Raw genomic sequence first — 53,951 nt, 5'->3', positions numbered from 1 at the left:
CGGGTTCATTCCAATGTCGTGGAGATAGGCCGAGAGTAGGAGCAACGCCAATTCATAGTCGGAGAGACCTGACATCGTTTCGGCCGGCACGAGCTCCACCATCCGGTGAGCTACACGAAAGCTGTGGTCGTCATCATGCAACGTGAAGTCGAGCGGGGCGGTGCTTCCCTTTGATAAGATCAATTGGACATCATCGAGCCAAAGCTTGATATAGAGCCTCAAGTCCGAAGCAGCCTCGCCTTTCGCCTTGAGCAACCTCCACAGCTCGGTGTTTGTCCAGTCGGCAGACATGGTCTATCTCCTTTTGAGAAGACCATAACAGGGACACTACCACTCGTTGCAAGCGGGTAATTGACCTTTCCACTTGGCACTTCGGCCACTAGATGTGGCCGCCTGCCCGCGCGATGATCAAAATCCACTTCCGGACCGTACTCTACGGGAGGCCGAAAATGCTTAGCTGCCGCTTGATACGACGTAGACAGCCGTGAGGGTTGGACCTCTCGGCGCCGACTACGCGATGCGCGTAAAACCCGCTCGGTGGCAGCTGTTGCACTCGCGGGCCCGCGCTTAAATGACCGGCAGCACAAAAGGCGACGGAAGACGAGTAGGCGAGCGGCTATTCGCGCCGTTCATGAATAGTTTCCGGGCTCGCGCTTCGGGCATTCTGGAGTCGCGAAGGCGCCTCACCCCACGCTTGCTGTCAGTAGGGACAGCAGCAGCACTGAGGCCGTGAGCTGCATCGACGTCGCGGGCTTGGCGCGCCAGCGGGCGATCTTGTCGGAGACGGACAGGCTGGCGTCGAAGAACAGCGGTTCGTAGGCGTTCTTTGCAAAGCTCGGGAATGTCGATCCCGCCCAGATGGCGAGACAGCTGTAGAAAATCGACGCCATCGCGATGGTGAGGACATGATTGCCACCGCGGTCATGTCCCAGCAGCTTCACCATCAGCGACGCCGCGGCGAAGATCGGGAAGCCCTGCAGGATCGCGGTGAGCGCAAAGCCTTCGAGCCAGTTGAGCGGGCCAGATTTCGACGCGGTGATGAAGGGCATGATGCGATCACCCCACGCTCGCCGTCACCACGGCCATCACCGACAGCAGCAGCACGATGGTCATCAGTTGCAGCGACGCGACCGGCTGGGTGCGCCATGCGGTGATCTTGTCGGCGAGCGACAGATGGGCCTCGAAGAACTTCGGTTCGTAGATGGTCTTGAAGAGGTGCGGGAAGCTCGGCCCGAACGTCACCGCAAGCAGCGCATGGGCGAGCGAGGCGATGGCGACGAAGATGGCGACGCCGGGATCGCCAACCAGGTCGTGATTGCCGACCAGCTTGAGCAGGAAGGCGGCGGCGGCGAAGGTCGGGAAGCTCTGCAGCGTCGCGGTCAGCGCGAGGCCTTCGAGCGCGTTGTGCAGGTTGGACTTTCTGACTCTGGCGATGGCGGCCATGGCACGTCTCCCTGATGACATGCGGATGAATCTAGCCGCCATCAGGGAGGCCTGATGTGAGATGCGTCACGCCCATTTCCTCTGCGGGAACAAGGGGCGCGCCCGGAATGACGAAGGATTACAGCTTGCCCTGCCCGTTCACCTGGCTCTGCTGTTGCCGCTGCCTCTGCTGTTGCCGCTGCCTCTCCTGCTCTTGCTGCTCCTTGGCATGATGGCGGCCGTAGAGGCAGCCGGCGGCTGCGCCGAGGACGCCGTGATGGCCGGCATAGTGGCCGGCGACGCCGCCGACGACGGCGCCCTTGATGCAGCCCTTGGCGTTGGCGGCGGAGGTCGCGCCACAGATGAGAAGTGCGGCGGCGATGGCGGCGAGGGATTTCATGGATCGATGTCTCCGAAGGCGGTGTCGCGCTCTCAACGGGCGCGGGCCTGTCAGGGTTCCCCGCCTTCGCTGCCGCGCGCGGCCGCACCCAGTGCTTCCCACGCGCCCCTTTGCTTCGCGCGCCCATGCAGCCGAACGCCACGCGAATTCGTGCAGGGACGCGTTCGCTCAACCGTTAATTGCAGCCATGAACCTGGCATTGCGCTTGCGCGTCATACGTCAGCAATATCCCCTGTGGTTTTGCGGATTGCCGGTGTCCGAGGCCGCGCGCTAGCTTTGCGCGAACTCCACACGGCCAACGAGGGACGGGCGGAATGACGGTCGAGAAGCTCAATCGCCAGCGCGTACTGCATCTGCTCGACGCCATCGCGCGCAGCGATCTCGAGGCCGCGCTGTCGTGCTGCACCGACGACGTCGACTTCCTCACCCACGCGCCAATCGACGTGCTGCCCCACATGGGCCCCTGCCACGGCAAGGAGGAACTCGGCGAATTCTGGCGCACCGTGCAGGAGCGATACGCCGAGATCCGCTACGAGGTGCCGCAGATCGTCGCCGAGGGCGACGCGGTCGCGGCCTATTTGCGCGTGTTCTTCAGGAAGCGCAGCAACGACCGCATCATTCAGGTCGACATGGCCGTGTTCTACACTTTCCGCAACGGCCAGGTGGCGCAGATCCGCGAGATCATCGATTCCTACGATTTGGTGCAGCAGGTGCTGGAACGCGAGATCGGCCCGCTGATCGTGGGCGAGCGGGCGGACGGGGGCTAGCTCTCTCCAGACCGGCCCGAACCGGGAAAATACGGAGTTCTATTGTAAATCTCACACGCAGGGATCAATTGTGCATTGCGAAAACGTGAATTGCGTTTTGGCCGAATTGGCGTATTTTGTTCGTATACAAATGAGTTGAGCGACCCCGCGGCACCTATCCTGTGCGCTTGGGGTTGTTTTTCGTTTTTATCGCAAGCCAGCTTCAGGACTGCCCAAGATGACAGAGCACAGCCTCTGGCGTTTCTCGCGCGCATTGCACCGCGCGATCAACGACCGGCATTTCGAGGACATCGAGGCCCTCATCGACGAGGACGTCGAGTGGGCGCTCTACGGCCCGATCGACATGTTTCCGTTCCTCGGCGCGCGCCAGGGCAAGGACGCCGTGCTCGACGTCATCCACCAGCTCGCGGACAATTTCCAGGTTCGCCGCTTCGACCGCGAGAACATCATGCTCGGCGTCGATTCCGCCGCCTCGATGCTGCGCTATTCGCTGACCGCCTTGGATTCCAGCAAGCCGATCAGCTTGCGGGTCGCGCAGTTCGCCCAGTTCAGGGCGGGCAAGCTCACCAGCATGCGCGTGCTGATCGACACGTTTGATCTGGTCGAACAGGCACTTGGCCGCGCCATTCATCTGCCGAAGATGACCAGCGTCGGCTGAACGGAACACCAACGGGCCCCGCACTTCGGGACCGAAGGCTGATGCTCCCCGCGACGCGTCCTGGCCTCCAGCCCCGCCGGATGCAATCGTGGAGAAGCTCGTCATCGGGCGCGCGCCTTTCGCGCGGCCCGTTGGTTCGCGTTCGATGGAACCGCCACAATTTCGCAACGATGGTTCCGCATCCTCGGCGGGAACTGGGCTGACGGGCAGGACGATGGAATTCGCGACAGGGTTTGGCTGGACCAGGCTGCCGATGCTGGCGGCCGCTTTCATCCTGGGATCGGTGCTGACGGTTTCGGCGCAGATCATTCCGCCCTTCTCCCCCGGCCCGGCCGCGGTGCCCGACGAGGACGCCGAAACGGCGGAGGCCGCTGATGTCAACGACCCCGACGTGCTCCGTGGCATCGACGTCGACAAGCTCGACTGGGGGCAGCTCGCGATCGACGCCGGCACGCTCAACGACATCGTCGCCGCCAAGAAGCGTGCGCAGGCCGCCGCCAAGGACGGGCTGAACTGGACGACGAACGCCAACGCCAACGGCTCCTCGGCGGTGACTGTGAAGCAGTCGGTATCCTCATTCTGGGACGCCCGCATCGGCGCCGACATGACGGTGACGAGCGAGCCGCGGACGATGTCGGAGCTCCTGGCGCAGAAGGCGACCAATGGCGGCAGCGTGCCTCAGTCGTCCGGCAGCGCCTGGGCGGCCGCGACCGCGCCGGGCGCAGGCGCGATCTGGGACAAGACCGCGGTGGAGGCCCGCGTCGATCCCGGCGCCGAGCAGAGCAAGCTCGGGGCCTCGCTGATCAAGTCGGTGCCGCTGTCGGGCGACACGTCGCTGACGCTGCAGAACGGCTACAGCGTCAACCAGCAGGGCACCACGGCGCTTCCCGGCGTCGGCGGTCACATCACGCGCAACTACGAGACCGACCAGTCGGCCAAGGTCACTCTCACCGACACCGGCACCAGCATCACCGCGGGCCAGTCGCTGTCAACCACCGACGACAAATGGCTGCGCAAGGTCGGCGCCGAGCAAAAGCTCTTCGACAACGTCACCGTCTCCGGCTCGGTCGGCGAAACCTCGCAAGGGGCGATCAACAAGAGCCTGACGGCGGGTTTCAAGAAGAGCTGGTAGGTCGGCGCTAATCTTTCTCCTCATCCTGAGGAGCGCGCTCTTGCGCGCGTCTCGAAGGATCGAGGCCCCGCTGCTACAGTTGGGCCTGCATGGTTCGAGATGCGCTTCGCGCTCCTCACCATGAGGAACTAGAAAGTTCAGCGCGGCGGCGTTCAGACTTCCGTAACCATACGCCACGGCAAAGCCCCCGAATGGACCGCCCTTGCCGCACCTCGGCCAAGTTGCGGCCAAAATCCGACGCCCTAGTCCCAGACTGACGTCGTCGTGCGGGGGACACTCGCGCTGCGCTCAACGCGAACAGGGGAATAACGATGAACGCCATGCGCCCGGAAAAGACCGAAGGCACCGAGACCGAGACCATCGACACCAACCTCGCCGCCGTGACGGAAGTCGAAGCAGGCATCCGTGACTTCGTCCGCAACGACATCGCCTATCTGCGCCGTCCGGCAGCGACCGCCACCGACGCGCCGCCGCTCGATCCGAGCGCGGAGGCCACCGTCACCAACGTCAACTCGCTGATCCAGCGCGTCGCCGGCACCTCGCTCGCCGAGATCGAGAATCTGATCTCCGAGCTCGAGAGCCTGCGCGACCTGCTCCACGCCGAAGGCCAGCGCGTCCAGCGCGAGATCTCCGGCTACGCCCAGCTCAGCCAGGCCGCGATGAAGTCGACCCGCATGATCGCCGACAACGTCTCGCAGTGGAAGCGCGCCGCCGACGGCCTGCGCAACAGCTGATCTCGAGATTCCGCATCACCAGCCGCCGCGTTCCGAAAGGGGCGCGGCGGTTTTGATTCTGGTGTGTGTGTGCTCTCCCTCGCCCCGTTCTTACGGGGAGAGGGTTGGGGTGAGGGGCTGCTTCAGAAAATTCGGTGACAGATGGACTCGCGGAGAGTCCCCCTCACCCGGATCGCTGTGCGATCCGACCTCTCCCCGCAAGCGGGGCGAGGTGAAGGTCACCCCTTTGAACTTCCCGCATCCCCCCGGCGACTAACGCCAAGCGCTCCTGCCATCGCGGCGGACCCGGGGACAGTTCATGGAAAGCATTCGGCCCGACACCACCGACCCGATACCGCTGCGGCCCGCGCCGAACCAGTTCGGCACGATCATGCTGCGTTTTGTCGGATTGCTGGCGGTTGCGATCGCGATATTGGCGTTCGTCTATAGCCGCTGAGGGCGGAGGCCGCGTTGCGGCCGTGCGGAGTTAACGAAGTCTTACCGGGTGGCTTCCACGGTCGAGGCTTCCAGGGTGTAGGCGCCGTCGGCATAGCCCTTCACCACCATGCCGGCGACCAGCATCACGGCCAGCGTCGCGGTAGCAAAGATGAATCCGACCAGCTTGAGTGCGCCGCGGTCTGCCATGGTCCTCGTCCCCTGTACTCTGCCCAGTTCGTTCAAATAGACAGCGACAGGTTCATAATTGGTTAGCAACTCGATGGTTCCGCGCACTGCTTCGCGGGAAAACCATGTTGCGCAGGCTTATGGCAGCCGCCCGGAATCGCGTCCATAGCGCGGAAGCAACACTCGCACGCTGTTTTTGCCGTTCATCCTGGAACGAATCTAACCGACGTTCACACGCATCGGCACGAAGGCACTGGCGGTGATGGCGTAGACGTCCTCGCCGCGCTGGTTGGTGCCGGTGGTGCGCGCGGTCAGGATGCCCCAGCCAGGTCGCGAGGCGGAGCTGCGCTTGTCGATGACGACGTTCACGTAGGTGACGATGTCGCCGGCGAGCACCGGCCTGATCCAGCGCAGGTCGCGAAAGCCCGGCGACGGGCCCCACACCGCGACCTCCTCGCCGCGCGAAGCGGCTTCCCGCGCCAGGCGCTGGCCGTCGGCGACAAGCAGGCTCATGCAGGCCGAGCCGACATGCCAGCCCGAGGCCGCGAGCCCGCCAAACAGCGAGTTCTTGCCCTCCTCCTCGTCGAGGTGAAAACGCTGCGGATCGAATTTTGCGGCGAATGTCTTGATCGACTCGGCCGTGAACGTATAGGCGCCGATCTCGCGGCGATGCCCAATCTCGATCTCTTCGAAAAATGGCATCAGACCGCCCCCTCGCGCCGCTTGATCAGGATCGGCGAGGTCATCTCGCACAGCGCATCACCCCCGGCGTTACGCACGGTGCATTTGAACTTGACGATGCCGAGCTCCGGGCGACTCTTCGAGGTGCGGGCCTCCACGATATCGACGTCGAGCATCAGGTCGTCGCCGGGTCTCAACGGCGACAGCCAGCGCACCTCCTCGACGCCGGGAGATCCCAGCGAAGCGGCGCGGGTGATGAAACCGTCGGCCATCATCCGCATCATCAGCGAGCAGAGATGCCAGCCCGAGCCGGACAGGCCGCGCAGCATGCTTTTGCTGGCGGCCTCCTCGTCGAGGTGCATCGGCTGCGGATCGAACTCGGCGGCAAAGGCCACAATCTCGTCGCGCGTGACATGGCGCGGGCCGAATGTTCCGAACCGGCCGGGCGGGAAATCTTCGAAGGTCAGGGTCATCTTGGGAAAGGTTTGAGGGAATGACAGATTGTGGCCGCACTTTGCGGCAATCTCAACCCGCCGGCCCGCATGGCTCGTGCTACATTCGGCGCGCCGGCGTCGGTCTTGAGTCGGATCGATCAGGGGCCACGATCCATTTGCAAGACCCGACAACACCTGAATTGCCCTGGGGAGAGCAATGTTTTCATTCAGCGACCTGTTTCAATGGGACCGCTTTATCACGCCGACGATCATCAAGACCTTCTACTGGCTGGTGATCGCGCTGATCTGCCTATTCGGCCTCTCCGGCATTTTCTCCGGCCTCGCGATGATGGCGATCAGCCCGTTCGGCGGTTTCCTGATGCTGCTGTCGTCGATCGCGAGCGTCGTCGTCGGGATCGTGTTCTCGCGTATCATCGCCGAGTTGATCCTGATCATCTTCCGCATCAACGAGCATCTCGGCGCGATCAGGGATCAGGGCGGCGGGGTGCGGTGAGGCCGTCATTCCGGGGCGCCTCGTAGAGGCGAGCCCGGAATCCATCGAGCCTCAGGACAAGTGGATGAATGGATTCCGGGCTCGCGCTTCGCGCGCCCCGGAATGACAACGTCAGCTTACGTATTGAACCTGAAATGCATCACGTCGCCGTCGGCGACGACGTATTCCTTGCCTTCGAGGCGGAGCTTGCCGGCATCGCGGGCGCCGGCTTCGCCGCCGAGCGCGACGTAGTCCTCATACGCGATGGTCTCGGCGCGGATAAAGCCCTTCTCGAAGTCGGTGTGGATCACACCGGCCGCGCCGGGCGCCTTGGTGCCGCGATAGATGGTCCAGGCGCGCGCTTCCTTCGGGCCCACCGTGAAATAGGTGATGAGGTCGAGCAGCGTGTAGCCGGCCCGGATCAGGCGATCGAGGCCGGCCTCTTCGAGACCCAGCGTCTCCAGGAAGTCGGCGCGTTCGTCACGTGAGATGGTGGCGATCTCGGATTCGATTTTTGCCGAGATGACGACGGCAATGGCGCCTTCCTTGGCGGCCTGGTCCTGCACCGCCTTCGAGAACGAATTGCCAGTCGCGGCCGAGCCTTCCTCGACGTTGCAGACGTAGAGCACGGGCTTGGACGACAGCAGGCCGAGCATCCCGAAGGCACGCTCCTCCTCCGCCTTGCGTTCGACGAGACGCGCGGGCTTGCCCTCGCGCAGCAGCACCAGGGTGCGATTGACGAGGTCGAGCTGCTCCTTGGCGTCCTTGTCGTTGCCCTTGGCCTTCTTGGCTAAATTGTCGACGCGCTTCTCGAGGCTGTCGAGATCGGCGAGCATCAGCTCGGTCTCGATGGTCTCGATGTCGGCGAGCGGGGCGATCTTGCCCTCGACATGGGTGATGTCGGAATCCTCGAAGCAGCGCACGACATGCGCGATGGCGTCGACCTCGCGGATGTTGGCGAGGAACTGGTTGCCGAGGCCTTCCCCCTTGGAGGCACCGCGCACGAGGCCGGCGATGTCCACGAAGGTCAGCCGGGTCGGGATGATCTGGCCCGACTTGGCGATCGCTGCGAGCTTATCGAGCCGCGGATCCGGCACCGCGACCTCGCCGACATTCGGCTCGATCGTGCAGAACGGATAGTTCGCCGCCTGCGCCGCGGCCGTCTCGGTCAGCGCGTTGAACAAGGTCGATTTGCCGACATTGGGCAACCCGACGATCCCGCATTTAAATCCCACGAGCGTTATTCCTTGCCGTTGTCGTCCTTGGTCAAAAATCCCTTCGCCTGCATGGCGAGGTGCACCCTGTTGGCGAAGGTCGCGTCCGTGCCTTTGGCAACCAGTGCCGCGTGCTCGGCCACCGCGTCGCAGAGCGTCGCCACCCAGTCGTTGTCGGCTTTGGCGAAGTCGGACAGCACGTGGCCGTGCACCAATTCCTTGACGCCGGGATGACCGATGCCGAGCCGCACCCGGCGGTACTCGTTGCCGATATGGGCGGAGATCGAACGCAGGCCGTTGTGGCCGGCGATGCCGCCGCCGATCTTCACCCGCACCTTGCCCGGCGGCAGTTCGAGTTCGTCATGGAATACGGTGACGTCGCCCGGCGCGATCTTGAAGAAGCTTGCCGCTTCCTGAACGCTGCGGCCGGAATCATTCATGTAGGTCATCGGCTTGAGCAGGATCACGCGCTCGGTGCCGAGCATGCCCTCCGAGGTCTCGCCCTGAAACCTGCGGCGCCAGGGCGCGAACCCATGACGCCGCGCGATCTCGTCGACGGCCATGAAGCCGACATTGTGCCGGTTACGTGCGAATTTCGGGCCGGGATTGCCGAGCCCAACAAAGAGTCGCATGACGCGGCGCGCCCCTCGCTCGGCGCGCGGTCAGGGACCGCGCGCCAGCTTTGAGAGATTACTTCTTCTTGTCGCCGCCGGCGGGAGCCTTGGCAGCCGGGGCCTTGGCAGCCGCTGCCGGAGCAGCAGCACCAGCAGCCGGAGCGGCACCAGCCGCCGGAGCAGCAGCACCCGCAGCAGGAGCAGCAGCCGCGGCCTTCAGCTCTTCGGCGTAACCGGACGGCGGCACGATGGTGACGAGGGTCGCGTCCTCGGCGGTCAGCGCCTTCACGCCGGCCGGCAGCTTGATGTCGGAGAGATGCAGCGAGTGGCCGATTTCGAGCGAACCGACGTCAGCCTCGATGAACTGCGGGATGTTCTCCACACCGCACTCGAGCTCGATCGCATGCGCAACGATGTTGACGGCGCCGCCGCGCTTCACGCCGGGCGAACCTTCAGCCTTCACCACGTGCAAGGGAACGCTGATGCGGATGGTGGCGCCTTCGCCGAGCCGCATGAAGTCGACGTGGATCGGGAAATCCTTGACCGGATCGAGGTGGTAGTCGCGCGGAATCACGCGGTGCTTGTTGCCCTCGAGGTCGATGTCGACCAGCGTGGTCAGGAACCTGCCGGCGAGGATGCGCGAGCGCAGTTCGCGATCGTCAACCGAGATCGTCAGCGGGGGCTGGTTGTTGCCATAGATCACTCCGGGCACTCTCCCGGCGCGACGCTCAGCCCGGGCGGCCCCCTTGCCGCTCTTCGGACGTGCGGTCGCCTTCAATTCCTTGACGGTCGCCATAACGTTAAGTCCTTGTTTTTGCAAAAGTTAATGGGCCGCAACGCGGCCCATGGCATACGCCGCAGCAAGCCTCCAGGGGTGCGGGGGCTGCGGACGTGGCGGGCTTTTACCCGGAAGACGCGGAAATGACAAGGAGAATGGGCTACCGGGCGGAACCGGATCGCCCGGATGGACCCCGGCGGAGTTAGCCGCCGAGCTTGGCCTCCAGCGCCGCGATGCGCGCCTTCAGAGCCTCGTTCTCTTCACGCGCCAGACGCGCCATGTCCTTGACCGCCTCGAACTCTTCGCGCTTGACCAGGTCCATGTCGCGCAGGAATTTTTCGGCCTGGGTGCGCATCACCGTGTCGAACTCGCGCTTGACGCCCTGCGCGGCACCGGCGGCGTCGTTCATCAGGCGGCCGATCTCGTCGAAAAACCGGTTGTTGGTCTGGGTCATGTCGGTCTCCTGGCCGCTTTCGATGAACTCTGCGCGAACGCGCGGGAAGACAATGGCAATCCGTTTGGGCCGGTTCAAGAGCCGATCGGCGGTATCCTTGTCATGCCCCGGTTTCCTTGCAATCGTATTCAACGTCCCTGCATAAGAAGAATCACAAAAGGCGCTCGAGATGATCGACCAGCAGATCGCGATCCCCACCAAGGACGGCCACACCGCAACTTTCATCAGCCATCCCGAGCGCGGCGGGCCGTTTCCGGTCGTCCTGTTCTACATGGACGCGCCGGCGATCCGCGAAGAGCTGCGCGACATGGCGCGCCGGCTCGCGACATCGGGCTATTACGTGATGCTGCCGAACCTCTATTACCGCTCCGGCGTGATGGAGCTCGGCGCGCTGCCGGCCGATCCGAACGCGCCGGAGCGCAAGCGCATGTTCGCGCTGATGGGATCGCTCACGATCCCCATGATCATGGACGACACGCGGGCACTGCTCACCTATGCCGAGGGCCAGGCGGCCGCGAACACCAAGCTGGTCGGCACCGTCGGCTACTGCATGAGCGGCCGCTACGCCGTCAACGCCGCCACGCATTTCCCCGATCGCGTCAAGGCCGCCGCTTCGGTCTACGGCACGCAGCTCGCAACCGACCAGGACGACAGCCCGCATCTCGCGGCGGCCAAGACCAAGGCCGAGCTCTACTTCGCCTGCGCCGAGACCGACATCTACGCGCCCGCCGAGATCATCGAGAAGGTGAAGCAGGGCATGAGCGGCGCCAAAGCCGAAGTCGAGATCTATCCCGGCACCCATCACGGCTTCGCCTTCCCCAAGCGTCCGGTCTATGATCGCGACGCCGCCGAGCGGCATTGGGAGCGTCTGCTGGCGCTCTATCGCCGCAATCTCGTCTAGTCATAGAAGGCGCGATGCAACTTCTTCTCATCGACTTTCCCGCCTTCAAGCCGATCGCGATCGAGATCGGTCCGTTCGCGATCCGCTGGTATGCGCTGGCCTATATCTGCGGCATCGTGTTCGGCTGGCTCTATGCGCGCTCGCTCGTGAAGAAAGAGCGGCTGTGGGGCGGCCCGGCACCGATGTCGCTGGTCCAGATCGACGACTTCATCCTGTGGGTCACGCTTGGCATCATCCTCGGCGGTCGCACCGGCTATGTGCTGTTCTACAATCTGCCCTTCTTCATCGACCATCCCGCCGCGATCCTCAGGCTGTGGGAAGGCGGAATGTCCTTCCACGGCGGCTTTCTCGGCTGCGTCGTCGCGGTGATGTGGTTCGCCTATCGCAACGGCATCTCGATCCTGTCGCTCGGGGACATCACCACAGCCGTCGCCCCCGTCGGGCTGCTGCTCGGCCGCATCGCCAATTTCATCAACGGCGAATTGTGGGGCCGCGCCGCCGACCCGGAGCTGCCCTGGGCGATGATCTTCCCCAACGATCCCACCCAGCTGCCGCGCCATCCAAGCCAGCTCTACGAGGCCGGCATGGAGGGCATTTTGCTGTTTGCGGTCCTCGCGGTCATGATCCGCTTCGGTGCCCTGAAGCGGCCGGGCATGATCCTCGGCGCCTTCATCCTGATCTATGGATTGAGCCGGATCGCCGGCGAGCATTTCCGCGAACCGGACGTCCAGCTCGGCTTCCTCTGGGGCGGATTAACCATGGGCATGCTGTTGTCGATCCCGATGCTTATTGTGGGCGGCATACTTATTGTATTGGCAGTCAGGCGCGGTTCGCCTGAGCCCCCAGGGGCTATTCGTTAATTCCTTTGAGAAGATAGGCCGTGACCGACCAGCCGTTACTCGACGAGATCAAGGCGCTGATCAAATCCTCAGGCCCCATGCCGGTCTGGCGGTACATGGAACTGTGCCTGATGCACCCGCGCTATGGCTATTACGTCTCGCGCGATCCCTTGGGACGAGAAGGCGACTTCACCACCGCGCCCGAGGTCAGCCAGATGTTCGGCGAGCTGTTGGGCCTGTGGACCGCTTCGGTGTGGAAGCAGATGGGCTCGCCGCAATTCCTGCGGCTGATCGAGCTCGGCCCCGGCCGCGGCACCATGATGGCTGATGCGCTGCGGGCGCTCCGCGTGCTGCCGCCGCTCTACCAGGCGCTCCACATCCACATGGTCGAGGTCAATCCGGTCCTGCGCGAACGGCAGAGTGCGACGCTGTCGGGCGTGCGCAACATCGCCTGGCACGACAGCATCGACGACGTGCCTGAGGGACCGAGCATCATCCTCGCCAACGAATATTTCGACGTGCTGCCGATCCACCAGATGGTCCGTCACGAGAACGGCTGGCACGAGCGCGTGATCGAGGTCGACGCCAACGGAAAACTTCAATTCGGCGCGGCGGCGGAGCCGACGCCGCGCTTCGAGGTGCTGCTGCCGCCTCTGGTGCGCGCCGCGCCCGTCGGTGCCGTGTTCGAATGGCGGCCCGATGCGGAGATCATGAAGCTCGCCAGCCGCGTGCGCGACCAGGACGGCGCGGCGCTGATCATCGATTACGGCCATCTGCGCAGCGATGCCGGCGACACCTTCCAGGCGATCGCGCGCCATACCTTCACCGATCCCCTGAAGGCGCCGGGCCAGGCCGACGTCACAGCCCATGTCGACTTCCAGGCGCTCGCGCGCGGGGCGGAGGACGTCGGTGCCCGCGTGCACGGGCCGGTGACGCAGGGTGATTTCCTCAAGCGCGTCGGCATCGAGACCCGTGCAGCCGCCTTGATGCAGAAGGCAGCGCCTGACGTCGCCACCGACATTTCGATCGCGCTCAAGCGCCTGACCGAAACCGGGCGCAGCGGCATGGGTTCGATGTTCAAGGTGCTCGGCATCTCCGAGCCGCGGTTGACGGGCCTTGCCGGCCTCAGCGATCTCGAACGCGCCGGAGACGGTTCATGACGCTTGCCTCCTCGCTGCTGTCGGCGGTGCCCGGCCTGCGCCACGCCTTCTTCACCCGCGAGGGCGGCGTCTCGGGCGGCATCTATTCCGCGCTGAACGGCGGGCTCGGCTCCAACGACGATCAAGCCCTTGTCGCGGAGAATCGCCGCCGCATGGCCGAGCATGTCGGCGTCGCACCGGAACGCTTTCTCAGCCTGCACCAGATCCACTCGCCGGACGTCCTCATAGCCGAGACGCCTTGGCCGAGCGGGCCGCGGCCGAAGGGCGATGCGCTGGTGACGAAGGTGCCCGGCGTCGCGCTCGGCGTCTCCACCGCCGATTGCGGGCCGGTGCTGTTCGTCGATCCCGACGCGGGCGTGATCGGGGGCGCGCATGCCGGCTGGAAGGGCGCGCTCACCGGCGTGCTGGAGTCGACGATCTCGGCGATGGAAAAGCTGGGCGCCTCGCGGAGCCGCATCATCGCCGCGATCGGCCCGCTGATCCGCCAGGACAGTTATGAAGTCGGCAACGAGTTCGTGGCGCGCTTCATCGAGGCGGATGCGGACAACGCCATGTTCTTCATCCCATCGGTGCGCGATGGACACGCGATGTTCGATCTCGCCGGCTTCATCCGGAAGCGCCTGGAAGCCGCGGGCATCCTGATGATCGACGATCTCGGTCTGGACACCTATGCCGACGAACGCTTCTTCAGCTACCGCCGCTCGGTGCATCGCAAGGAGCCGGATTACGGCCGCCACGTTCACGCAATCGCGCTCGAAGCGTGAACACAAGGGCAACCCGTATCATTCCGGGGCGATGCCTGCGCGCGATGACGGTGGGCTGTGGCGCCCCCGCCCTAGACGTTAATGCGTTTTAACGATATCGCTGCCCTCCATAATGAGGGATGCGTCATTCATCTTGCGCCGCGCGGGTTCGCGCGTGCTGGCGGTCATGCTCCTGACGGCTGCGGCCGCGCTTGGCGGCTGTGCCGGTGGCGGTGGTGCCGCGAACTCCTATGCGATGGCGCCGAGCGCCGGCTCCGGGGCGACAGTCGCGTTCGAATCGATCGACGGACCGCCGCCGCAAGTGTTCGACCGCATGGTCGGCGTGCTCGACAGCGAATCCAAGCTGCGCAGCCTGTCCGTGGTCTCCCGCGAGGGGACGGCTGCCTACCGCGTGCGCAGCTACCTCTCCGCCCAGATCGTGCGTGGCAAGACCGTGATCGCCTGGGTCTGGGACGTCTACGACGCCAACCAGCAGCGGGCGCTGCGCCTTTCAGGCGAGGAACCGACGGGGGCCAAGGGCGGCCGCGACCCTTGGAGCGCTGCCGACGACCTCGTGCTGCGCAAGATCGCCCAGGCCGGATTCAGCGGACTTTCCAACATGATCAACGGCACGCCGGATGCGCCGAACTCGGCTCCCGGCTTGCGCGGGCCGGCCGTGGCGAGCGTGATACCGGAGGCTCCGGTGGCCGAGATGCCGGCCTCGGCGCTGGGCTATGCCGAGCGATAACCCCCGCGAAACCACGGTCCCAACTTCCGGCCAAACCGTTGGCCGGACTCGGGATTTCGCAGGGAAAACGTAGCGTCCCGGGTTGCCATTGCAGCCTCCGGCCTGATATTTCCTCGCCCGTCGTAACCGTGCTTCCAGTGGGTATTGTTTGATGTTGAACATCGTGTCCAGCAAAGCGCGGGAGGAAGCGTCCATGTCGGCCAAGAACGGCTCCATCAAGCTCGTCGCCGGCAACTCCAATCCGGCTCTCGCGCAGGCCATCGCGCAGGGTCTCGACCTGCCGCTGACCAAGGCGGTGGTGCGGCGCTTCGCCGACATGGAGATCTTCGTCGAGATCCAGGAGAACGTGCGCGGCTCGGATGCGTTCGTCATCCAGTCGACCTCGTTCCCGGCGAACGACCATCTGATGGAATTGCTGATCATCACCGACGCATTGCGCCGCTCCTCGGCGCGCCGCATCACCGCGGTGCTGCCCTATTTCGGCTACGCCCGGCAGGACCGCAAATCGGGCTCGCGCACGCCGATCTCGGCAAAACTCGTCGCCAATCTGATCACGCAGGCCGGCGTCGACCGCGTCATGACGCTGGACCTGCATGCCGGCCAGATCCAGGGCTTCTTCGACATCCCGACCGACAACCTTTACGCGGCACCGCTGATGGTGCGCGACATCAAGGACAAGTTCGATCTCTCCAAGACGATGGTGATCTCGCCCGACGTCGGCGGCGTGGCGCGCGCACGCGGTCTCGCCAAGCGCATCAACACCCCGCTCGCGATCGTCGACAAGCGCCGCGAGAGGGCGGGTGAATCCGAGGTCATGAACGTGATCGGCGACGTCGCCGGCTACACCTGCATCCTGATCGACGACATCGTGGACTCCGGCGGCACGCTGGTGAACGCCGCCGACGCGCTGATCGCCAAGGGCGCCAAGGATGTCTACGCCTACATCACCCACGGCGTGCTCTCCGGCGGCGCGGCGGCCCGAATCACGAACTCCAGGCTGAAGGAGCTGGTGATCACCGATTCGATCCTGCCGACGGATGCGGTGAGCAAGGCGCCGAACATCCGCACGCTGCCGATCGCCAGCCTGATCTCCGACGCGATCGCGCGCACCGCCGCGGAAGAATCGGTGTCGAGCCTGTTCGACTAAGCACGCTGACCTCGTAGGGTGGGTTAGCCCTGCGGACTGCGCGAAGCGCAGACCGCTCGGCGTAACCCACCACTTCTGCCCCCGCGGAAAGTAAGAGGTGGGTTACGGCTGCGCCTAACCCACCCTACGGCTCCCTCACGCGCAAGGCGCGGGTTGTTGCCAACGAGCGCCCATGACATCATCCGAATCCCGAGTCATCTCTGCCCTCTGGATGCCCGATGCCACGCCGGAAATTTGCCTGGGAGAAGCTGTCGGATGACGAGTTGCTCAAGCAACGCCTCTCCAGCCTGAGGGTTACGGTCGAAGGCACCTGGCTCGAGGACTGCGTCAGCACGCTGTACGAGGAGCTCGAGGAGCGCGGCATCCGGCTGCGGCCGCACACCTGGATGTCGAGCGAATGGTTCAGTCCGGGCGGCGTTCCCGGCATCGCCATTCCGTTCTATCTCGCTCATCCGCGCCTGATGAAGCTCGAGAAGAAGATGATGTTCGACGTCGAGGGCGGAACCTGGCGCGAATGCATGGCCATCCTCCGTCACGAAGCGGGCCACGCCATACAGCACGGCTTCCAGTTGCAGCGCCGCCGGCGCTGGCAGCAACTGTTCGGCCCGTCGTCGAAACATTATCCGCGCTATTACCGGCCCAATCCGGCGAGCCGGCGTTACGTCCAGCATCTGCGGCTGTGGTATGCGCAGAGCCATCCGGACGAGGATTTCGCCGAGACCTTTGCGGTGTGGCTGCGGCCGCGCTCGAACTGGCGGACGCGATACGCTGGTTGGCCGGCGCTGAAGAAGCTCGAATATGTCGACGAGCTGATGGGCGAGATTGCGGGCAAGCGACCGCCGATCACGACGCGAGAGCGTGTCGATACGCTGGGTCGGCTCAGCCAGACGCTCGAAGAGCACTACAAGAAGAAGCAGGCGTTCTACGCCTTCACACCTCCCAAGACCTATGACCGCGATCTCTCCCGGCTGTTTTCAGCCGATCCACGGCACCACCGCTCAAAGCCGGCTTCAGCCCTGATCAGGCGCCACCGCTCCCAGATCAGGCAATTGGTCTCCCGATGGACCGGCGAGAATCAGCTTACGCTCGATGCCGTGCTTGACGAGATGATCTCTCGTTGTCGCGAGCTCGATCTGCGCGCCGCCGGTCCCGAACAGAAGCTGGTTCTCGACTTCATCGTCCTCGTCACCGCCAAGACGATGCACACGATGTTTGGCCCGTCTCGACGAAAATGGATCGCGCTATGAGACGTCTGCGCATTCTGGTCCTCATGCATCCGGACTTCGTGCCGCCGGACTCCAGCGACGGGCACACCGCGCAGGAAATCAACGCGTGGAAAACCGAGTACGACGTGGTGAGTACCTTGCGCGCGGCCGGCCACGAGGTTCGACCACTCGGCGCGCAGGAGGAAATCAAGCCGGTGCGCGAAGCGATCGAGGAGTTCAAGCCGCACGTGGTTTTCACGTTGCTGGAGGAATTCCACAACAACGTCGCCTTCGACCAGCACATCGCGAGCTATCTCGAGCTGATGAAGGTCCCTTATACCGGGTGCAATCCGCGCGGACTGACCCTGGCCCGCGGCAAGGATTTGTCCAAGACGCTGGTGCATCACCGCCGGATCGCGGCGCCGGCCTTTGCCGTCTTCCCGATGCGCCGCAAGGTGAAACGCCCGACGCGTCTTGCGCTGCCGCTGATCGTCAAGAGCCTGAACATGGATGGCTCGTTCGGCATCTCGCAAGCCTCGATCGTCGATACCGACGAGAAGCTGGCGGAGCGGGTCGCCTTCATCCACGAGCGGGTTGAATCCGCCGCCATCGCCGAGCAGTTCATCGAGGGGCGAGAGCTTTACGTCGGCGTGCTCGGCAACAACCGCTTACGCGTTCTGCCGGTCTGGGAGTTGAAATTCGGCAGCATGGGCGGCCGCTCGTCACGGCACATCGCCACGGAGAAGGCCAAGCACGACACCGACTATCAGGAGAAGGTCGGCATCGTCGACGGGCCCGCGAAGGATCTGGCGCCGGAAGTGACCGCCAGGATCCAGCGGGCCGCGAAACGCATCTACCGGGTGCTTGGCCTCGACGGCTACGCGCGCATCGATTTTCGTCTCACCGCCGACGGCACGCCGTATTTCATCGAAGCCAATCCCAATCCCGAGATCGCCAAGAGCCAGGAATTCGCCACGGCGGCTCTACATGCCGGGCTCAAATACCCGGCTCTCCTGCAGCGCATCCTGACGCTCGGGATCAGCCGCGCCAAAGCGGGCGTGTCATTGGGGTAATGACGGCGGCGATCGCCCCTCATCCTTCGAGACGCGCTTGGCGCCCCTCGGGATGAGGGATGGTCGTTGCGCCGCGTTACACGATTCCCGCGGCGACCTGGCCGCGCAGGCGTTCGAGCCCGAGCAATGTCTCCGCACAGGCGGCCGCAACCTCGACGCCCTTGATCGCGAAATGCCTGCGGAAGAAATCGTAGTGCACCTCGGTCTCGTGGAATTGCTGCGGTGTCAGCACCGCGGAGAACACGGGCACCTCGGTGCGCAGCTGCACGTCCATCAGCGCCTTGATCACGGTGTCGGCGACGAACTCATGGCGATAGATGCCGCCGTCGACGACGAGGCCGGCCGCGACGATCGCGGTGTAGCGCCGTGTCTTGGCCAGGATCTGGGCGTGCAGCGGGATCTCGAACGAGCCCGGCACCTCGAACACGTCGACATGATTGAGGTGGCGTGCTTCCGCCTCCCTCACGAAGGCGATACGGGCCTCCGCGACCACGTCGCGGTGCCAGCAGGCCTGCACGAAGGCCACCCGCTGCGGTTTCGCGAAGCGCGGATGGTCGGGCGCCGGATCCTGCGGAACCGGCGGTGGCGTTTGGGTTGGTTGGGAGGTTTCGGCTTGGGTATCTTGCAACATCTGATTCATGGCTTTCCTCAGTTAAGGACCAGAATCAGGGCACACGGAACGACAAACAGCCGCATCCTGCGATGCGTCTGCCACCGACCGTTCTCTTTCATCCGGACTTTAACCGTCGGCTTCGGAGTTGCACCGAATCTGCTGACCCTTCCCCTCAGCAAGGCTTTGAGGAAGGCGCTCGCGGGCTTGGGCCTTACGGCCCTTACCGCCGGTGGGGACTTTCACCCCGCCCTGAGAACATCGGCCGTCCGGAATGAACGGCCTAAACCGAAATATGACGCCGGTTCGGGGCCGCGGCAAGCGGGTTCCGCATGGGAAAACCGCATGGTCCCATGCCGCCATGGCGGTCCAGGGGCACGGGACGGAATTAACGATTGGCGGGCCATCCAATCCGATTCCGATTTGTTCTTCCCGTTAATAATTGTGGCGGAGATGAGCTGTGGACGAACGAGTCCTGACTTGTGGACGGACTCGGCAGCCAGTTGCGCAGATTCCGCAAATCACATCAGTTGATCCGCGACAAGCCCGCGCTGATCCGAACGGATCGCCTTAACGAATTTAAAGGGAGCGCGCGCCGGACCAACCGCGTGCGTATCAAAGACAACAAGAAGGCAAGAGGTCGAGACGGCATGTCCCTGCTCGAAGGCACCATCGATTCCAAAAACCATCCGCTCGCGGTGGTCGAGGATATCGCTGCCAGCAACAACTGGCCGTTCGAACGCTCCGGCGAAGACGAACTCACGATTGTCTCCAAGGGACAATGGACCGACTACCAGATCTCCTTCACCTGGATGGGCGAGATCGAGGCGCTGCATCTGGCCTGCGCCTTCGACATGAAGATTCCGGTTGCGCGGCGATCGGAGGTCCAGCGGCTCGTCGCGGCGGTCAACGAGCAGTTGTGGGTCGGGCATTTCGACCTGTGGACCACCACCGGCATGATCATGCACCGGCAGGCCCTGGTGCTACCGGGCGGGCTCATCGCCTCCACTGGGCAATGCGAAGCCATGCTCGCCGGCGCCATCCACGCCTGCGAACGCTATTTCCCGGCGTTCCAGTTCGTGGTGTGGGCGGGCAAGTCCACGACGGAAGCCATGGACGCGGCCATGTTCGACACGGTGGGCGAGGCGTAAGCGCACTCTTGAGGCGGCGAGCGAGCCCGGCTTTCTTCCACCGTCGTCCTGGCGAAAGCCAGGACCCATACCGCGAGGTCTTTGTGTAGCTCGCGATGCTTGTTGCCCTGCCATCCTTCCACTAGAACCAGCCGTGGTAATGGGTCCTGGGCCCCCGTGCGCAATTGCGCACTAGGCCAGGACGACGGCGGTGGCGACAGCGATGGCGAACAGCACTCTCGAAAACATCACCGGCACCATCCTGCTCGCCGGCGCCGGCAAGATGGGCGGCGCAATGTTGACCGGATGGCTTTCGGGCGGGCTCGATCCGCGCCGGGTCGCGGTGATCGATCCGCACATCTCGGCCGAGATCACCGCACTTGCCGCCAAGGGCGTCGCGCTCAATCCTGATGTGACGACGGCGGGCCAGGTCGAGACGCTCGTGGTCGCGGTGAAGCCGCAGATGTTCCGCGAGGCCGGCGCCAAGCTGAAGTCGTTCGTCTCCGACAAGACCGCGGTGGTGTCGATCATGGCGGGAACCACCATCGCCTCGCTCGAGGAGGTCTGCGGCGGCGCGGTGGTGCGCGCGATGCCGAACACGCCGGCCGCGATCGGTCGCGGCATCACGGTGGCTGTCGCCGCGAACAGCGTCAGCGCGCCGCAACGCGCGGTGGCCGATGCGCTGCTACGGGCCACCAGCTCGGTCGAATGGGTCGACGATGAGAGCTTGATGGACGCGGTGACCGCGGTGTCCGGCTCCGGCCCGGCCTATGTGTTTTTGCTGGCGGAAGAGCTCGCGCGCGCCGGCGTCGAGGCCGGCTTGCCCGAGGCGCTGGCGACAAAACTCGCGCGCGAAACCGTCGCCGGCTCGGGTGAACTTCTCCACCAATCGGATCTGCCGTCGAGCACGCTGCGCCAGAACGTCACCTCGCCCGGCGGCACCACGGCCGCGGCGCTCGGCGTGCTGATGGGCGAGCCCGGCCTGCGCGATCTGATGATCCGCGCGATCGCGGCGGCGACGCGGCGGTCGAAGGAATTGGCGAAGTAAGGAAGCTATCTCCTCATGGTGAGGAGGCGCGAAGCGCCGTCTCGAACCATGCAGGCCCCGCTCTCGCCCGGGGCGATCCTTCGAGACGACCGCTGCGCGGTCCCCTCAGGATGAGGGCAGAGCAAGCGGCTCCTAGCTCGCCCCCAGCCGCTTGTTGAACATCTCGACATTGACGAGCCCGCGCGCGTGGCGGCCTTCGCCGAGTTTTCGCAAGCCCTCGAAGGCCTCGACCTCGAAGCGGATGACGCGGCGCTCGACTGCGAAAACCTTCGCGGTGGTCCGCACCGTCGCACCGACCAAAGCTGCCGCAAGATGGCGGATATCGACCTCGGTGCCGACGGTGACCCAGCCGGGCTGAAGCGCGGCACGAATCGCATCGCCCGACGTCATCTCCATTTCCAGAATCATCATCGGCGTCGCATAGACCATCGGCATGCCGGGCACGAAATGCCCGACCGTGCGCTCCACCGGCACCACCAGCGTGCGCTCGGCGCTCATGCCGACCTTGATGAAGTCGCGTGCGTCCATGGAGCCTCCCCCGTCGTCCCGGACAAGCGAGCAAAGCGAGCGCCGATCCAGGACCCACCCCGACTGAACATTGTCATGCGCGGCCGAAACCACGACCTGCTGCAACAACTGCCGCTTGGGGTAATGGGTCCTGGCCCCCGTGCGCAATTGCGCACTAGGCCAGGACGACAGTTGCGTTTGCAGCTACAGCGTCGGCTACTTCTTCGCAGCCGCCGCGCGCTCCACGAACGTCTTGCCGCCCTTCATCTTGTGGGCGAGCGGGGCTTCGTTGATCTGGATGACAACGGCGTCGGCATCGACGCCGAGATTCTTCACCAGCGCCTGGGTGATGTCGCGCATCATGCCGGCCTTCTGCTCGTCGGTGCGGCCCACGGCCATGCTGACAGTGATCTCAGGCATTTTTCTCTCCCTTGGGGCCGAACACCGGCCATTGACGGTCGTCATCAAACAGGACGTGGATGCCCGGGACAAGCCCGGGCATGGCGGCGTCAGCGAATGGCTAGCCCCAGCTCACGTCATGGCGCGCCAACACCTCGCGCACTTTGGCGACGAGGTCGGCCTCGCTGCACGAGAACTGCGCCGGGCGGCTCTCGCGCCATTCCTGGTTGGAAGCGATCGCGGCCGCCGCCTTCGCGCCCTCGATCAGATCCTTGATCTGCACCTCGCCACGCGCTTTTTCATCCGAGCCCTGGATGATGACGCAAGGCGCATTGCGGCGGTCGGCATATTTGAGTTGGTTGCCCATGTTCTTGGGATTGCCGAGATAGAGCTCGGCGCGAATGCCTGCGGTTCGCAACGATGCAACCATCTTCTGGTAGTCGGCGACGCGATCGCGGTCGAACACGGTGACGACGACGGGGCCGAAGCCGGGCCTCGTGTCGAGCTTGCCGAGCAGCGTCAGCGCGGCCTGAAGGCGCGACACGCCGATGGAAAATCCAGTCGCCGGCACCGGCTCGCCGCGGAAGCGCGAGACGAGACCATCATAGCGGCCGCCACCGCCGACCGAGCCGAAACGGACCGGGCGGCCTTTTTCGTCCTTGGTGTCGAGCAGCAGTTCGACCTCGTAGACGGGGCCGGTATAATATTCGAGGCCGCGCACGACGGACGGATCAATCTTGATGCGGTCTGCGCCGTACCCCGACGCCGTCACCAGTTTGGCGATCTCTTCCAGCTCGCTCACGCCGGCCTGACCGACTTCGCTCTTGGCGAGATAGGTTTCCGCGGCGGCAATGGCCTCTTTCCAATCGTCGCGCGGCTTGGTGATGGCAAGAACGACGTCAGCCTCCGACGCGTTCAGGTTGGCGCCCTTCGTGAAGTCGCCCTTGCCCTCTTCGCCGCCATCCCATCTGCCGGGACCGAGGAGCTTGCGAACTTCCTCGGCAGGAAATTTGTCGAGCTTGTCAATGGCACGCAGCACGGTCAGTCTGCGCGCTGCGTTCTCTTCGCCGCCGAGCCCGATCGCTTCCAGAACGCCGTCGAGCACTTTTCGGTTGTTGACCTTCACGACATAGGAGCCACGCGCGATGCCGAGCGCCTCCATCGTGTCCGCGGCCATCATGCAGATCTCCGCGTCCGCCGCCGGCGTCGCCGAGCCGACCGTGTCGGCGTCGAACTGCATGAACTGACGGAAGCGGCCGGGGCCGGGCTTCTCGTTGCGGAACACGTAGCCGACGCGGTAGCTGCGATAGGGCAGGACCAGACCATCGGTCCCGTATCGCTCGCCGACGTAGCGCGCGAGCGGCGCGGTTAGATCATAACGCAGCGAGATCCACTGCTCGTCGTCGTCCTGGAACGAGAACACGCCCTCGTTCGGACGATCCTGGTCGGGCAGGAATTTACCGAGCGCGTCGGTGTATTCCATCGCCGGCGTTTCCACGGGCTCGAATCCGTAGAGCTCGTAGACGGCGCGGATCTTCTCCACCATCTCGCGCGTGGCCCGGATCGCGGCGGGATCGCGATCCTCGAGCCCGCGCGGCAGGCGCGCCTTCAGTTTCGGCGATTTTTTGGGTTTTTCGGCCATGCGCGGCATTTACCAGCCGACGCGGGGTGCGGCAACTGCCGGGTAGGCCCTTACGGCTGCTCCATCCGCGCCCGGAGCGCGTCGGCATCCGCCTTCGGCATGGATTTCAGCAGCGGCCTGATGGTTTCGCCGCCGACGATCTTGCCGTTGCGCATGAACATCCAGTCCGAGATGTCGGCATCCTTGAACGCGGCGAGGTCTCCCAACCGCTTTCCTGGCAGATTTCGCGGCGTATCCCCAAACCGCGCTGCATATTCCCCACCCGGAAGCTTCTTCACTTCACTCATCCAGATGTGCTCGTCGTTCCCGGTGCTCGGAAATCGAACCTTGAGAGCGTGCTCCGTCTCCGTTCGCTTTGGTGCTTCATAGGAAGCCCAGAAGACAGGCAAGGTAGCGCGTGCGCGAGCGATCGCGGCATTCATCTCGGCGTCGGTGTCGGCCACGCTGATGACCCGGTCCGCCACCTCGACCGCCGGTCCAGGCCTCAATGTTAGAATGCCGAAGAGAGCGACCGCCGTGACGACAGCGGATACGGCCCATTTGATTGGCTGGGAGAGATTGGCAGGCATGTGGCAACGTGAAGCTTGATGTCCTAGTCATTGTCGCACAGTTGCACTGATGGATTCAACAACTAAAGGTCAGCGCCATTCGTGCAAACGCAGCGCAGCTCCTTCCAAGGAAGTTGCGCTGCGTTTCCGTTTAGCGAGCTTGGGCCCGGCACTCTGCCCGGACACGAAGCCTCAATCCACCTTCCGTATCCAGTTGTGCGGATCGTTGGTGCGGCCGTACTGGATGTCGACGAGCTGCTTGCGCAGCCCCATGGCAACGGGGCCCGCGGCGCCGCCGCTGATCTCGAAATCGCCGCTCACCGACCGCACCGTGCCGATCGGCGAGATCACGGCCGCGGTGCCGCAGGCAAACGCTTCCTTCAGCTTGCCGCTTGCCGCATCCTTGCGCCACTGGTCGAGCGAGTACGGCTCCTCGCGCACGATCTTGCCGGCGTCTTTGGCCAGCGCGATGATCGAATCGCGGGTGATGCCGGGCAGGATCGTGCCGAGCGGCGGCGTCGACAGCGAGCCGTCGTCGAACACGAAGAACACGTTCATGCCGCCGAGCTCCTCGATATAGCGGCGCTCGATCGCATCGAGGAACACGACCTGGTCGCAGCCGTGCTGGATCGCTTCGGCCTGGGCGCGCAGGCTTGCGGCATAGTTGCCGCCGCATTTGACGGCGCCGGTGCCGCCGACGGCAGCGCGCGTGTAATTCTCGGACACCCAGATCGAGACCGGCGCGGGGCCGCCCTTGAAGTAGGAGCCGACCGGCGAGGCGATCACCGCGAAGATGTATTCGGACGACGGCTTGACGCCGAGGAAGGTCTCGCTCGCGATCATGAAGGGGCGCAGGTAAAGACTGCCCTCGCCGCCCGGCATCCAGGCGCGGTCGATGCGCACGATTTGCTCGACCGCCTCGATGAAGACGTCTTCAGGGAGCTGCGCCATCGCCATGCGGTCGGCCGAGTCCTTGAAGCGCCGTGCATTGGCGTCGGGGCGAAACAGGTTCACGCCGCCGTCATCGCGCTTGTAGGCCTTGAGGCCTTCAAAGATTTCCTGGGCGTAGTGCAGGACGGCGCCGGCCGGATCGAGCTGGAAATTGGTGCGCGCCTCGACACGCGCCTCGTACCAGCCGCCCTTGGCCTGGTTGTAGCGGACCACTGCCATGTGGTCGGTGAAGACCCGCCCGAAACCGGGGTCAACCAGCTTGGCGACCCGATCCTTCTCGGGGGTCGGATTGGATGCGGGCTGGATGTCGAATTTCATGCTCATGTCCTTGCCTCCCGCTGCCGGTGGCGGCGCCGTTCTGGCACCCGCCTGCCCTGATTTGGGCCCGGCTGGCTCGATTGGTTTCTGGCCGGACCGCCGCCAGCCTTGTTACGGCCGGTTTCCGTGGCCAGCATGTCACCGAGGACATGCTTTTGCGGAAGACGGAAGTCCAGTATGTTTTGCCGAAATGCCGTTCGACAATCGCACGGTAGATCTGCTCCGGCCGTCTCCGCCTGTCCGGCCCACTGCGGCCGCCGTGCTTCGATGCCCCACCCGACGCGAAACGATCTAAAATTTCGTACGGGCTGATCGTTTTGTAACATTGAACCCAAGATACGTCAATATGCCTGACATAAATTTCGCGACTCCTTCTCAAGACGCTGCCGGGCCGCGGCCGGCCGCAGACGACGGAGGCAATTTGCGCTGGGATATCATCGAACTGCTGTTCTTCGCCTATCGCGATTTCGTCGGCGATCCCGACCAGGAGCTGGAGGCGTTCGGCTTCGGCCGGGCCCATCACCGCGTCATGCACTTTGTCTATCGTTATCCCGGCCTCAAGGTCGCCGACCTCCTCGACGTCCTGCGCATCACCAAGCAATCGCTCGGCCGGGTACTCAAGCAGCTCCTGGACGAGGGCTATATCGTGCAGAAGACCGGCGACAATGATCGCCGCCAACGCCTGCTGTTTGCGACACCGAAGGGCGAGGCGCTGGTGCAGAAGCTCGCCGGCCTCCAGACCACGCGCATCACCAAGGCGCTTGCCGAGATGGCGCCGCAGGATGCCGAGACCGTCAAGCGCTTCCTGCGCGCGATGATCGACCGCGACGATCCGGACAAGGTGCTGGAGACGATCTTTGCCACCGTCAATCAAGACAAGGAGTGACCGTGCCGCTCGCTGCCACGCTCGCACGCCCGCCGGCACGTCCCGCCGACGATGCCCCGCATCTCCTCCTGGTCGATGACGACCGCCGTATCCGCGATCTGCTCTCGCGCTTCCTTGCCGGCGAAGGCTATCGCGTCTCGACCGCCGCCAGCGCCAGCGACGCCCGTTCCAAGCTTTTGGGCCTGAACTTCGACCTCTTGATCCTGGATGTCATGATGCCCGGCGAGACCGGCTTCGATCTCGCCCGTTTCATCCGCACCTCGTCCTCAGTGCCGATCGTGATGCTGACGGCGCGGCACGAAGCCGAGGCGCGCATCGAGGGCCTGCAGATCGGCGCCGACGATTACGTCGCAAAGCCGTTCGAGCCGCGCGAGCTTGCGCTGCGCATCAACAACATCCTCAAGCGCGCCGCGCCGCCGCCACAGGCCGCTGCGGTGGAGAAGATCGCGTTTGGCCCGTACATTTATCACCTCGAGCGCGGTGAACTGCGCCAGGGCGAAGACGTCATTCACCTGACCGACCGCGAGCGCGAGATGCTGCGGATTCTGTCGGAGACACCGGGCGAGACCGTGCCGCGCAGCGCGCTGACCGGCAATGGCAGCGTCAACGAGCGCGCCGTCGACGTGCAGATCAACCGCCTGCGGCGCAAGATCGAGACCGATCCCGCCAATCCGCTATTCCTCCAGGCCGTGCGCGGCATCGGCTACCGGCTGGTAGCCTCGCCATAAAGAGTGAAGCGCCACCGATGAGCACGATCGATACCGGCCTGACGCTTTTGAAGAGCGCCGCCGGCCGCGTCTCCGCCGCCAATGGCTGGATGGGCAACGCGTTCAAGGGCTGGATGCCGACCGGCCTCTACGCGCGTGCGCTGCTGATCATGATCGTGCCGATGGTGATCCTGCAATCGGTCGTCGCCTTCGTGTTCATGGAGCGGCACTGGAACACGGTGACACGGCGCCTGTCGGCCGCCGTAGTGCAGGACATCGCCGCGCTGATCGATGTCTACAAGGGCTATCCGCAAGACAAGGATCGTGACCAGATCCGCCGCATCGCGCAGCAGCGCCTCGGCCTCGTCGTCGATTTCCTCCCGGCCGGCGACATGCCGCCGCCGGGACCAAAGCCGTTCTTCTCGCTGCTCGACCAGACGCTGTCGGTGCAGCTCGGCCGCCAGATCGGGCGCTCCTTCTGGATCGACACGGTCGGCCGCTCCAACCTCGTCGAGATCCGGATCCAGCTCGACGACGCCGTGATGCGCGTGTTCGCGCAGCGCAGCGCCGCCTATGCCTCGAACTCGGAGATCTTCCTGTTCTGGATGGTCGGAACGTCCTCGATCCTGCTGATCGTCGCGGTGCTATTCCTGCGCAACCAGATCAAGCCGATCCTGCGACTTGCCGACGCCGCCGAAAGTTTTGGCAAGGGCCGGGAGGCGCCGAATTTCCGCCCGCGCGGCGCGCGCGAGGTGCGGCGCGCGTCGGTCGCCTTCCTCGAAATGAAATCGCGCATCGAGCGGACGATGGAGCAGCGCACCGCGATGCTCGCCGGCGTCAGCCACGATCTGCGCACGATCCTGACGCGGTTCAAGCTCGAGCTGGCGCTGATCGGCGACAGCCCCGAGATGGAGGGCATGCGCAAGGACGTCGACGAGATGTCGATGATGCTCGAGGACTACCTCGCGTTTGCCCGCGGCGATTCCGGCGAGCAGTCGCAGCCAACCGACATGGCGCAGGCGCTCGAGGAGCTGCGCAGCGACGCCGAGCGCCACGGCCACATTGCGACCGTCGCGTTCAACGGACTGCCCGTGGTCACGGTGAAGCCGGCCTCGTTCAAGCGCTGCCTCGCCAACCTCGTCACCAACGCCGCTCGCTATGGCAAGAGCATCGCCATCACCGGCCAGCGCGATCACCGTTATTTGACAGTGACGGTCGACGACGACGGGCCGGGCATTCCCGCCCATCTGCGTGAAGAGGTTTTCAAGCCGTTCCTGCGGCTGGACAACGCCCGCAACCAGGACGAAGGCGGCACCGGCCTCGGCCTCGCGATCGCCCGCGACATCGCCCGTTCGCATGGCGGCGACATCACGCTTGGCGACAGCCCGATGGGGGGATTAAGGGCGAGCGTGCGGATACCGGTGTAGCTGATGTAGCCCGGATGGAGCGAAGCGCAATCCGGGATTCCTTCTTCGCGATCGACGCACCGGTCCCGGATTTCGCTTCGCTCCATCCGGGCTACGATCTCACCCTATTTCGGCAACAGCGCCTTGAGCTTGTCCATGTCGCGTACGTTCATCTTGAAGCCGCCGGGCATCACGATATCGCCGGGCTTCTGGTCCGGCTTGCAGGCCCCCAGCCATTTCGCTTCGAGCTGCATGCTCGTGTCGCGGCCTGCCGTGCCGGCGGCGCCGCCTTGCGCGTGCGACGACGTCTTCACCGTATAGGCCGAATTGAAATCGCCGGTGATCTCAGCATGCGAGGTCGTGCTGATGCCGGCGACATTGCATTCGGAATCGCTGACATAGCCGGTTGCGGTCTTCTTGATGTCCTGCTTGGCGCAGATCTGCTTGGCCATCGGGGAGACGTTGTTGTTCATCTCCTTGTCGACGGTCTCGTCGGTGCAGTGCTGCATGGTCATCTCGGGCACCGGCGTGCCGGTCCTGATCATCTTCAATTCCCACAGGCCCGCCTTGCGCACCGGCAGGTCGTCAGCCCGGGCGCTGCCTGCCGACAAGACGAGGCAAAGGGCGGAGCCGAGCAAAGCGAGTTTGCGCGTCATGTGGGAAGCTCCCGGCTGCGAGATAGCGGCGTTGCGAAAGCGCCTCAGTAGAGCGTGCGGATCGGCTGGTCGGCGGCGCCATAGGGCACCCAGCGGCAGGAGAACGAGATGTAGCCGCCCTCATAGGCCTGCATCGCCAGGAATTTGGCGACCTTGCCATAGCGCGCACAGTGATCGACCGCGACCTGCCGCGCATCGACCTGGGTTGCCATTGAATAGGCGATGATGCCGCCGGTGTCGTTGCCCTTGAACGGAGGCACCGGAAGGAGATCGGCGCGCGCCGACTGGCTCGCCAACATACCCAGGGCAAGTAGGCCCGCGGCCGCAATGATTCGCATTCCCGTCACTCCGATTGGTTGGTGGCAGTTTACGGTGCCGGCGCGGCGGTGGAAAGAACGGAAGACCCCTCTAACGCAGCATTGCGGTCAACTCGTCGGCAAGTGTTGCAGCGCTGCACTTGACCTCCCCCGGCCTTCGCGGCACCGTCCGACCCTCGCAGATCATGCTGTCTGGATTGCCCATGCGCGCCTCGACCTTCCTGAAATCGCTCCGCTTTGCCGCCGTGCTCGGCCTTCTGTTCGGGGCGCTGTCGCTCGGCGAGGCCAGGGCCGCCAATCCGCTGGAGCTGAATTTCTGGCTGAGCGGGCCGCGCTATGACGGCAACGTCTCCGAATGCGACAGGGCGCTGCCGACGATCGCCTCCCAGTTCTGGGAGAAGGAAAGCTCGTTCTGGAATTCCTCGTTGAAGATCACCGGCTTCTCCGCGGTTCACGAGACTGCGTTCCGGCCCTGGGCGTCCGACAACATTCCCCGCCGCTATTGCACCGGCGAAGCCATGCTCACCGATGGCAAGCTGCGCAAGGTGCATTTCTCGATCGTCGAGGATGGCGGCTTCGCCGGCTACGGCCAGGGCGTCGAATGGTGCGTGGTCGGGCTCGACCGCAACTGGGCCTACAACCCGGCCTGCCGCGCCGCCAAGCAATAATTGCTCTGATCCGGACCGATCAGGCGGCCGACCGACGGTCGCCCCGCATTTTGTTCTTGAAATGTTCTTATCGCCTGCTAGGCTCGTCTGCACAGTCTAGTTGAGGGGCGTCGCCATGTTTCATTCCAGATTGCATTCGTTCTCCCGCCTGATGATCTCGCTGACGCTTGCGGCCGGGCTGGCTGTATTGGCCGGTGGCGCCAAGGCCCAGGACAAGCGGCAGAACACGCCCGGCGAATTCGATTTTTATGTGCTGTCGCTGTCGTGGTCGCCCTCCTTCTGCGAAGAGGCGGCGGAGCGCGGCGGCCGCTCGCAGATCCAGTGCAGCGGACGGCCCTACGCCTTCGTGGTGCATGGTCTGTGGCCGCAATATGAGAACGGTTTCCCGGAATATTGCCAGCGGCCGTCGCCGCGGCTGAACCGCAGCATCGTTTCCTCCATGCTCGATCTGATGCCGGCGCCGGGTCTGATCTTCAACGAATGGGACAAGCACGGCACCTGCTCGGGGCTCGCCGACCGCAGCTATTTCGAGACGATCCGGAAGGCACGCGCCGCGATCAAGATTCCGGCCGAATATCTCGATCTGTCGCAGGCCAAGACCGTGGCGCCGGCGGAGGTGGAGGAAGCCTTCATCAAGGCCAATCCGGGCCTCAGCAATGCCGCCGTCTCGATCACCTGCAACCGGACGCGGCTATCGGAAGTCCGCATCTGCCTCAGCAAGGACCTGCAATTCCGCGCCTGCGAGGAGATCGACCGCCGCGCCTGCCGCCGCGACCAGGTGACGATGCCGCCGATCCGGGGTGGCTAGCCCAGGCGTCGTGCCTCTTTGCTCGGGCCGTCACGTGGCGTAGTGCTCTTGCATGAATTACCGCCACGCCTTTCATGCCGGCAGCTTCGCCGATGTCATCAAACACATCGTGCTGGCGCGCATCATCACCTATCTCCAGGACAAGCCGGGCGCGTTCCGCGTCATCGACACCCATGCCGGCGCCGGCCTTTACGATCTCGAAAGCGATGAGGCGCGCCGCGGCGGCGAGTGGCTGACGGGCATTGCGCGGCTGATGCAGGCGCGGCTGTCGAATGACGCCATGGCGCTCACCAAGCCCTATCTCGACATCGTCCGCGCCTTCAATCCGAAAGGCGAGCTCAAGGCCTATCCGGGCTCGCCGCTGATCGCGCGCGGCCTGCTGAGGCCGCAGGACCGCCTCTTGCTCTGCGAGCTCGAGCCGAAGGCGCGCAAGGCGCTGATCGGCGTGCTGCGCCGCGACGAACAGGCCCGCGTGGTCGACCTCGACGGCTGGATGGCGCTGCCGGCTTTCGTGCCGCCGAAGGAACGGCGTGGGCTCGTGCTGATCGACCCGCCGTTCGAGGCCAAGGACGAGTTCGAAAAGCTCGGCGAGGCCTTCTCGGCGGCTTTCGCGAAATGGCCGACCGGTATCTATGTAATCTGGTATCCCGCCAAGAGCCGGCGCGCCACCGACGCGCTGGTGCAATCAGTGGCGCGGCTCGCAGCCGCAGCAAAGCCGCCGGGAAAATGCCTGCGCCTAGAATTCAGCGTGGCGCCGCAGGCCGACGGCGCAACTCTCACCTCCACCGGGCTCTTGATCGTCAATCCTCCTTACACGCTGCAGGGCGAGCTCAAGACGATCCTGCCCGAGCTGGAAATGCCGCTCGGCCAGGGTGGTGCTGCCAGATTCCGATTAGAAGTGCCGAGACCGTAACACTCCGGCATCTTGGGAAAAATATGCAGGAGCGGTAGTCAATCTGCAGAGAACCGTATTATGCTGTTGCAGTGACTGGCTTTACGTTCCGCTTCCGCGAATGGTTGCGGCGGAGTGAAGGCCTAAGAAAGATCCAGTCGGACCGAATGGTCTGCCCAAGGATGGCCAGCTCCCGGGCTTCGTAAGGCCCGGTCATGTCGTGACGTGCGTCTGCGTCACGACGGAGGAGCAATGAGGGGGAGTTTCCCGATGGCCATGACGGGAACGGTCAAGTTTTTCAACGGTGAGCGCGGCTACGGATTCATCAAACCGGACGACGGGGGCCGCGACGTCTTCGTGCATATTACTGCTGTGGAGCGGGCCGGACTGAAGGACCTCGCCGAAGGACAGCGCATTACTTTCGAAGTCGAACCGGACAAGAAGGGCAAGGGGCCGAAGGCGGTCGATTTGGTCATCCTTCCCTAGCGCGCCTGGCGAAAAAAATCCCGGCCGCAAGCGGCCGGGAGGTTGGTCCGGTATTTTCTTCTTAGCTATCAGAAGCGATAGTTCACGCCTGCGCGCACAACGCTGGCGCTATAGCCGTTTGACACGCCCGTAATCGCGAACTGGCTCGTCGACAGATCGATATAGAGATATTCGAGCTTGGCGCTCCAGTTCGGCGCGAACCCGACTTCCGCGCCGGCACCGATGGTCCAGCCGGCGCTGGTGTGCGACTCGGTCCAGCCGAACGTCTGCGCGCGCAGCTCGCCGAAGGCGAGGCCCGCCGTGCCGTAGAACAGCACGTTGCTGAAGGCGTAGCCGGCGCGGCCACGCAGGGTGCCGAACCACGGATTGGAGAACTTCCACGGCGCGAAGGTGTCGTCGGCACCGGCGGCCTGGATGTCGCCCTCGACACCGAACACCCATGGGCCGTTCTGGAAATTGTAGCCGGCCTGAACGCCGCCGACGAAGCCTGACGGCTTTGCGGGATTGTTGCTCACCGAACCCCATTCGTAGCCGAGATTGGCGCCAAGATACGGACCAGCCCAGCTATAGGCATTGAGCGGCTGATTGACCGTGTAAGGCGCACGCTGCCCGTAATTGAGATCGGCGGCCTCTGCCGAAGCCGTCCAGCCGACTGCAGCCAACGCGGCTGCGCCCACAACGAGCCCCTTCATCACACACTCCAACGCAACTGCCGTCACCGCTGCGGTGCCCACGCCGCCGCGCGAGGCAAAACCGCATGGTTACGGAACCATCCCTTTTTCGCGTAAGATTTATCGAGAGTTTTAAGTTAAAGGCCTGTTAAGCCGGGTTACCGCGCTGTTAACAGGCTTAAGCAAGCGTTACCGGGAACTGCGCCGCCATCCTGTGCGTGCGGCACGGCCGGAACTTCAAATCGGCACCCGCAGCGCCTAGATTCGCACCATGGTTCACGATTCCCCCGACAATCCGGACGACGCACGCGCGCGCAAACCCGTGCGCGGCAACGCGCCCGACGTCCCGCCCCAGGAAACGGAAGCGGCGCCCGACCTCGATCCCGCCACCGCGAACGGCGACGACGAGGACGATGCGCGGCTGCCGGACATCCTGGAAGAGAGCGGCACCGTCGGCGAAGAGCCGCTGGCGACCGGCCACGAGGCGATCGAACGCGCGGTCCGCCTCGCTCCCACCTCGCCCGGCGTCTATCGCATGCTCAATGCGAACGCCGACGTGCTCTATGTCGGCAAGGCCAAGAACGTCAAAAAGCGCCTGTCGAACTATGCGCGCCAGAGCGCGCCGCAGCCGGCGCGCATCCTGCGCATGATCGCCGCCACAGTGACCGTGGAAATCATCTCGACCCACACCGAGACCGAAGCGCTGCTGCTGGAAGCCAACCTCATCAAGCAGCTTCGGCCGCGCTTCAATGTGCAGCTGCGCGACGACAAGTCGTTTCCCTATATCCTGATCACGGGCGACCATTGGGCGCCGCAGATCCTGAAGCATCGCGGCGCGCAGACGCGGCCCGGTCGCTATTTCGGCCCGTTCGCCTCGGCCGGCGCCGTCAACCGCACCATCACCGCACTTCAGCGCGCGTTCCTGATCCGCTCCTGCACGGATTCCTTCTTCGAGAGCCGGTCGCGGCCCTGCCTGCTCTACCAGATCCGCCGTTGCGCCGGCCCCTGCACCCGCGAGATCGACTTCCCCGGCTACACGACCCTGGTGCGCGAGGCGAGCGACTTCCTGTCCGGCAAGAGCCATGCGGTGAAGCAGGAGCTTGCTAGCGAGATGGAGAAGGCCTCCGGCGAGCTCGAATTCGAGAGCGCCGCGCTCTACCGCGACCGCCTTGCTGCGCTCTCCGCGATCCAGTCGCAGCAGGGCATCAATCCGCGCACGGTGGAAGAAGCCGACGTGTTCGCCATCCACCAGGAGGGCGGCTTCTCATGCGTCGAGGTGTTCTTCTTCCGCACCGGGCAGAACTGGGGCAACCGCGCCTATTTCCCGCGCGCGGAGAAGACGTATACGCCGGAAGAGGTGCTCGGCTCCTTCCTCGCCCAGTTCTATGACGACAAGCCGCCGCCGAGGAACATCCTGCTCTCACACGAGATCGAGGAGAGCGAGCTGCTCGGCAACGCGCTGTCGATCAAGGCCGGCCGCAAGGTCGAGGTATCCACGCCGAAGCGCGGCGAGAAGAAGGAGCTCGTCACCCACGCGCTCACCAACGCGCGCGAGGCCCTGGGCCGCAAGCTCGCGGACACCGCGACGCAGAGCCGCCTGCTGGACGCCATGGCCACGACCCTGAGCCTGCCGCATGCGCCGAAGCGGATCGAGGTCTACGACAACAGCCACATCCAGGGCACCAACGCGGTCGGCGCCATGATCGTCGCCGGCCCGGACGGTTTTGTGAAAAACCAGTACCGCAAGTTCAACATCAAGTCGGAAGGGATCACGCCGGGCGACGACTTCGCGATGATGCGCGAGGTGCTGGAGCGCCGCTTCAAGCGCCTGATCAACCCACCCGAAGATGGCGCGGCCAAAGCCAAGGACGACGACCTCCCGCAATGGCCCGATCTCGTGATCATCGACGGCGGCCGCGGCCAGCTCAACGCGGTCCGGGAAATCTTTGCAAATCTCGGCCTGACCCAGGTGGCGCTGATGTCGGTGGCCAAGGGGCCGGACCGGGATGCCGGCCGCGAGACCCTGTTCATGCCGGAGCGCGAGGCGATCAAGCTGGAGCCGCGCGACCCCGTGCTCTATTTCATCCAGCGGCTGCGGGACGAGGCGCACCGCTTCGTCATCGGCTCACACCGCAAGCTGCGCAAGAAGGACATCCGCGAGGCCGGCTTGCAGGAGATTCCGGGCATCGGTCCGTCACGCAAACGTGCCTTGCTGCACCATTTCGGAACCCTGAAGGAGATCGAACGGGCTTCGATCACCGATCTCGGCAAGGTTCCGGGGGTGAGCGCCGAGAGCGCTCGCAGGATTTTCGAGTATTTCCATCCCCAGCCGGGGTGAAATAAAGGGGGGCCGCGGTCATATGGTCGTCGCATCCCGCACCCCATTTGGGAGCGGAACGGTTGACCTTCACGCTGCAGCGGTATTGGTAGGACGGATGAACATCGCCACGACACGAGGGACGACCAGCCGCGCGATGTCCCTCCCGAACATCCTGACCTACGGCCGGATCGCCGCGATCCCGGTCGTGGTCGGGTGCATCTACGCACAGTCGATCATGGACGGCCCGCTGTGGCTGCGCTGGGTCGCGGTCGCCATTTTCATCGCGGCTGCGGTCACCGACTACCTCGACGGCTATTACGCGCGGATCTGGAATCAACAATCGGCGTTCGGCCGGATGCTCGATCCGATCGCCGACAAGCTTCTGGTCGCCTCGTGCCTGCTGATGCTGGCCGCCGACGGCATCATTCACGGCTGGTCGCTGTGGGCCGCCATCGTGATCCTGTGCCGCGAGATCCTGGTCTCGGGCCTGCGCGAATATCTTGCCGCGTTGCGCGTCAGCGTGCCCGTGACCAAGCTTGCGAAATGGAAGACGACGGTTCAGCTCATCGCCATCGGCTTCCTGCTGGCTGGTCCGGCCGGCGATGAGGTCGTGCCCATGGTCTCGATGATCGGACTGGCGCTGCTCTGGGCCTCGGCGATCCTCACCATGTACACCGGCTACGACTATTTCGGCGCCGGCATCCATCACCTCATCAAGGAGGATGAGGGATGAAGGTGAAGTACTTCGCCTGGGTGCGCGAGCGCATCGGCAAGGCCGAGGAGACCATCGAGCCGCCCGCGACCGTGCGCACCGTGGAAGAGCTGATCGCCTGGCTATCCGGCCAAAGCGAAGCCTACGCCTACGCATTCGAGAAGCCGAAGGTGATCCGCGCCGCGATCGACCATGCCCACGTCAAGTCGGACGCCGCGATCGCGGGCGCTCGCGAGATCGCGTTCTTCCCGCCGATGACCGGCGGCTAGGCCATGCCCGTCACCACCTGCCCGGTCACCATCCGTATCCAGCAAGACGATTTCGACATCGCGCGCGAGATCGCGGTGCTGACCGGGAACCGCACCGACATCGGTGCGGTCGTGAGCTTTTCGGGCATCTGCCGCGGCGACGAGGACAGCGCGAAGATCGCCGCGCTCTCGCTCGAGCACTATCCGGGCATGGCCGAGGAAGAGATCAGGCGCCATGCCGATGAGGCCACCTCGCGCTGGCCCCTCAACGGCGTCACGGTGATCCATCGCGTCGGCCGTTTTATGCCCGGCCAGAACATCGTGCTGGTGCTGACCGCCTCGCAGCACCGCCAGGCAGCGTTCCAGGCAGCCGAGTTCCTGATGGATTATCTCAAGACCAACGCGCCGTTCTGGAAGAAGGAAGAGAGCGCCACCGGCACCGGCTGGGTCGAGGCCCAGACCCGCGACGACGAAGCCGCCGCACGCTGGACCCGATCCTGATGGCAACAACGTCCAAAAAGACCGTGCGCGGCCGCGCCGCGCCAAAGCTCGCGAAAGTGGGCCGCGGCGAGCTTCTCACGCTGATCGATTTCGTCCGCTATGCGGTCAGCCGCTTCAATGAGGCCAAGCTCGCCTTTGCCCATGGCACGCCCGATCCGGTCGCGGAAGCGGCCTTCCTGGTCTGTGAAGCCCTGCATCTGCATCCCGAGCAGTTCGAGATTTTTGCCAACGCGCGCGTCACGGCCGCCGAGGGCAGGACCATTGTCGATCTCATCCATCAGCGCGTCACCACCCGCAGACCGGCCGCGTATCTCGTCAACAAGATCTACATGCGCGGCCTGCCGTTCTATGTCGACGAGCGCGTCATCGTTCCGCGCTCCTTCATCGGTGAGCTCTTGGAATCGCATTTCGGCGGAGACGGCGAAGCCGGCTCGCTGATCGACGACCCCAGCGCGGTCGAGCGGGTGCTCGATCTCTGCACGGGATCGGGATGCCTCGCGATTCTGGCCGCGCATCATTTTCCGAACGCCACGATCGACGCCGTCGATATCTCGAAGGGCGCGATCGACGTCGCCAGACGAAATGTCGGCGAATACGGGCTCGATGACCGCATCAGCCTGCATCGCGGCGACCTGTTCGCCCCGCTCGGTGACGCCAAATACGACCTGATCATCACCAACCCGCCCTATGTCGATGCCGAAGGCATGGCGGCGCTGCCGCCGGAGTGCCGGGCCGAGCCGAAGCTCGCCTTTGACGGCGGCGCCGACGGTCTCGACGTGGTGCGCCGGATCCTGCGCGACGCGCCCGGCCACCTGACGCCGGATGGTGGGCTGATCTGCGAGATCGGCCGCGGCCGCGAATTGGTCGACGAGGCCTTTCCCGAACTGCCGCTGCTCTGGCTCGACACCGAGGACTCCGAGGGCGAAGTGTTCTGGATCGCGGCAGCCGATCTCGGCTGATCCATTGCGGCGGCCGACCTCGTTCGGAACAAGTCAAATACCGCCACGTTCATCCCCCGACGAATTTTCTCGCACTCGGAGGATAACCGCATGCTTGCGCCATCGGGCGAATTGCTGCGCGCCGGCGTCGCGCTCAAGCTCAACCATCTCAAGCGCGCCGCCCAGTCCTATGCCCGTGACCGGAGCAATCAGGCCACAGGGCGCATGACGTCGTACGCGACTGCGGCCGGACTTCTCGCGGTTGCGGGCTTGTTCGTCGTCGCAGCCTTCTTCGTCGGCCTGATCGCGCTCTACCGCTGGGTTGCAATCCATTACGGGCAATTCTGGGGGTTCGGCGCCGTTGGCGGCGTGCTTCTGATCCTGGCCGCCTCCTGCGCCGGCGTGGCCATGGCCCAGATGAAGCGCAAGACCAAGCCGATCGTGCCGCTCGCCAGCCGCCTGCGCGTGGCGATCGCCACCCCGCGCATCCCGCGCGGAACGGTGAAACAGGCGGTGAAAGAGGTCGCCACGACAATTCCCCTGGCGCCGCTCGCGCCGGGCGAACGAGGACATCAACCAGGACATGGCGGCAGCACGTGGCCGGCTCGGTCCAACCGGCCCGTGCAACTCGGGCTGATGCTCGCGGCCGTTGGGCTGGTCGGGCTCACGGCCGCGCGCCGGCGGCGTAACGGCCACGGAGCGGAGACCTGAATGCCTATGCGGCGCGCCGAACAATTTGACAGCTGGCTGTTAGTGGCAGCCACGACCGTGTTCGTGCTCACCGCGGAACGGTATTTCCAGGATTCCGGCATGGTCCGGCCGGGACCTCCGCAAGACCACCGCAAAGGCGAGGCGAATTCGCCGGAAACGAGCCCGACGGGTGCCGCCTCGCAGCCCGGCCGCGGCCGCCGCGCGAAAAGCCCGTTCGCGATCCCTTGGGCAGGCTGGAAGGACGTCTTCTGGCGCACCTATCAGCGCATCGACGACGATCGCCTGCTCGCGACCGCCGGCGGCGTCGTCTTTTTCGGGCTGCTCGCGATCTTTCCCGCGATCACGGCTCTGGTTTCGTTCTATGGCCTGTTCGCCGACCCCTCGACGATCAGTTCCAACCTGCAATCGCTCGCGATGATGCTGCCCGAAGGCGCATTCCAGATCGTCGAGGACCAGGTCGCCCGGGTCGTGTCGAACGGCGGCGCGACCCTTGGTTTCACTTTCCTGTTTGGCCTCGTCCTCGCGATCTGGAGCGCCAATGCCGGCGTCAAGGCCATCTTCGACGCCATCAACGTCGCCTATGAAGAGCGTGAAAAGCGCAGCTTCATCCGGCTGAACTCAGTCTCACTGGCTTTCACGGTCGGTGGCATCGTTGCCCTGCTGCTGATGGTGGGCGCCGTCGTTGCCTTCCCGCTCGCGCTCAATCACCTCGGCATGGCGCCCGAAAGCAAGACGATCGTGGCGCTGGCGCGATGGCCGGTGCTGTTCGTCATTCTTCTTGCGGCGCTCGCCGTCCTCTACCGCTTCGCGCCCAGCCGCGACGCCCCGCGCTGGCAATGGCTGAGCCCCGGCGCAGTGACCGCCGCGATCCTCTGGATCGCCGGCTCGGCGCTGCTGTCCTGGTATCTGTCCGAATTCGCCAATTACAATGCGACCTACGGCTCGCTCGGCGCTGCGATCGGTTTGATGATGTGGATGTGGATGTCGGCCATCGTCATCATGTTCGGGGCCGAGCTGAATTCGGAGATCGAACGGCAGACCCTGCGCGACACGACCACGGGGGCGCCCAAGCCGCTTGGCACCCGCCAGGCCGTCTCGGCCGACACGGTCGGCGCCGCAGTGCCATCCTGACGCGATGGTCAGGCCGAAGCCGGCCTGACCATGTCTCGACCACAATCAACGCTTGGTGATCACCGCCTCCAGATATTCGCTGTGCACGACCACCGTGCCGTCATCGGCATGATTGAACTCACCGAGCAGGGTCATGAGATCGTGCCGCAGCGCGGCCTGGCTGGTCTCGTCGAGCGCCGCAAAGGCCTTCAGCATCGGGCCATAATAGGATTTGAAGACGTCGAGCCAGTGGTCGGGCGAGCGATAGCGGAACACGAACATGCGCGGCTCGGCTGCGATATCCGAGGCCGCGCCGCCGAACATTTCCTCAAGTCGAGCCTGCGTGCCCCACAGCGCCGGCGACTTCACACCGGCCGGCGGCGGCAAATGCTTGCCGATAACCTTGAACAGCTGGCCGATGAAGCCCTGCGGCGTCCAGTTGGCAAGGCCGATCTTGCCGCCGGATTTGCAGACCCGCGCGAGCTCGGAGGCCGCCTGGTCCTGGTCGGGCGTGAACATCACGCCGAAGGTCGAGAGCACGACATCGTAGCTCGCATCGGCAAAGGGGAGCGCTTCGGCGTCCGCTTCGCGAAATTCGACCGTCAGATGGTCCGCCGTCGCCCGCTCCTGTCCACGCTCGAGCAGCGCCGGCACGTAATCGGTGGATGTCACGTCGCACCAGCGTCGTGCGGCGGCCAGCGTCGCATTACCATTGCCGGCGGCGACATCCAGCACCTTGCTGCCGGCACGTAAATCCAAGGCTTCACAGAGCTGCTCTCCGACGATCTGCAAGGTGGTGCCGACGATGGCATAGTCGCCGGACGACCACGCAACGTGCTGACGCTGCTTGACGGCAGCAAGATCGGGTTGGACGGCGGTCGGCTTGAGGGCGGCGGATGTCGACATGGCAATCTCCTGCGGTTGAAAACGCCGGGACGATAGGGCGCATCTGGCCTTCTGGCCTTGAGACCGGCATTATTTTAGGCTGAGAGCACCTTGATTTCCGAGTGTGGACCGGGGCGCAGCGTGGCGTACCAATTTGAGGATTTCATGCTCGATTCCGAGCGCCGCGAGCTGCGGCGGTCGGGTGCGCTCGTCTCCCTTGAGCCCCAGGTGTTCGACCTTCTGCTCTATCTGGTCCGCAACCGCGAGCGCGTGGTGACGCGGGACAATCTGCTCGATGCGATTTGGAACGGCCGCGTCGTCTCGGAATCGACACTGACCAGCCGGATCAACGCTGCGCGGCGCGCGGTCGACGACACTGGCGAGCAGCAGCGGTTGATCCGCACCATTGCGCGCAAGGGCGTGCGGTTCGTCGGCGAGGTGACTGAGCTCACCGGGGCGACAAACCCGGCTGGTGCGATCAAGCCGGCTGCTCCGACACCGGCAGGCTTGCCGCTGCCCGACCGCCCCGCGATCGCCGTCCTGCCCTTCACCAATATGAGCGGCGAGGCCGAGCAGGATTATTTCTCAGACGGCATCAGCGAGGACGTCATCACGGCGCTGTCGAAGCTGCGATGGTTCTTCGTCATCGCGCGCAACTCCTCCTTCATCTACAAGGGCCGCACGGTTCACCTGCGACAAATCGCCGAGGAGCTCGGCGTGCGTTATGTCGTGGAGGGCAGCGTTCGCAAGGAGGGCGACCGCGTCCGCATCACCGCGCAGCTCAACGACACCGCCACCGGCAGCCATCTCTGGGCCGAACGCTATGACCGCAAGCTCGCCGATGTCTTCGCCGTGCAGGACGAGATCACCGAACACATCGTCGCCGCGATCGAGCCGCAGCTCTACGCTGCGGAAAATTTTCGCGCCCAGCGCAAGGCGCCCGAGAGCATGGATGCCTGGGATCTGCTGATGCGCGCGCTCTCCCACTATTGGCGCGTGACACGGCAGGACCACCTGGTCGCACAGGCCCTGCTCGAAAAGGCCATCGCACTCGACCCCAACTACGGCAAGGCGCTCGGACTGCTCGGCACCAGCTACATGTTCACGGCGCATATGGGCTGGATGGATATGACCACGGCAATGCCGGCCGCCGAGCGTGCGGCGCGGGCTGCGATTCGCGCCGATAACGAGGATGCCTGGGCCCATAATGCGCTCGGCCATGTCGATCTGTTCGCGCGGCGATTCGACGATTCGCTTGCCGAATTCGAGACCGCGCTGCGGCTCAATCCAAACTTTGCGCTGGCGCAGGGCTATTATGGCCTGGCGCTGAGCTATTGCGGGCGCTGGCAGGATGCCGACGAGGCCGCGCGCCGCGCCATCCGTCTCAGTCCGCGCGACCCCTATGCTCCCGTCTATTTCGGCATCGCCGCCTATGCCCGTTTTCTTGGCGGCGACGACGAGGAGGCCATCCGGCTCGCCCAGGAGGCCTTGCGCCAGCGTAGCGACTTCGTCGGCGCGCACCGGGTGCTGACCGCGGCCGCCGGCATGGCGGGTCACGGCGAGATTGCCCGTGCGGCGCTGAAGGAACTCCGCCGCGCCCAGCCGAACGTCTCGCTCGCCTGGATCGCAGAGTTCATGCCGATCAAGCTCGCCCCCGACCGCGAGCGCTATCTGGAAGGTTTTCGCCGGGCCGGCCTGACTTGAGCCGCAAGAGAGCCGCTATCCCCTCGAATCAACAATGATGTTAAGCTCATGCCGCTTGGGGGAGCATGCGGCGTGACGGGTTCGAGACAGCACCCGTATTTTCCCGGTCAGGCAGTCAGCTCTTGAGGCGTAACGCGCGGCATGATTCGTATTTCGACGATCTTCATCGCCATCTGCATGGTTCTGGTCGCCGCCTCGCTTGGGCTCGTGCTCTACGCGGTCGCCGGGATCAGCGGAACCGAATCCGCGATCGTGGCGCTGACGGCGCTGACCTTCCTGATCCTCTACAATGCAGTGTCGATGCGACTGCGCGACCGCAGCGACGTCGGCGGCCAGATCACCGATCTTTCGCGCGGCACCGCCGACCTCGCCCGCCAGGTCGCCGAGTTCGGCCGCCGGCTTGCCACGATCGAAGCACGCATCGCCTCCTCCAATTCGGCCAACTCAGACCGCATCCAGTCGGTGGTCGGCGAGATCAACGAGCTCGGCGGATTGGTCAGGCAGCTCGCCACCACCGTATCGGCGCATGAGGATCTGATGGCCGGCAACGCGCCGGCCCCCGCCCCCGCTCCGGTCGCGAGGCTGGAGCCGGACGCGCCGCTCGACCTGATGGCTTCATTCGAGGAGGAGCGGCCGGCCACCCCTCCCCCGGCGCCCGCGCCGCCGCCACGGCCGGCACCACCGTCAATCCCGACCCAGACCGCCAATCCGGTTCAGACCGCCAACGGCCGCAACCAGACCCAATTGCTGGCGACGCTCCGCAACGCGATCGACGAGAACCGCATCGACATCTTCCTCCAGCCGATGGTGACGCTGCCACAGCGCAAGGTCCGCTTCTACGAGGCCGTGACGCGCCTGCGCGACGAGCGCGACCAGCTGGTCGCGGCCGAGGAGTTCATCAGCATCGCCGAGGCCTCCGGCCTGATCGGGCGCATCGACAACATGGTGATGCTGCGCTGCGTGCAGGTGCTGCGACGCCTGATGGTACGCAACAAGGAGGTCGGCGTGTTCTGCAACGTCGCGGCTTCCACGCTCGGCAATTCCACGACCTTCGCGCAATACCTCGATTTCCTCGAAGCCAACCGGGCGCTGGCGCCCTCGCTGGTGCTGGAGTTCAAGCAATCGACCTTCCGCAATCTCGGCCCGGCCGAGACCGAGAATCTCGCCGCGCTCGCCCAGCGCGGCTTCCGTTTCTCGATCGACCATGTCACCGATTTGCGTATCGAACCGCGCGAGCTCGCCGATCGCGGCGTGCGCTTCATCAAGGTGCCTGCCTCGCTCCTGCTCGACCCCAGGCAGGCTTCGGCCTCGGACATCCATCCGTCCGACCTCTCCGACCTGCTCGGCCGCTTCGGCATCGATCTGATCGCCGAGCGGATCGAGGGCGAGCGAGCCGTGATCGACCTGCTCGACTATGACGTGCGGTTCGGCCAAGGGTTCCTGTTCGCGCCGCCCCGGCCATTGCGGCCGGAGGGGTCATCTGCTACCGCCGCGCCGAACCAGGCACAGGACACTCAGGGATCCAATGGCTCCGGCACACCGAGCTCAAGCGCAACGTCGGCTGCGTCCGCGCCACAGCGCGTCACCGGCAACGCCGCGCTCGCGCGCCGCATCTGATCGGCCGCGCGCATCATGACCACGCTGCATTTCGCCGAAAGCCTGCGTGAACTCGTGGCTGGCGTGGACGTCGTGCTCAGCGACATCTGGGGCGTGGTCCATAACGGTCTCGAATCCTTCCCCGAAGCCTGCGAGGCGCTGCACACCTATCGCAGCCACGGCGGTACGGTCATCCTGATCACCAACGCGCCGCGCCCGGCCGACTCCGTGCAGCGGCAATTGCGCAAGCTCGGCGTCGCCGACGAGACCTATGACGCGATCGTGTCCTCGGGCGACCTGACGCGGCTCTATGTCGCCGACCATCCCGGCCGCAAGATGTTCTGGCTCGGCCCCGAGCGCGACAACTCGATCTATCGCGGCCTCGATGCGGCGACCGCGCCGCTGGAGGAAGCCGATTACATCGTCTGCACCGGCCTCTATGACGACGAGACCGAGACGGCGGAAGACTATCGCGGCATGATGCTGAAGGCGCGCGAGCGCAAGCTGACGCTGGTTTGTGCCAACCCCGACATCGTGGTGGAACGCGGCGACCGGCTGATCTATTGCGCCGGCGCGATCGCGGAGCTCTATCGCGAGCTCGGCGGCGAGGTGATCTTCTACGGCAAGCCGCACCGGCCGATCTACGAGCGCGCGATGGCGCTCGCCGGCGAACGCCAAGGCCACCAGATCGACCGTAAAAAGGTGCTCGCGATCGGCGATTCCGTCCGGACCGACCTCACCGGCGCGCGCGCGTTCGGCATCGATTGCCTGTTCGTGACCCGCGGCATCCATGCCGAGGAGTTCGAGGGTCTCGACCAGCTCGACCCGGCTTCGGTGCTGGAATTGTTCGGCCATCCACCGAAGGCGCTGATGCGCGAACTGAAGTGGTAGCGAGGCTGATCGTCGTTCCCGGTTGATTTGGGGCATCGAATCCGGAACGACGAACCCGACGCAGAAAGCCCGGGACAATCGCCCGGGCCTTCCGAATTCAATCGATGGCTTCGATCGCGCCTTACGCGCTCGCCATGTCCGGGAAGACCGCCTCGATCTTGGTCTTCAGCGTCGCCGCGTTGAACGGCTTGACGATGTAGTTGTTCACGCCGGCCTTCTTGGCCGCGATCACGTTCTCGGTCTTCGATTCGGCCGTGATCATGATGAAGGGCGTGGTGGCGAGGTTCGGATCCGCGCGCACTTCGCGCAGCAGGTCGTAACCCGTCATCGGCTCCATGTTCCAGTCGGAAATCACGAGCCCGTACTTCTTGCCGCGCATCTTGTTCAGCGCTGCCGAACCGTCGCTTGCATCATCGATATTCTCGAAGCCAAGCTGCTTCAGGAGGTTCCTGATGATACGGATCATGGTGCTGTAGTCGTCAACCACCAGAACCGACATCGACAAATCAACCGCCATCTCGACTCCCCCAAACGCAAACCAGGAAATATTACGATCGGACCAGCCGGGCCGGAGCCCCGCGGTTCCATGCCCAAGGACTAGCACCAAGGCGTTAAACAGCGCGTTAACTGGGAACGCCCCCGGTGGACTGATATCGCTTTCGATGCGGCCGCCCCCTCCCGCTTGACTTCATCCGGCCCGTCGCGCCACGGTCCCGGCCGGTCCCGCCGGCTCGAGATTCCCCTGATGGCTCCGCATTTTACCGTTATCCGCGACACCACGCCGGACTCCGCCATTGCAAGGGGTGCCGTGGTCGCCATGGGCAATTTCGACGGCGTTCATCTCGGCCATCGCGCCGTGATCGCCGCAGCCCTGGAAATGGGCCGGATACATGGCCGCCCTGCGCTGGCATTGACCTTCGAGCCGCATCCGCGCCGGTTTTTCAGCCCCAACACCCCGCAATTCCGCCTGACGGACGAGCGTGCCAAGCTACGGCTTCTGGCCGGCACCGGACTTGACGGCGCCGTGGTCATGACCTTCGACAAGTCCCGCGCCGGGACCAGCGCGCAAGACTTCATTCACCACGACCTGATCGGGCGCCTGGGCATCGGCGGAATCGCCGTCGGCTACGACTTCCATTTCGGCAAGGGTCGGGTCGGCTCGCCGAGCCTCCTCGTCAACGAGGCGCCCCGGCTCGGCATCGAGGTCGACGTGCAGCCGCATGTCGATATCGACGAGCGGCCGGTCTCGTCCAGCGCGATCCGGATCGCGCTCGCCGAAGGCCAACTCGACGAGGCCACGGCCATGCTCGGCGCGCCCTGGTTCATCACCGGCGAGGTCATCCACGGCGAGAAGCGCGGCCGCGACCTCGGTTATCCCACCGCCAATATCCGCCTCGATGCCAATTGTGGCCTCAAGCACGGCATCTATGCGGTGCGGGTCGGCCGCGGCGCGGAGCGGCTGGATGGGGTGGCAAGCTTCGGCCGCCGCCCGACGTTTGATAATGGTGCGCCGCTGCTGGAAATCTTCCTGTTCGACTTCAAGGGCGATCTTTACGGACAGACGCTCGACTGCGCCTTTATCGGCTTCATCCGCGAGGAGCTGAAATTCGACAGCCTGGAGGCCCTGATCCGCCAGATGGACGACGATTCCGCCCGTGCCCGCGCCATGCTCGCCGCCGCCCCGGACGCGTTTCCGAGGCTTGGGACGATCGACTGAGGCCGAAAACGGGCGCGCCGAACCTTTTGCGCTTCCCTTGGCCCCCTGCTATGGAGAGCCCATGTTTGCGCGGCGCATCATAGGGATTAGCGGCCCGGCTTCCGCCTGAGCCTTCGGCTCGGCGCAAGACCGGGATGTTGTCGTTTCACCCGCGATTCCGCATCGCCATCCGTTCCCGCGCCCCTTCCGAGCCAGTCAGCCTCATGTCCGACAAGCCACAAAAGTCCCAAAAATCCGAAGCCAAAGACTATTCGAAAACCCTGTTCCTGCCGCAGACCGAATTCCCGATGCGCGCCGGCCTGCCGCAGCGCGAGCCGGAGCTGCTGAAATACTGGAACGACATCGGCCTTTACGACAAGCTGCGCCAGGAAGCCCAGGGCCGCGCCAAATTCGTGCTGCATGACGGCCCGCCCTACGCCAACGGCAACATCCATATCGGGCACGCGCTGAACAAGATCCTCAAGGACGTCGTGACCAAGAGCCAGCAGATGCTCGGCTTCGACTCCAACTATGTGCCCGGCTGGGACTGCCACGGCCTGCCGATCGAATGGAAGATCGAGGAGGAGAACTACCGCTCCAAGGGCAAGCAGAAGCCCGACTTCCGCGACTCCGCCGCGATGGTGGCATTCCGCAAGGAATGCCGCGCCTATGCGACACACTGGATCAACGTGCAGCGCGAGGAGTTCAAGCGGCTCGGCATCATCGGCGACTGGAATCATCCTTATCAGACGATGAGCTATCCGGCCGAAGCGCAGATCGCCCGCGAGCTGATGAAGTTTGCCGCCAACGGTACGCTGTATCGCGGCTCCAAGCCGGTGATGTGGAGCGTGGTCGAGAAGACCGCGCTTGCAGAGGCCGAGGTCGAGTACGAGGACTACACCTCCGACATGGTGTGGGTGAAGTTTCCCGTCACGTCCCCGGCACATGGTGCGCTCGCCAATGCTTCGGTCGTGATCTGGACCACCACGCCCTGGACACTGCCCGGCAACCGCGCGATCTCGTTCTCGCCGAAGATCGCCTACGGCCTCTACAAGGTGACGGATGCGGCCGCAGACAATTGGGCGAAGACCGGCGATCTCCTGATCCTGGCCGATGCGCTCGCCGCAGAGGTATTCAAGCAGGCGCGCGTCACGGCCTATGAGAAGCTGCGCGACATTCCCGGCGACACCTTGGACGCCGTGGAGTGCGCCCATCCCTTGCGCGGCCTCGATGGCGGCTACGAATTCATCGTGCCGCTGCTCGCCGGCGAGCATGTCACCGACGATACCGGCACCGGCTTCGTGCACACCGCGCCGAGCCACGGCCGCGAGGACTTCGACGTGTGGATGGCCAACACCCGCGAGCTCGATGAGCGCGGCATCTCGACCGCTATCCCCTACACTGTCGATGAGAACGGCGCCTATACCGGGCAGGCCCCCGGCTTCACCGGCAAGCGCGTGCTAAACGACAAGGGCGAGAAGGGCGATGCCAATGAGGCCGTGATCAAGGCGCTGGTCGAGGCCGGCAAGCTGCTCGCGCGCGGCCGCCTCAAGCACCAGTATCCGCATTCCTGGCGCTCGAAGAAGCCGGTGATCTTCCGCAACACGCCACAATGGTTCATCGCGATGGACAAGGACATCAGCGAAGATGGCCACGCCAAGAAGGGCGATACACTGCGGGCCCGCGCGCTGCATGCGATCTCGGTCACGCAATGGGTGCCGCCGTCGGGTGAGAACCGCATCAACGGCATGATCGCCAACCGTCCGGACTGGGTGATCTCGCGCCAGCGCGCCTGGGGCGTTCCGATCGCCGTGTTCGTGCGCGAGAAGAGCGACGGCTCGGCCGAGATCCTGCAGGACGAGATCGTCAATCAGCGCATCACCGAGGCTTTCATGGAGGAAGGCGCCGACGCCTGGTACATGGAAGGCGCCCGCGAGCGCTTCCTTGGATCGCGCGCGAAGGAAGACTGGAAGAAGATCGACGACATCTGCGACGTCTGGTTCGATTCCGGCTCCACACATGCCTTCGTGCTCGAGAATCGCCAGAACTTCCCGCAGCTCGGCAATATCGTCCGCAAGGTCGATGGCGGCGACGACACCGTGATGTATCTGGAAGGCAGCGACCAGCATCGCGGCTGGTTTCATTCCTCGCTGCTGGAAAGCGCGGGCACGCGCGGCCGCGCGCCCTACGACATCGTGCTCACCCACGGCTTCACGCTCGACGAGAATGGCCGCAAGATGTCGAAGTCGATCGGCAACACCGTCGAGCCGCAAAAGGTGATCAAGGATTCGGGCGCGGATATCCTGCGCCTGTGGGTCTGCGCCACCGATTATGCCGACGACCAGCGCATCGGTCCGGAGATCCTGAAGAACACCATCGAGACCTATCGCAAGCTGCGCAACACCGTGCGCTGGATGCTGGGAACGCTGGATCACTACAAGCCGGCCGACGCAGTCGCGCCCGCCGACATGCCCGAGCTCGAACGGCTGATGCTGCACGAACTCGCGGTCCGTGCTGCCGTCGTCCGCAAGGCCTATCAGGAGTTCGACTACAAGACCGTGGTCGCAACCTTGTCCGCCTTCCTGAACAGTGAGCTCTCCGCGTTCTATTTCGACATCCGCAAGGACACGCTGTATTGCGATCCGCCGTCCTCGCCGACGCGCAAGGCAGCGCTGACCACGATCGATCTGTTGTGCAGCTCGATCCTGAAATGGCTGGCGCCGATCCTCAGCTTCACCGCGGAGGAAGCCTGGCGCATGTACAGGCCCAACGCCGAGCCCTCGGTTCACCTGACGCAGTTTCCCGACGACCTCGAAAGCTTGCGCGACGACAAGCTCGCCGCGAAGTGGGAAGCGATCCGCAACGTCCGCCGCGTCGTCACCGGTGCGCTGGAGCTCGAACGCGCCGCCAAGAACATCGGCTCGTCGCTGGAGGCATCGCCGGGCATCTATGTCGCCGACCGCGACATGCTTGCAACCCTGTTCGACACCGACCTCGCCGAGATCTGTATCACCTCGAACTACGAGGTGCGCGAGGGCGAGGCGCCGGCTTCCGCCTTCCGTCTCGATGCGGTTCCAGGCGTGGCGGTTGTGGTGGAAAAGGCGGTCGGCACCAAATGCGCCCGTTCCTGGAAGATTTCGCCGACGGTGGGTGAAGACCCCGAATACCCCGACGTCACCCCGCGCGACGCCAAGGCGCTGCGCGAATGGAAAGCGCTGGGGGTCAGCGTTTAACTCTGCGTCGTCCCGGCGAAGGCCGGGACCCATAACCACCACCGCCGATTGCAGCGAAGGCTGATGACCACGAGTCTTTCAAACAATGATCGCCTCGGAGTATGGGTCCCGGCGTTCGCCGGGACGACGGCGGTGCTTGTGGTGGCGACAGAGATCACCCGCCCATGACCCCGCTTCGCGCCGGCATCCTCACGGCCGTGGTCACGCTCGTGGCCGACCAGGCCTCAAAGCTCTGGCTGCTGAACATGTTCGACCTCGCCCGTCGCGGCGCGGTGACCGTGACCCCGTTCTTCGACCTGGTGCTGGCCTGGAACATCGGCATCAGCTTCGGCTGGCTCCAGAACGACGGTCAGGCCGCGCAAATGGCGCTGATGGCGGTCAAGGTCCTCGCCGTGGTCGCGCTGGCGATCTGGATGGCCCGCTCGCACACCCTGCTGGCAACCATCGCGCTCGGCCTGATCATCGGCGGCGCGATCGGCAATGGCATCGACCGCCTGGCCTATGGCGCGGTGGTCGATTTCGCCCTGTTCCACATCGAGATCGGCGGAAAGACCTATAATTGGTACGTGTTCAACCTCGCGGACGTGGCCATCGTTGCTGGCGTGGCGGCGCTATTGTATGATTCCTTCCTGGGGGTACCCGCCGCAAAAGCGCCCTGATCCCGGCCGATACGGACCGGCAGGCGGAACCTTGCTTTTGCGAGGGATTATGCCGCGCGAGAGCGGCAAACTGCCACAATTTGGAACAGGTACAGTGATGCGCAGCTCGAAGACCAGCAGTTCGATGGTTGGAGACCCCCGGCAGGGGTTCTGGCGGGCGTTGAAATTGTCCGCTGTCGCGCTCGGCATCGGTCTCGTCATGTCGGCTGGCGCCGCCCGCGCCGGTGACGACGGCGAGGACGACGACGACATGACCTTCGAAGAGAAGCTCATCGACAATCTGATGTCCGGTATTGGCGCCAAGGGTATGGAAAAGAAGGGCATTGAGTACCGCGAGCGGTCGCCGCTGGTGGTGCCGCCCAAGCTCGATTTGCCGCCGCCCGCCAGCGCCGACGCCGCCAACGCACCGAACTGGCCGAAGGATCCGGACGTGAGGCGCCGCAAGGAGGCCGTCGCTCAGCGGAAAAAGGGCGGCCGCAACGGGGCAGAGGAGTACTGGAAAAACGCCCAGCCGCTGTCGCCCGCCGAGTTGAGCGCCAGCAAGACGGCCGCCGCCGAAAAGACCAGCAGGGATCCGGTCGCGCCGGGCGGCGATGTCAACCACCCGACGATGAGCCCGGCCGAGCTCGGTTATACCGGCGGTCTGTGGAACATGTTTTCGAACAACAAGAGCGAGAACAAGCCATTTACGTCCGAGCCGCCGCGTCAGTCTCTGACCGAGCCGCCGCCGGGATATCAGACGCCTTCGTCGAGCTATGCCTATGGTACCGGCGAGGATAAGTCGCGGCGGACCTATTTCGACGTCAGGTCGGGTAAGGAAAGGGAGCAATAGGCTCCTTGCCCGTCGCAACCAGGCGTAGACCCGCCGCAATCGTACGGTGTAGGCCGGACGCGGCAGATGACCTATTTTTAAGTACAACTTGACCGCGTTCTCTGCTTCGTGACCCGAAGCTCAAAGTTGCGCGGTGTAGCATGCCGTGTTTTCACGCCCGGACATCGGAGTCCGGGCTTTCACAAGGATCGTGATGTCCTCACACCGATCGGTTGCCTGCCTCTTCGCCGCGCTGCTCTCGACATCTGCCCTCGACGTCGGCAGCGCACTCGCCCAGACGACCGTCACGTCTGCGCCGCCCGCCAGTTTCACGCTCAGCAACGGTCTCCAGGTCGTGGTGATCCCCGACCATCGCACGCCCGTGGTCACGGAGATGATCTGGTACAAGGTCGGCTCGGCGGACGAGACGCCGGGCAAGTCCGGGCTCGCGCACTTCCTCGAGCACCTGATGTTCAAGGGCACATCGAAGCATCCGGTCGGCGAATTCTCCCAGACCGTGCTCCGCGTCGGCGGCAACGAGAACGCCTCGACCTCGGTCGACTACACCAACTATTACCAGCGGGTACCGAAAGAGCAGCTGCCGAAGATGATGGAGTTCGAGGCCGATCGGATGACCGGCCTGATCCTCAAGGACGAGAACGTGCTGCCCGAGCGTGACGTCGTGCTCGAAGAATACAACATGCGCGTCGCCAACAATCCGGACGCGCGGCTGAACGAGCAGATCATGGCGGCGCTCTATCTCAATCATCCCTACGGCCGGCCGGTGATCGGCTGGCATCAGGAGATCGAGAAGCTCGATCGCGAGGATGCGCTCGCCTTCTACCGCCGCTTCTATGCGCCGAACAACGCGACCCTCGTGATCGCCGGCGACGTCGAGCCCGCCGACATCCGCCCGCTGGTCGAGCGCAATTTCGGCTCCATCCCGGCCCAGCCCGCAATCCCGGCGCGCCGCGTCCGCCCGCAGGAGCCGGAGCCCGCGGCGCCGCGCTCCGTGACCCTGGCCGATCCGCGCGTCGAGCAACCCGGCTTGCGACGCTATTACCTGGTGCCCTCGGCGACCACGGCTGCGGCCGGCGAAAGCGCGGCCCTCGACGTGCTGGCGCAGCTGATGGGCAGCGGCAGCAATTCCTATCTCTACCGCGCGCTCGTGGTCGACAAGCCGCTCGCGGTCTCCGCCAGCGCCAGCTATTCGAGCATCTCGCTCGACCCGACCCAGTTCGCGATCTCGGCTTCCCCCAAATCCGGCGTCAGCTTCGCTGAGGTCGAGCAGGTGATCGACGGCGTCATTGCCGACATCGCGCAGAATCCGATCCGTGCCGAGGATCTCGAGCGGGTCAAGACCCAGCTCATCGCCGAGGCGATCTACGCTCAGGACAACCAGGCGGTGCTGGCGCGCTGGTATGGCGGTGCATTGACCACGGGCCTGTCGATCGAGGACATCCGGAGCTGGCCAGATCGCATCCGCGCCGTCACCGCCGAGCAGGTCCGCACCGTCGCGCAGAAATGGCTCGAGAAGAAGCGCTCGGTGACGGGCTATCTGATCAAGGACACCGGCGCCGCCAAGCGCGAGGAGAAGCGTTCGTGACCCATCCCTTCCTTCGACGCGTTGCATTCTCCTTTGCCACCGGCGCAGCACTCGCGCTCGCTACCGTTTCGCCGTCGCAGGCGGCTGCAAAGATCCAGCACTTGACCTCGCCGGGTGGCATCGAGGCCTGGTTCGTGCAGGATGCGACCGTTCCGTTGATCGCCATGGAATATTCCTTTGCCGGCGGCTCGGCCCAGGATCCCAAGGACAAGTCGGGCGTCGCCAATCTGGTCGGCGATCTCCTCGACGAAGGCTCCGGCGATCTCGATTCCAAGACCTTCCATGAGCGACTCGATCGCCGCGCCATCGAGCTCTCTTTCAGCGCAACCCGCGACACCTTCCGCGGCAGCCTGCGCATGCTGCGCGACAACAAGGACGAGGCCTTCGACCTGCTGCGAAGCGCGCTGACCTCGCCGCATTTCGAAACTGCCGACGTCGAACGCATTCGCTCGCAGGTAATCTCGGCCCTGCGCCGCGAGACCACCAACCCGACCTCGCTGGCGAGCCGCAAATTCCTCGAGGTCGCCTTCGGCGGTCATCCCTACGGTCGGCAGTCCAACGGCAACCTCGACAGCGTTCCGACCATCACGGTTGCCGATATGAAGGATTATGTCGGCCGCGTGCTCGCCAAGGACACGCTCAAGATCGCGGTGGTCGGCGACGTGGATCCCGATACGCTCGGCAAGCTGCTCGACCACACGTTTGGCAGCCTGCCTGCCAAGGCCAATCTCGTGCCGGTCCCCGACGTCGAGGCCGCAAAGCCGCCGCAACGCGCCTTCGTGACGCTCGACGTGCCCCAGACCGTGATCACCTTCGGCGGCCCCGGGGTGAAGCGCAGCGATCCGAACTTCATGGCAGCCTATGTCGTCAACCACATCCTCGGCGGCGGCGGGTTGTCCTCGCGGCTCTATCGCGAGGTGCGCGAGAAGCGCGGGCTGGCCTATTCTGTGTTCGAATCGCTGCTCTGGATGGAGCATTCGGCGGTCTTCATCGGCAATACCGGCACCCGCGCCGACCGCGCCGGCGACACCATCGACGCCATCGACAAGGAAGTGCGCCGGATCGCCGAGGAAGGCCCGACGCAGAAGGAGCTCGACGAGGCCAAGTCCTACCTCAAGGGCTCGCAGATGCTGGCGCTCGACACCTCCTCGAAGCTCGCGCAGGCGCTGCTGCAATATCAACAGGACAAGCTGCCGATCGACTATATCGAGAAGCGCAACGCCGTCGTCGATGCGGTCACCATGGACGACGCCAAGGCGGCCGCAAGGCGGCTCTGGGGCCAGGGCCTCCTGACCGTCGTCGTCGGCCGCGCTCCGCAGGCCGCGGCGCAACCGGCAGCCGCACCGGTGACGAAGTCGAACTGACTGGCCGTAGCGACCATTCCCGCACAGGGCACGCTGCGCTCCCTCCCCCCTTGTGGGGGAGGGGCAGAGAGGGGGGTAGCCACCGGCGAGAGCAGAGTTCGTGGCTACCCCTCTCC

61 protein-coding genes and 1 riboswitch (1 of these 62 running past the window's edge) are annotated in these 53,951 nt (G+C 64.7%); of the genes, 39 read left to right on the top strand and 22 right to left on the bottom strand.

Annotated elements, in window-relative coordinates:
- From AC0L2J_RS10350 to AC0L2J_RS10335, 4 genes are all read right to left on the bottom strand, one after another.
- A protein-coding gene (locus tag AC0L2J_RS10350; protein WP_473389058.1) for an HD domain-containing protein crosses the window boundary here: on the bottom strand, nt 1–291 show its beginning. It extends 2,940 nt beyond the left edge of the window; 291 of the gene's 3,231 nt are visible here — the first part of the coding sequence; its start codon is at nt 289–291; its stop codon lies beyond the left edge, outside the window.
- Nucleotides 292–683: 392 nt separating this feature from the next.
- Nucleotides 684–1,049 carry a hypothetical protein gene (locus AC0L2J_RS10345; RefSeq protein ID WP_473389057.1) on the bottom strand — a complete coding sequence of 122 codons (366 nt, stop codon included), beginning with the start codon at nt 1,047–1,049 and terminating at the stop codon, nt 684–686.
- Between the two features lie 7 nt (nt 1,050–1,056).
- Nucleotides 1,057–1,443 (bottom strand): hypothetical protein, encoded by a 387-nt coding sequence (locus AC0L2J_RS10340; protein ID WP_007614801.1) that lies wholly within the window; start codon nt 1,441–1,443, stop codon nt 1,057–1,059.
- Nucleotides 1,444–1,561: 118 nt separating this feature from the next.
- Nucleotides 1,562–1,822, bottom strand: coding sequence for a hypothetical protein (locus AC0L2J_RS10335; RefSeq protein ID WP_473389056.1), 261 nt, complete (start codon nt 1,820–1,822; stop codon nt 1,562–1,564).
- 314 nt (nt 1,823–2,136) lie between these two features.
- On the opposite strand from AC0L2J_RS10335, the gene AC0L2J_RS10330 reads away from it, so the two are divergent.
- The 5 genes from AC0L2J_RS10330 (at nt 2,137) to AC0L2J_RS10310 (ending at nt 5,549) form a co-directional block, all read left to right on the top strand.
- A complete protein-coding gene (locus tag AC0L2J_RS10330; protein ID WP_007614804.1) occupies nt 2,137–2,589 on the top strand; it encodes a nuclear transport factor 2 family protein in 453 nt (150 codons plus the stop codon).
- A gap of 217 nt (nt 2,590–2,806) precedes the next feature.
- Nucleotides 2,807–3,247, top strand: a complete 441-nt coding sequence (locus AC0L2J_RS10325) for a nuclear transport factor 2 family protein (RefSeq protein ID WP_473389055.1) — start codon at nt 2,807–2,809, stop codon at nt 3,245–3,247.
- A 214-nt stretch (nt 3,248–3,461) separates the two neighbouring features.
- On the top strand, nt 3,462–4,379 hold the full coding sequence (locus AC0L2J_RS10320) for a hypothetical protein (RefSeq protein ID WP_198287844.1): 918 nt from the start codon (nt 3,462–3,464) through the stop codon (nt 4,377–4,379).
- Between the two features lie 311 nt (nt 4,380–4,690).
- Entirely contained in the window at nt 4,691–5,113 is a 423-nt protein-coding gene (locus AC0L2J_RS10315; RefSeq protein ID WP_007614810.1) for a hypothetical protein, read from the top strand.
- Nucleotides 5,114–5,411: 298 nt separating this feature from the next.
- A complete protein-coding gene (locus AC0L2J_RS10310) occupies nt 5,412–5,549 on the top strand; it encodes a hypothetical protein (protein ID WP_007614812.1) in 138 nt (45 codons plus the stop codon).
- A gap of 41 nt (nt 5,550–5,590) precedes the next feature.
- Here the strand turns inward: AC0L2J_RS10310 and AC0L2J_RS10305 are convergent, their stop codons facing one another.
- The 3 genes from AC0L2J_RS10305 to AC0L2J_RS10295 form a co-directional block, all read right to left on the bottom strand.
- Nucleotides 5,591–5,737, bottom strand: a complete 147-nt coding sequence (locus tag AC0L2J_RS10305; RefSeq protein WP_007614826.1) for a hypothetical protein — start codon at nt 5,735–5,737, stop codon at nt 5,591–5,593.
- Between the two features lie 198 nt (nt 5,738–5,935).
- Complete coding sequence (locus AC0L2J_RS10300) at nt 5,936–6,418, bottom strand: MaoC family dehydratase (RefSeq protein ID WP_473389054.1); 483 nt, start codon at nt 6,416–6,418, stop codon at nt 5,936–5,938.
- On the bottom strand, nt 6,418–6,870 hold the full coding sequence (locus AC0L2J_RS10295; protein ID WP_473389053.1) for a MaoC family dehydratase: 453 nt from the start codon (nt 6,868–6,870) through the stop codon (nt 6,418–6,420). The genes AC0L2J_RS10300 and AC0L2J_RS10295 overlap by 1 nt, the downstream gene beginning before the upstream one ends.
- Before the next feature lie 178 nt (nt 6,871–7,048).
- Between AC0L2J_RS10295 and AC0L2J_RS10290 the strand changes: the two genes are divergently transcribed.
- Complete coding sequence (locus AC0L2J_RS10290) at nt 7,049–7,345, top strand: DUF4282 domain-containing protein (RefSeq protein WP_007596805.1); 297 nt, start codon at nt 7,049–7,051, stop codon at nt 7,343–7,345.
- A gap of 116 nt (nt 7,346–7,461) precedes the next feature.
- Here the strand turns inward: AC0L2J_RS10290 and ychF are convergent, their stop codons facing one another.
- The 4 genes from ychF to AC0L2J_RS10270 all read right to left on the bottom strand — a co-directional run bounded on the left by ychF (nt 7,462) and on the right by AC0L2J_RS10270 (nt 10,384).
- The gene (gene ychF / locus AC0L2J_RS10285) at nt 7,462–8,559 is read right to left on the bottom strand and encodes a redox-regulated ATPase YchF (protein WP_473389052.1); all 1,098 of its coding nucleotides are present in this window, start codon (nt 8,557–8,559) and stop codon (nt 7,462–7,464) included.
- A gap of 5 nt (nt 8,560–8,564) precedes the next feature.
- On the bottom strand, nt 8,565–9,170 hold the full coding sequence (gene pth / locus AC0L2J_RS10280) for an aminoacyl-tRNA hydrolase (RefSeq protein WP_473389051.1): 606 nt from the start codon (nt 9,168–9,170) through the stop codon (nt 8,565–8,567).
- Between the two features lie 58 nt (nt 9,171–9,228).
- Nucleotides 9,229–9,948, bottom strand: coding sequence for a 50S ribosomal protein L25/general stress protein Ctc (locus AC0L2J_RS10275; protein ID WP_007614832.1), 720 nt, complete (start codon nt 9,946–9,948; stop codon nt 9,229–9,231).
- 184 nt (nt 9,949–10,132) lie between these two features.
- Complete coding sequence (locus tag AC0L2J_RS10270) at nt 10,133–10,384, bottom strand: accessory factor UbiK family protein (RefSeq protein WP_007596812.1); 252 nt, start codon at nt 10,382–10,384, stop codon at nt 10,133–10,135.
- A 169-nt stretch (nt 10,385–10,553) separates the two neighbouring features.
- Here AC0L2J_RS10270 and AC0L2J_RS10265 point away from each other — a divergent pair, with 169 nt between their 5' ends.
- The 8 genes from AC0L2J_RS10265 (at nt 10,554) to AC0L2J_RS10230 (ending at nt 18,200) form a co-directional block, all read left to right on the top strand.
- The gene (locus AC0L2J_RS10265) at nt 10,554–11,285 is read left to right on the top strand and encodes a dienelactone hydrolase family protein (protein WP_007614833.1); all 732 of its coding nucleotides are present in this window, start codon (nt 10,554–10,556) and stop codon (nt 11,283–11,285) included.
- Nucleotides 11,286–11,299: 14 nt separating this feature from the next.
- Nucleotides 11,300–12,145 (top strand): prolipoprotein diacylglyceryl transferase, encoded by an 846-nt coding sequence (gene lgt, locus AC0L2J_RS10260; RefSeq protein WP_473389050.1) that lies wholly within the window; start codon nt 11,300–11,302, stop codon nt 12,143–12,145.
- Nucleotides 12,146–12,165: 20 nt separating this feature from the next.
- Nucleotides 12,166–13,284, top strand: coding sequence for a class I SAM-dependent methyltransferase (locus tag AC0L2J_RS10255; protein ID WP_027565372.1), 1,119 nt, complete (start codon nt 12,166–12,168; stop codon nt 13,282–13,284).
- Nucleotides 13,281–14,048, top strand: coding sequence for a peptidoglycan editing factor PgeF (gene pgeF, locus AC0L2J_RS10250; RefSeq protein WP_007614836.1), 768 nt, complete (start codon nt 13,281–13,283; stop codon nt 14,046–14,048). The genes AC0L2J_RS10255 and pgeF overlap by 4 nt, the downstream gene beginning before the upstream one ends.
- A gap of 112 nt (nt 14,049–14,160) precedes the next feature.
- Nucleotides 14,161–14,775 (top strand): hypothetical protein, encoded by a 615-nt coding sequence (locus AC0L2J_RS10245; protein ID WP_473389049.1) that lies wholly within the window; start codon nt 14,161–14,163, stop codon nt 14,773–14,775.
- A gap of 193 nt (nt 14,776–14,968) precedes the next feature.
- The gene (locus AC0L2J_RS10240; protein ID WP_247495819.1) at nt 14,969–15,922 is read left to right on the top strand and encodes a ribose-phosphate pyrophosphokinase; all 954 of its coding nucleotides are present in this window, start codon (nt 14,969–14,971) and stop codon (nt 15,920–15,922) included.
- A gap of 218 nt (nt 15,923–16,140) precedes the next feature.
- The gene (locus AC0L2J_RS10235; RefSeq protein WP_473389048.1) at nt 16,141–17,169 is read left to right on the top strand and encodes a putative zinc-binding metallopeptidase; all 1,029 of its coding nucleotides are present in this window, start codon (nt 16,141–16,143) and stop codon (nt 17,167–17,169) included.
- Entirely contained in the window at nt 17,166–18,200 is a 1,035-nt protein-coding gene (locus AC0L2J_RS10230; RefSeq protein ID WP_473389047.1) for a D-alanine--D-alanine ligase family protein, read from the top strand. The genes AC0L2J_RS10235 and AC0L2J_RS10230 overlap by 4 nt, the downstream gene beginning before the upstream one ends.
- Nucleotides 18,201–18,276: 76 nt before the next feature.
- On the opposite strand, the gene AC0L2J_RS10225 is transcribed toward AC0L2J_RS10230, so the two are convergent.
- Entirely contained in the window at nt 18,277–18,840 is a 564-nt protein-coding gene (locus AC0L2J_RS10225; RefSeq protein WP_473247189.1) for a 6,7-dimethyl-8-ribityllumazine synthase, read from the bottom strand.
- A gap of 76 nt (nt 18,841–18,916) precedes the next feature.
- Nucleotides 18,917–19,074: riboswitch (FMN riboswitch) on the bottom strand.
- 386 nt (nt 19,075–19,460) lie between these two features.
- Here AC0L2J_RS10225 and AC0L2J_RS10220 point away from each other — a divergent pair.
- Together AC0L2J_RS10220 and proC are read left to right on the top strand one after the other, a co-directional pair.
- Nucleotides 19,461–19,961, top strand: a complete 501-nt coding sequence (locus AC0L2J_RS10220) for a type III secretion system chaperone family protein (protein WP_007614845.1) — start codon at nt 19,461–19,463, stop codon at nt 19,959–19,961.
- A gap of 202 nt (nt 19,962–20,163) precedes the next feature.
- Nucleotides 20,164–20,988 (top strand): pyrroline-5-carboxylate reductase, encoded by an 825-nt coding sequence (proC, locus tag AC0L2J_RS10215; protein ID WP_473389046.1) that lies wholly within the window; start codon nt 20,164–20,166, stop codon nt 20,986–20,988.
- Nucleotides 20,989–21,120: 132 nt separating this feature from the next.
- Here the strand turns inward: proC and AC0L2J_RS10210 are convergent, their stop codons facing one another.
- The 5 genes from AC0L2J_RS10210 to AC0L2J_RS10190 form a co-directional block, all read right to left on the bottom strand.
- Nucleotides 21,121–21,516: a thioesterase family protein gene (locus AC0L2J_RS10210; RefSeq protein ID WP_473389045.1), complete on the bottom strand. Its 396-nt coding sequence runs from the start codon at nt 21,514–21,516 to the stop codon at nt 21,121–21,123.
- 195 nt (nt 21,517–21,711) lie between these two features.
- On the bottom strand, nt 21,712–21,960 hold the full coding sequence (locus tag AC0L2J_RS10205) for a tautomerase family protein (protein ID WP_088931232.1): 249 nt from the start codon (nt 21,958–21,960) through the stop codon (nt 21,712–21,714).
- Nucleotides 21,961–22,015: 55 nt separating this feature from the next.
- Nucleotides 22,016–23,536 carry a histidine--tRNA ligase gene (gene hisS / locus AC0L2J_RS10200; protein ID WP_473389044.1) on the bottom strand — a complete coding sequence of 507 codons (1,521 nt, stop codon included), beginning with the start codon at nt 23,534–23,536 and terminating at the stop codon, nt 22,016–22,018.
- 50 nt (nt 23,537–23,586) lie between these two features.
- The gene (locus tag AC0L2J_RS10195; protein WP_007614853.1) at nt 23,587–24,105 is read right to left on the bottom strand and encodes a YegJ family protein; all 519 of its coding nucleotides are present in this window, start codon (nt 24,103–24,105) and stop codon (nt 23,587–23,589) included.
- A gap of 171 nt (nt 24,106–24,276) precedes the next feature.
- Nucleotides 24,277–25,359: a branched-chain amino acid aminotransferase gene (locus tag AC0L2J_RS10190; RefSeq protein ID WP_473389043.1), complete on the bottom strand. Its 1,083-nt coding sequence runs from the start codon at nt 25,357–25,359 to the stop codon at nt 24,277–24,279.
- 340 nt (nt 25,360–25,699) lie between these two features.
- Between AC0L2J_RS10190 and AC0L2J_RS10185 the strand changes: the two genes are divergently transcribed.
- From AC0L2J_RS10185 to AC0L2J_RS10175, 3 genes are read left to right on the top strand one after another with little or no spacing between them, the layout of a single operon-like run.
- Nucleotides 25,700–26,239 carry a MarR family winged helix-turn-helix transcriptional regulator gene (locus tag AC0L2J_RS10185; RefSeq protein WP_007596846.1) on the top strand — a complete coding sequence of 180 codons (540 nt, stop codon included), beginning with the start codon at nt 25,700–25,702 and terminating at the stop codon, nt 26,237–26,239.
- Nucleotides 26,236–26,967: a response regulator gene (locus tag AC0L2J_RS10180; protein ID WP_035974455.1), complete on the top strand. Its 732-nt coding sequence runs from the start codon at nt 26,236–26,238 to the stop codon at nt 26,965–26,967. The genes AC0L2J_RS10185 and AC0L2J_RS10180 overlap by 4 nt, the downstream gene beginning before the upstream one ends.
- A 17-nt stretch (nt 26,968–26,984) precedes the next feature.
- Entirely contained in the window at nt 26,985–28,373 is a 1,389-nt protein-coding gene (locus tag AC0L2J_RS10175) for an ATP-binding protein (RefSeq protein WP_007614856.1), read from the top strand.
- A gap of 104 nt (nt 28,374–28,477) precedes the next feature.
- On the opposite strand, the gene AC0L2J_RS10170 is transcribed toward AC0L2J_RS10175, so the two are convergent.
- Both AC0L2J_RS10170 and AC0L2J_RS10165 read right to left on the bottom strand, forming a co-directional pair.
- Nucleotides 28,478–29,008: a DUF3617 domain-containing protein gene (locus tag AC0L2J_RS10170; RefSeq protein ID WP_007614857.1), complete on the bottom strand. Its 531-nt coding sequence runs from the start codon at nt 29,006–29,008 to the stop codon at nt 28,478–28,480.
- Nucleotides 29,009–29,052: 44 nt separating this feature from the next.
- On the bottom strand, nt 29,053–29,346 hold the full coding sequence (locus tag AC0L2J_RS10165; RefSeq protein WP_007614858.1) for a hypothetical protein: 294 nt from the start codon (nt 29,344–29,346) through the stop codon (nt 29,053–29,055).
- Nucleotides 29,347–29,528: 182 nt separating this feature from the next.
- Here AC0L2J_RS10165 and AC0L2J_RS10160 point away from each other — a divergent pair, with 182 nt between their 5' ends.
- From AC0L2J_RS10160 to AC0L2J_RS10145, 4 genes are all read left to right on the top strand, one after another.
- On the top strand, nt 29,529–29,993 hold the full coding sequence (locus AC0L2J_RS10160; RefSeq protein WP_007596853.1) for a hypothetical protein: 465 nt from the start codon (nt 29,529–29,531) through the stop codon (nt 29,991–29,993).
- A gap of 115 nt (nt 29,994–30,108) precedes the next feature.
- Nucleotides 30,109–30,801: a ribonuclease T2 family protein gene (locus AC0L2J_RS10155; protein WP_007614861.1), complete on the top strand. Its 693-nt coding sequence runs from the start codon at nt 30,109–30,111 to the stop codon at nt 30,799–30,801.
- Nucleotides 30,802–30,853: 52 nt separating this feature from the next.
- On the top strand, nt 30,854–31,714 hold the full coding sequence (locus tag AC0L2J_RS10150) for a 23S rRNA (adenine(2030)-N(6))-methyltransferase RlmJ (protein WP_473389042.1): 861 nt from the start codon (nt 30,854–30,856) through the stop codon (nt 31,712–31,714).
- A 249-nt stretch (nt 31,715–31,963) separates the two neighbouring features.
- Nucleotides 31,964–32,179, top strand: a complete 216-nt coding sequence (locus AC0L2J_RS10145; protein ID WP_007614865.1) for a cold-shock protein — start codon at nt 31,964–31,966, stop codon at nt 32,177–32,179.
- A 68-nt stretch (nt 32,180–32,247) separates the two neighbouring features.
- On the opposite strand, the gene AC0L2J_RS10140 is transcribed toward AC0L2J_RS10145, so the two are convergent.
- Complete coding sequence (locus AC0L2J_RS10140; protein ID WP_007614867.1) at nt 32,248–32,871, bottom strand: outer membrane protein; 624 nt, start codon at nt 32,869–32,871, stop codon at nt 32,248–32,250.
- Nucleotides 32,872–33,121: 250 nt separating this feature from the next.
- Between AC0L2J_RS10140 and uvrC the strand changes: the two genes are divergently transcribed.
- From uvrC to AC0L2J_RS10105, 7 genes are all read left to right on the top strand, one after another.
- Nucleotides 33,122–35,188, top strand: coding sequence for an excinuclease ABC subunit UvrC (uvrC, locus tag AC0L2J_RS10135; RefSeq protein ID WP_473389041.1), 2,067 nt, complete (start codon nt 33,122–33,124; stop codon nt 35,186–35,188).
- Nucleotides 35,189–35,285: 97 nt separating this feature from the next.
- Nucleotides 35,286–35,903, top strand: a complete 618-nt coding sequence (gene pgsA, locus AC0L2J_RS10130) for a CDP-diacylglycerol--glycerol-3-phosphate 3-phosphatidyltransferase (RefSeq protein ID WP_007596859.1) — start codon at nt 35,286–35,288, stop codon at nt 35,901–35,903.
- Nucleotides 35,900–36,151, top strand: coding sequence for a molybdopterin converting factor subunit 1 (gene moaD / locus AC0L2J_RS10125; protein ID WP_007614873.1), 252 nt, complete (start codon nt 35,900–35,902; stop codon nt 36,149–36,151). Before pgsA ends, moaD begins: the two co-directional genes overlap by 4 nt.
- 3 nt (nt 36,152–36,154) lie before the next feature.
- Nucleotides 36,155–36,631, top strand: a complete 477-nt coding sequence (locus AC0L2J_RS10120) for a molybdenum cofactor biosynthesis protein MoaE (RefSeq protein WP_473247195.1) — start codon at nt 36,155–36,157, stop codon at nt 36,629–36,631.
- Entirely contained in the window at nt 36,631–37,590 is a 960-nt protein-coding gene (gene prmB, locus AC0L2J_RS10115) for a 50S ribosomal protein L3 N(5)-glutamine methyltransferase (RefSeq protein WP_473389040.1), read from the top strand. Before AC0L2J_RS10120 ends, prmB begins: the two co-directional genes overlap by 1 nt.
- A 90-nt stretch (nt 37,591–37,680) precedes the next feature.
- Nucleotides 37,681–38,280, top strand: a complete 600-nt coding sequence (locus AC0L2J_RS10110) for a phage holin family protein (protein ID WP_473389039.1) — start codon at nt 37,681–37,683, stop codon at nt 38,278–38,280.
- The gene (locus AC0L2J_RS10105; RefSeq protein ID WP_473389038.1) at nt 38,281–39,411 is read left to right on the top strand and encodes a YihY/virulence factor BrkB family protein; all 1,131 of its coding nucleotides are present in this window, start codon (nt 38,281–38,283) and stop codon (nt 39,409–39,411) included.
- A 45-nt stretch (nt 39,412–39,456) separates the two neighbouring features.
- Here the strand turns inward: AC0L2J_RS10105 and AC0L2J_RS10100 are convergent, their stop codons facing one another.
- A complete protein-coding gene (locus tag AC0L2J_RS10100) occupies nt 39,457–40,296 on the bottom strand; it encodes a class I SAM-dependent methyltransferase (RefSeq protein ID WP_473389037.1) in 840 nt (279 codons plus the stop codon).
- Nucleotides 40,297–40,416: 120 nt separating this feature from the next.
- Between AC0L2J_RS10100 and AC0L2J_RS10095 the strand changes: the two genes are divergently transcribed.
- The 3 genes from AC0L2J_RS10095 (at nt 40,417) to AC0L2J_RS10085 (ending at nt 44,466) form a co-directional block, all read left to right on the top strand.
- Entirely contained in the window at nt 40,417–41,979 is a 1,563-nt protein-coding gene (locus tag AC0L2J_RS10095) for a winged helix-turn-helix domain-containing tetratricopeptide repeat protein (RefSeq protein ID WP_473389036.1), read from the top strand.
- A 141-nt stretch (nt 41,980–42,120) separates the two neighbouring features.
- Entirely contained in the window at nt 42,121–43,596 is a 1,476-nt protein-coding gene (locus AC0L2J_RS10090; RefSeq protein ID WP_473389035.1) for an EAL domain-containing protein, read from the top strand.
- Nucleotides 43,597–43,611: 15 nt separating this feature from the next.
- Nucleotides 43,612–44,466 (top strand): TIGR01459 family HAD-type hydrolase, encoded by an 855-nt coding sequence (locus AC0L2J_RS10085; RefSeq protein ID WP_007614903.1) that lies wholly within the window; start codon nt 43,612–43,614, stop codon nt 44,464–44,466.
- Nucleotides 44,467–44,587: 121 nt separating this feature from the next.
- On the opposite strand, the gene AC0L2J_RS10080 is transcribed toward AC0L2J_RS10085, so the two are convergent.
- A complete protein-coding gene (locus tag AC0L2J_RS10080) occupies nt 44,588–44,983 on the bottom strand; it encodes a response regulator (protein ID WP_007596883.1) in 396 nt (131 codons plus the stop codon).
- Between the two features lie 228 nt (nt 44,984–45,211).
- On the opposite strand from AC0L2J_RS10080, the gene AC0L2J_RS10075 reads away from it, so the two are divergent.
- From AC0L2J_RS10075 to AC0L2J_RS10050, 6 genes are all read left to right on the top strand, one after another.
- A complete protein-coding gene (locus tag AC0L2J_RS10075) occupies nt 45,212–46,183 on the top strand; it encodes a bifunctional riboflavin kinase/FAD synthetase (RefSeq protein ID WP_007614906.1) in 972 nt (323 codons plus the stop codon).
- Nucleotides 46,184–46,386: 203 nt separating this feature from the next.
- Nucleotides 46,387–49,395, top strand: a complete 3,009-nt coding sequence (gene ileS / locus AC0L2J_RS10070) for an isoleucine--tRNA ligase (RefSeq protein ID WP_473389034.1) — start codon at nt 46,387–46,389, stop codon at nt 49,393–49,395.
- Between the two features lie 164 nt (nt 49,396–49,559).
- Nucleotides 49,560–50,054 carry a signal peptidase II gene (gene lspA, locus AC0L2J_RS10065; protein ID WP_007614911.1) on the top strand — a complete coding sequence of 165 codons (495 nt, stop codon included), beginning with the start codon at nt 49,560–49,562 and terminating at the stop codon, nt 50,052–50,054.
- Nucleotides 50,055–50,151: 97 nt separating this feature from the next.
- Nucleotides 50,152–50,886: a hypothetical protein gene (locus tag AC0L2J_RS10060; protein ID WP_473389417.1), complete on the top strand. Its 735-nt coding sequence runs from the start codon at nt 50,152–50,154 to the stop codon at nt 50,884–50,886.
- A gap of 193 nt (nt 50,887–51,079) precedes the next feature.
- Complete coding sequence (locus tag AC0L2J_RS10055; RefSeq protein ID WP_007614914.1) at nt 51,080–52,471, top strand: M16 family metallopeptidase; 1,392 nt, start codon at nt 51,080–51,082, stop codon at nt 52,469–52,471.
- On the top strand, nt 52,468–53,835 hold the full coding sequence (locus AC0L2J_RS10050; protein ID WP_473247205.1) for a M16 family metallopeptidase: 1,368 nt from the start codon (nt 52,468–52,470) through the stop codon (nt 53,833–53,835). The genes AC0L2J_RS10055 and AC0L2J_RS10050 overlap by 4 nt, the downstream gene beginning before the upstream one ends.
- Nucleotides 53,836–53,951: the final 116 nt, after the last annotated feature.

This window comes from Bradyrhizobium sp. MV1.5, from assembly GCF_055807615.1.
Note: the sequence above shows the minus strand (reverse complement) of the source record. Positions and strands in the feature narration are given on the sequence as shown.

What these genes read in the sequence shown, in the direction of transcription:
- AC0L2J_RS10340 (WP_007614801.1), bottom strand. Translation starts at nt 1,443, where the DNA reads ATGGCCGCCATCGCCAGAGTCAGAAAGTCCAACCTGCACAACGCGCTC.
- AC0L2J_RS10145 (WP_007614865.1), top strand. Translation starts at nt 31,964, where the DNA reads ATGGCCATGACGGGAACGGTCAAGTTTTTCAACGGTGAGCGCGGCTAC.
- lspA (WP_007614911.1), top strand. Translation starts at nt 49,560, where the DNA reads ATGACCCCGCTTCGCGCCGGCATCCTCACGGCCGTGGTCACGCTCGTG.
- AC0L2J_RS10300 (WP_473389054.1), bottom strand. Translation starts at nt 6,418, where the DNA reads ATGCCATTTTTCGAAGAGATCGAGATTGGGCATCGCCGCGAGATCGGC.
- AC0L2J_RS10085 (WP_007614903.1), top strand. Translation starts at nt 43,612, where the DNA reads ATGACCACGCTGCATTTCGCCGAAAGCCTGCGTGAACTCGTGGCTGGC.
- AC0L2J_RS10060 (WP_473389417.1), top strand. Translation starts at nt 50,152, where the DNA reads ATGCGCAGCTCGAAGACCAGCAGTTCGATGGTTGGAGACCCCCGGCAG.
- AC0L2J_RS10225 (WP_473247189.1), bottom strand. Translation starts at nt 18,840, where the DNA reads ATGAATCAGATGTTGCAAGATACCCAAGCCGAAACCTCCCAACCAACC.
- uvrC (WP_473389041.1), top strand. Translation starts at nt 33,122, where the DNA reads ATGGTTCACGATTCCCCCGACAATCCGGACGACGCACGCGCGCGCAAA.
- AC0L2J_RS10190 (WP_473389043.1), bottom strand. Translation starts at nt 25,359, where the DNA reads ATGAGCATGAAATTCGACATCCAGCCCGCATCCAATCCGACCCCCGAG.
- proC (WP_473389046.1), top strand. Translation starts at nt 20,164, where the DNA reads ATGGCGAACAGCACTCTCGAAAACATCACCGGCACCATCCTGCTCGCC.
- lgt (WP_473389050.1), top strand. Translation starts at nt 11,300, where the DNA reads ATGCAACTTCTTCTCATCGACTTTCCCGCCTTCAAGCCGATCGCGATC.
- AC0L2J_RS10120 (WP_473247195.1), top strand. Translation starts at nt 36,155, where the DNA reads ATGCCCGTCACCACCTGCCCGGTCACCATCCGTATCCAGCAAGACGAT.
- AC0L2J_RS10275 (WP_007614832.1), bottom strand. Translation starts at nt 9,948, where the DNA reads ATGGCGACCGTCAAGGAATTGAAGGCGACCGCACGTCCGAAGAGCGGC.
- AC0L2J_RS10105 (WP_473389038.1), top strand. Translation starts at nt 38,281, where the DNA reads ATGCCTATGCGGCGCGCCGAACAATTTGACAGCTGGCTGTTAGTGGCA.
- moaD (WP_007614873.1), top strand. Translation starts at nt 35,900, where the DNA reads ATGAAGGTGAAGTACTTCGCCTGGGTGCGCGAGCGCATCGGCAAGGCC.
- AC0L2J_RS10185 (WP_007596846.1), top strand. Translation starts at nt 25,700, where the DNA reads ATGCCTGACATAAATTTCGCGACTCCTTCTCAAGACGCTGCCGGGCCG.
- AC0L2J_RS10290 (WP_007596805.1), top strand. Translation starts at nt 7,049, where the DNA reads ATGTTTTCATTCAGCGACCTGTTTCAATGGGACCGCTTTATCACGCCG.
- AC0L2J_RS10170 (WP_007614857.1), bottom strand. Translation starts at nt 29,008, where the DNA reads ATGACGCGCAAACTCGCTTTGCTCGGCTCCGCCCTTTGCCTCGTCTTG.
- AC0L2J_RS10055 (WP_007614914.1), top strand. Translation starts at nt 51,080, where the DNA reads ATGTCCTCACACCGATCGGTTGCCTGCCTCTTCGCCGCGCTGCTCTCG.
- AC0L2J_RS10075 (WP_007614906.1), top strand. Translation starts at nt 45,212, where the DNA reads ATGGCTCCGCATTTTACCGTTATCCGCGACACCACGCCGGACTCCGCC.
- pth (WP_473389051.1), bottom strand. Translation starts at nt 9,170, where the DNA reads ATGCGACTCTTTGTTGGGCTCGGCAATCCCGGCCCGAAATTCGCACGT.
- AC0L2J_RS10235 (WP_473389048.1), top strand. Translation starts at nt 16,141, where the DNA reads ATGCCACGCCGGAAATTTGCCTGGGAGAAGCTGTCGGATGACGAGTTG.
- AC0L2J_RS10345 (WP_473389057.1), bottom strand. Translation starts at nt 1,049, where the DNA reads ATGCCCTTCATCACCGCGTCGAAATCTGGCCCGCTCAACTGGCTCGAA.
- AC0L2J_RS10155 (WP_007614861.1), top strand. Translation starts at nt 30,109, where the DNA reads ATGTTTCATTCCAGATTGCATTCGTTCTCCCGCCTGATGATCTCGCTG.
- AC0L2J_RS10310 (WP_007614812.1), top strand. Translation starts at nt 5,412, where the DNA reads ATGGAAAGCATTCGGCCCGACACCACCGACCCGATACCGCTGCGGCCC.
- AC0L2J_RS10240 (WP_247495819.1), top strand. Translation starts at nt 14,969, where the DNA reads ATGTCGGCCAAGAACGGCTCCATCAAGCTCGTCGCCGGCAACTCCAAT.
- AC0L2J_RS10315 (WP_007614810.1), top strand. Translation starts at nt 4,691, where the DNA reads ATGAACGCCATGCGCCCGGAAAAGACCGAAGGCACCGAGACCGAGACC.
- prmB (WP_473389040.1), top strand. Translation starts at nt 36,631, where the DNA reads ATGGCAACAACGTCCAAAAAGACCGTGCGCGGCCGCGCCGCGCCAAAG.
- AC0L2J_RS10305 (WP_007614826.1), bottom strand. Translation starts at nt 5,737, where the DNA reads ATGGCAGACCGCGGCGCACTCAAGCTGGTCGGATTCATCTTTGCTACC.
- AC0L2J_RS10110 (WP_473389039.1), top strand. Translation starts at nt 37,681, where the DNA reads ATGCTTGCGCCATCGGGCGAATTGCTGCGCGCCGGCGTCGCGCTCAAG.
- AC0L2J_RS10325 (WP_473389055.1), top strand. Translation starts at nt 2,807, where the DNA reads ATGACAGAGCACAGCCTCTGGCGTTTCTCGCGCGCATTGCACCGCGCG.
- AC0L2J_RS10320 (WP_198287844.1), top strand. Translation starts at nt 3,462, where the DNA reads ATGGAATTCGCGACAGGGTTTGGCTGGACCAGGCTGCCGATGCTGGCG.
- AC0L2J_RS10205 (WP_088931232.1), bottom strand. Translation starts at nt 21,960, where the DNA reads ATGACGACCGTCAATGGCCGGTGTTCGGCCCCAAGGGAGAGAAAAATG.
- AC0L2J_RS10295 (WP_473389053.1), bottom strand. Translation starts at nt 6,870, where the DNA reads ATGACCCTGACCTTCGAAGATTTCCCGCCCGGCCGGTTCGGAACATTC.
- AC0L2J_RS10150 (WP_473389042.1), top strand. Translation starts at nt 30,854, where the DNA reads ATGAATTACCGCCACGCCTTTCATGCCGGCAGCTTCGCCGATGTCATC.
- AC0L2J_RS10245 (WP_473389049.1), top strand. Translation starts at nt 14,161, where the DNA reads ATGAGGGATGCGTCATTCATCTTGCGCCGCGCGGGTTCGCGCGTGCTG.
- ileS (WP_473389034.1), top strand. Translation starts at nt 46,387, where the DNA reads ATGTCCGACAAGCCACAAAAGTCCCAAAAATCCGAAGCCAAAGACTAT.
- AC0L2J_RS10100 (WP_473389037.1), bottom strand. Translation starts at nt 40,296, where the DNA reads ATGTCGACATCCGCCGCCCTCAAGCCGACCGCCGTCCAACCCGATCTT.
- AC0L2J_RS10160 (WP_007596853.1), top strand. Translation starts at nt 29,529, where the DNA reads ATGCGCGCCTCGACCTTCCTGAAATCGCTCCGCTTTGCCGCCGTGCTC.
- AC0L2J_RS10270 (WP_007596812.1), bottom strand. Translation starts at nt 10,384, where the DNA reads ATGACCCAGACCAACAACCGGTTTTTCGACGAGATCGGCCGCCTGATG.
- AC0L2J_RS10210 (WP_473389045.1), bottom strand. Translation starts at nt 21,516, where the DNA reads ATGGACGCACGCGACTTCATCAAGGTCGGCATGAGCGCCGAGCGCACG.
- AC0L2J_RS10230 (WP_473389047.1), top strand. Translation starts at nt 17,166, where the DNA reads ATGAGACGTCTGCGCATTCTGGTCCTCATGCATCCGGACTTCGTGCCG.
- pgeF (WP_007614836.1), top strand. Translation starts at nt 13,281, where the DNA reads ATGACGCTTGCCTCCTCGCTGCTGTCGGCGGTGCCCGGCCTGCGCCAC.
- AC0L2J_RS10165 (WP_007614858.1), bottom strand. Translation starts at nt 29,346, where the DNA reads ATGCGAATCATTGCGGCCGCGGGCCTACTTGCCCTGGGTATGTTGGCG.
- AC0L2J_RS10090 (WP_473389035.1), top strand. Translation starts at nt 42,121, where the DNA reads ATGATTCGTATTTCGACGATCTTCATCGCCATCTGCATGGTTCTGGTC.
- AC0L2J_RS10335 (WP_473389056.1), bottom strand. Translation starts at nt 1,822, where the DNA reads ATGAAATCCCTCGCCGCCATCGCCGCCGCACTTCTCATCTGTGGCGCG.
- hisS (WP_473389044.1), bottom strand. Translation starts at nt 23,536, where the DNA reads ATGGCCGAAAAACCCAAAAAATCGCCGAAACTGAAGGCGCGCCTGCCG.
- pgsA (WP_007596859.1), top strand. Translation starts at nt 35,286, where the DNA reads ATGAACATCGCCACGACACGAGGGACGACCAGCCGCGCGATGTCCCTC.
- AC0L2J_RS10195 (WP_007614853.1), bottom strand. Translation starts at nt 24,105, where the DNA reads ATGCCTGCCAATCTCTCCCAGCCAATCAAATGGGCCGTATCCGCTGTC.
- AC0L2J_RS10220 (WP_007614845.1), top strand. Translation starts at nt 19,461, where the DNA reads ATGTCCCTGCTCGAAGGCACCATCGATTCCAAAAACCATCCGCTCGCG.
- AC0L2J_RS10080 (WP_007596883.1), bottom strand. Translation starts at nt 44,983, where the DNA reads ATGGCGGTTGATTTGTCGATGTCGGTTCTGGTGGTTGACGACTACAGC.
- AC0L2J_RS10175 (WP_007614856.1), top strand. Translation starts at nt 26,985, where the DNA reads ATGAGCACGATCGATACCGGCCTGACGCTTTTGAAGAGCGCCGCCGGC.
- AC0L2J_RS10140 (WP_007614867.1), bottom strand. Translation starts at nt 32,871, where the DNA reads ATGAAGGGGCTCGTTGTGGGCGCAGCCGCGTTGGCTGCAGTCGGCTGG.
- AC0L2J_RS10265 (WP_007614833.1), top strand. Translation starts at nt 10,554, where the DNA reads ATGATCGACCAGCAGATCGCGATCCCCACCAAGGACGGCCACACCGCA.
- AC0L2J_RS10330 (WP_007614804.1), top strand. Translation starts at nt 2,137, where the DNA reads ATGACGGTCGAGAAGCTCAATCGCCAGCGCGTACTGCATCTGCTCGAC.